General features: G+C 54.6%; 53 protein-coding genes and 1 riboswitch (1 of these 54 running past the window's edge). Of the genes, 23 read left to right on the forward strand and 30 right to left on the reverse strand.

The features are described from left to right. The 10 genes from C0623_01810 to C0623_01855 all read left to right on the forward strand — a co-directional run. Nucleotides 1-195: NADH-quinone oxidoreductase subunit H (locus C0623_01810; GenBank protein ID PLY03216.1), on the forward strand; the 195-nt coding region annotated here is incomplete at its 5' end. Continuing rightward, nucleotides 195-734, forward strand: coding sequence for an NADH-quinone oxidoreductase subunit NuoI (locus C0623_01815; GenBank protein PLY03217.1), 540 nt, complete (start codon nt 195-197; stop codon nt 732-734). The genes C0623_01810 and C0623_01815, both read left to right, overlap by 1 nt. Nucleotides 735-850: 116 nt before the next feature. Then, nucleotides 851-1,369 (forward strand): NADH-quinone oxidoreductase subunit J, encoded by a 519-nt coding sequence (locus C0623_01820; protein ID PLY03218.1) that lies wholly within the window; start codon nt 851-853, stop codon nt 1,367-1,369. Beyond that, nucleotides 1,366-1,671 carry an NADH-quinone oxidoreductase subunit NuoK gene (locus C0623_01825; GenBank protein ID PLY03219.1) on the forward strand — a complete coding sequence of 102 codons (306 nt, stop codon included), beginning with the start codon at nt 1,366-1,368 and terminating at the stop codon, nt 1,669-1,671. The genes C0623_01820 and C0623_01825 overlap by 4 nt, the downstream gene beginning before the upstream one ends. Then, nucleotides 1,668-3,533, forward strand: a complete 1,866-nt coding sequence (locus tag C0623_01830) for an NADH-quinone oxidoreductase subunit L (GenBank protein ID PLY03220.1) — start codon at nt 1,668-1,670, stop codon at nt 3,531-3,533. The genes C0623_01825 and C0623_01830 overlap by 4 nt, the downstream gene beginning before the upstream one ends. A 15-nt stretch (nt 3,534-3,548) precedes the next feature. Continuing rightward, nucleotides 3,549-5,066 (forward strand): NADH-quinone oxidoreductase subunit M, encoded by a 1,518-nt coding sequence (locus tag C0623_01835; GenBank protein ID PLY03221.1) that lies wholly within the window; start codon nt 3,549-3,551, stop codon nt 5,064-5,066. After that, nucleotides 5,063-6,481, forward strand: a complete 1,419-nt coding sequence (locus tag C0623_01840; protein ID PLY03222.1) for an NADH-quinone oxidoreductase subunit N — start codon at nt 5,063-5,065, stop codon at nt 6,479-6,481. Before C0623_01835 ends, C0623_01840 begins: the two co-directional genes overlap by 4 nt. Before the next feature lie 66 nt (nt 6,482-6,547). Continuing rightward, a riboswitch (cyclic di-GMP riboswitch) is annotated at nt 6,548-6,624 on the forward strand. 71 nt (nt 6,625-6,695) lie between these two features. Next, on the forward strand, nt 6,696-7,439 hold the full coding sequence (locus C0623_01845; GenBank protein ID PLY03223.1) for a hypothetical protein: 744 nt from the start codon (nt 6,696-6,698) through the stop codon (nt 7,437-7,439). A gap of 78 nt (nt 7,440-7,517) precedes the next feature. After that, the gene (locus tag C0623_01850; protein PLY03224.1) at nt 7,518-7,697 is read left to right on the forward strand and encodes a hypothetical protein; all 180 of its coding nucleotides are present in this window, start codon (nt 7,518-7,520) and stop codon (nt 7,695-7,697) included. Between the two features lie 60 nt (nt 7,698-7,757). Further along, nucleotides 7,758-8,261 carry a hypothetical protein gene (locus C0623_01855; GenBank protein ID PLY03266.1) on the forward strand — a complete coding sequence of 168 codons (504 nt, stop codon included), beginning with the start codon at nt 7,758-7,760 and terminating at the stop codon, nt 8,259-8,261. A gap of 72 nt (nt 8,262-8,333) precedes the next feature. Here C0623_01855 and sucB read toward each other — a convergent pair whose 3' ends face one another. From sucB to C0623_01880, 5 genes are all read right to left on the reverse strand, one after another. Further along, nucleotides 8,334-9,482, reverse strand: a complete 1,149-nt coding sequence (gene sucB, locus C0623_01860) for a dihydrolipoyllysine-residue succinyltransferase (GenBank protein ID PLY03225.1) — start codon at nt 9,480-9,482, stop codon at nt 8,334-8,336. 24 nt (nt 9,483-9,506) lie between these two features. Further along, nucleotides 9,507-12,200 carry a 2-oxoglutarate dehydrogenase E1 component gene (gene sucA, locus C0623_01865; protein PLY03226.1) on the reverse strand — a complete coding sequence of 898 codons (2,694 nt, stop codon included), beginning with the start codon at nt 12,198-12,200 and terminating at the stop codon, nt 9,507-9,509. Between the two features lie 138 nt (nt 12,201-12,338). Beyond that, complete coding sequence (locus C0623_01870) at nt 12,339-12,917, reverse strand: LemA family protein (protein ID PLY03227.1); 579 nt, start codon at nt 12,915-12,917, stop codon at nt 12,339-12,341. 171 nt (nt 12,918-13,088) lie between these two features. Next, nucleotides 13,089-14,948: a hypothetical protein gene (locus C0623_01875; GenBank protein ID PLY03228.1), complete on the reverse strand. Its 1,860-nt coding sequence runs from the start codon at nt 14,946-14,948 to the stop codon at nt 13,089-13,091. Between the two features lie 63 nt (nt 14,949-15,011). Further along, the gene (locus tag C0623_01880) at nt 15,012-15,638 is read right to left on the reverse strand and encodes a methyltransferase type 11 (protein ID PLY03229.1); all 627 of its coding nucleotides are present in this window, start codon (nt 15,636-15,638) and stop codon (nt 15,012-15,014) included. Between the two features lie 66 nt (nt 15,639-15,704). Between C0623_01880 and C0623_01885 the strand changes: the two genes are divergently transcribed. After that, nucleotides 15,705-16,166 (forward strand): TrmH family RNA methyltransferase, encoded by a 462-nt coding sequence (locus tag C0623_01885; GenBank protein PLY03230.1) that lies wholly within the window; start codon nt 15,705-15,707, stop codon nt 16,164-16,166. 68 nt (nt 16,167-16,234) lie between these two features. On the opposite strand, the gene C0623_01890 is transcribed toward C0623_01885, so the two are convergent. The 6 genes from C0623_01890 to C0623_01915 form a co-directional block, all read right to left on the reverse strand. Next, nucleotides 16,235-16,693, reverse strand: a complete 459-nt coding sequence (locus C0623_01890) for a pyridoxamine 5'-phosphate oxidase family protein (GenBank protein PLY03231.1) — start codon at nt 16,691-16,693, stop codon at nt 16,235-16,237. Nucleotides 16,694-16,707: 14 nt separating this feature from the next. Then, nucleotides 16,708-17,694 (reverse strand): thioredoxin-disulfide reductase, encoded by a 987-nt coding sequence (trxB, locus tag C0623_01895; protein ID PLY03232.1) that lies wholly within the window; start codon nt 17,692-17,694, stop codon nt 16,708-16,710. Beyond that, a complete protein-coding gene (gene lipA / locus C0623_01900) occupies nt 17,678-18,559 on the reverse strand; it encodes a lipoyl synthase (GenBank protein ID PLY03267.1) in 882 nt (293 codons plus the stop codon). The genes trxB and lipA overlap by 17 nt, the downstream gene beginning before the upstream one ends. Before the next feature lie 94 nt (nt 18,560-18,653). Further along, nucleotides 18,654-18,812, reverse strand: coding sequence for a rubredoxin (locus C0623_01905; GenBank protein ID PLY03233.1), 159 nt, complete (start codon nt 18,810-18,812; stop codon nt 18,654-18,656). A gap of 41 nt (nt 18,813-18,853) precedes the next feature. Continuing rightward, the gene (locus C0623_01910; GenBank protein PLY03234.1) at nt 18,854-19,513 is read right to left on the reverse strand and encodes an isoprenoid biosynthesis protein ElbB; all 660 of its coding nucleotides are present in this window, start codon (nt 19,511-19,513) and stop codon (nt 18,854-18,856) included. A gap of 116 nt (nt 19,514-19,629) precedes the next feature. Continuing rightward, nucleotides 19,630-20,223, reverse strand: coding sequence for a Cro/Cl family transcriptional regulator (locus C0623_01915; protein PLY03235.1), 594 nt, complete (start codon nt 20,221-20,223; stop codon nt 19,630-19,632). Between the two features lie 257 nt (nt 20,224-20,480). Between C0623_01915 and C0623_01920 the strand changes: the two genes are divergently transcribed. The 6 genes from C0623_01920 to C0623_01945 are packed head-to-tail and all read left to right on the forward strand — an operon-like array spanning nt 20,481 to nt 27,279. After that, nucleotides 20,481-21,908, forward strand: a complete 1,428-nt coding sequence (locus C0623_01920; protein ID PLY03236.1) for a peptidase — start codon at nt 20,481-20,483, stop codon at nt 21,906-21,908. A 32-nt stretch (nt 21,909-21,940) separates the two neighbouring features. After that, nucleotides 21,941-22,210 (forward strand): hypothetical protein, encoded by a 270-nt coding sequence (locus C0623_01925; GenBank protein PLY03237.1) that lies wholly within the window; start codon nt 21,941-21,943, stop codon nt 22,208-22,210. A gap of 3 nt (nt 22,211-22,213) precedes the next feature. Continuing rightward, nucleotides 22,214-23,206, forward strand: a complete 993-nt coding sequence (locus tag C0623_01930) for an RluA family pseudouridine synthase (GenBank protein PLY03238.1) — start codon at nt 22,214-22,216, stop codon at nt 23,204-23,206. A gap of 2 nt (nt 23,207-23,208) precedes the next feature. After that, nucleotides 23,209-24,000 (forward strand): peptidoglycan editing factor PgeF, encoded by a 792-nt coding sequence (locus C0623_01935; GenBank protein PLY03239.1) that lies wholly within the window; start codon nt 23,209-23,211, stop codon nt 23,998-24,000. Nucleotides 24,001-24,031: 31 nt separating this feature from the next. Next, nucleotides 24,032-26,683 carry a hypothetical protein gene (locus C0623_01940; GenBank protein PLY03240.1) on the forward strand — a complete coding sequence of 884 codons (2,652 nt, stop codon included), beginning with the start codon at nt 24,032-24,034 and terminating at the stop codon, nt 26,681-26,683. Between the two features lie 14 nt (nt 26,684-26,697). Further along, on the forward strand, nt 26,698-27,279 hold the full coding sequence (locus tag C0623_01945) for a hydrolase (GenBank protein PLY03241.1): 582 nt from the start codon (nt 26,698-26,700) through the stop codon (nt 27,277-27,279). 68 nt (nt 27,280-27,347) lie between these two features. Here C0623_01945 and C0623_01950 read toward each other — a convergent pair whose 3' ends face one another. The 7 genes from C0623_01950 to C0623_01980 form a co-directional block, all read right to left on the reverse strand. After that, the gene (locus tag C0623_01950; protein PLY03242.1) at nt 27,348-28,133 is read right to left on the reverse strand and encodes a hypothetical protein; all 786 of its coding nucleotides are present in this window, start codon (nt 28,131-28,133) and stop codon (nt 27,348-27,350) included. An 81-nt stretch (nt 28,134-28,214) separates the two neighbouring features. Continuing rightward, on the reverse strand, nt 28,215-28,565 hold the full coding sequence (locus tag C0623_01955) for a stress response translation initiation inhibitor YciH (GenBank protein PLY03243.1): 351 nt from the start codon (nt 28,563-28,565) through the stop codon (nt 28,215-28,217). A gap of 10 nt (nt 28,566-28,575) precedes the next feature. After that, nucleotides 28,576-29,025, reverse strand: a complete 450-nt coding sequence (locus C0623_01960; GenBank protein ID PLY03244.1) for a hypothetical protein — start codon at nt 29,023-29,025, stop codon at nt 28,576-28,578. Nucleotides 29,026-29,058: 33 nt separating this feature from the next. Then, nucleotides 29,059-31,023 carry a hypothetical protein gene (locus C0623_01965; protein ID PLY03245.1) on the reverse strand — a complete coding sequence of 655 codons (1,965 nt, stop codon included), beginning with the start codon at nt 31,021-31,023 and terminating at the stop codon, nt 29,059-29,061. Nucleotides 31,024-31,180: 157 nt separating this feature from the next. Next, complete coding sequence (locus tag C0623_01970) at nt 31,181-32,188, reverse strand: endolytic transglycosylase MltG (protein PLY03246.1); 1,008 nt, start codon at nt 32,186-32,188, stop codon at nt 31,181-31,183. Nucleotides 32,189-32,192: 4 nt separating this feature from the next. Further along, a complete protein-coding gene (locus C0623_01975; GenBank protein PLY03247.1) occupies nt 32,193-32,786 on the reverse strand; it encodes an acyl-phosphate glycerol 3-phosphate acyltransferase in 594 nt (197 codons plus the stop codon). 97 nt (nt 32,787-32,883) lie between these two features. Then, nucleotides 32,884-34,899, reverse strand: a complete 2,016-nt coding sequence (locus tag C0623_01980; protein ID PLY03248.1) for a sulfatase — start codon at nt 34,897-34,899, stop codon at nt 32,884-32,886. A gap of 165 nt (nt 34,900-35,064) precedes the next feature. Between C0623_01980 and C0623_01985 the strand changes: the two genes are divergently transcribed. Next, nucleotides 35,065-35,430, forward strand: a complete 366-nt coding sequence (locus C0623_01985; protein PLY03249.1) for a diacylglycerol kinase — start codon at nt 35,065-35,067, stop codon at nt 35,428-35,430. Nucleotides 35,431-35,444: 14 nt separating this feature from the next. On the opposite strand, the gene C0623_01990 is transcribed toward C0623_01985, so the two are convergent. The 10 genes from C0623_01990 to C0623_02035 all read right to left on the reverse strand — a co-directional run bounded on the left by C0623_01990 (nt 35,445) and on the right by C0623_02035 (nt 50,132). Continuing rightward, nucleotides 35,445-36,833: a glutamate synthase small subunit gene (locus tag C0623_01990; GenBank protein ID PLY03250.1), complete on the reverse strand. Its 1,389-nt coding sequence runs from the start codon at nt 36,831-36,833 to the stop codon at nt 35,445-35,447. A gap of 226 nt (nt 36,834-37,059) precedes the next feature. After that, nucleotides 37,060-41,493 carry a glutamate synthase large subunit gene (locus C0623_01995; GenBank protein ID PLY03251.1) on the reverse strand — a complete coding sequence of 1,478 codons (4,434 nt, stop codon included), beginning with the start codon at nt 41,491-41,493 and terminating at the stop codon, nt 37,060-37,062. Between the two features lie 551 nt (nt 41,494-42,044). Then, entirely contained in the window at nt 42,045-42,281 is a 237-nt protein-coding gene (locus tag C0623_02000; GenBank protein ID PLY03268.1) for a hypothetical protein, read from the reverse strand. A 420-nt stretch (nt 42,282-42,701) separates the two neighbouring features. After that, the gene (locus tag C0623_02005; protein PLY03252.1) at nt 42,702-43,511 is read right to left on the reverse strand and encodes a hypothetical protein; all 810 of its coding nucleotides are present in this window, start codon (nt 43,509-43,511) and stop codon (nt 42,702-42,704) included. Continuing rightward, nucleotides 43,511-45,187, reverse strand: coding sequence for a Fis family transcriptional regulator (locus tag C0623_02010; protein ID PLY03253.1), 1,677 nt, complete (start codon nt 45,185-45,187; stop codon nt 43,511-43,513). The genes C0623_02005 and C0623_02010 overlap by 1 nt, the downstream gene beginning before the upstream one ends. Before the next feature lie 253 nt (nt 45,188-45,440). Then, entirely contained in the window at nt 45,441-47,282 is a 1,842-nt protein-coding gene (locus C0623_02015; protein PLY03254.1) for a cytochrome C, read from the reverse strand. Further along, the gene (locus C0623_02020; protein PLY03255.1) at nt 47,275-47,880 is read right to left on the reverse strand and encodes a hypothetical protein; all 606 of its coding nucleotides are present in this window, start codon (nt 47,878-47,880) and stop codon (nt 47,275-47,277) included. Before C0623_02020 ends, C0623_02015 begins: the two co-directional genes overlap by 8 nt. Before the next feature lie 603 nt (nt 47,881-48,483). Next, on the reverse strand, nt 48,484-48,789 hold the full coding sequence (locus C0623_02025; GenBank protein PLY03256.1) for a hypothetical protein: 306 nt from the start codon (nt 48,787-48,789) through the stop codon (nt 48,484-48,486). A 345-nt stretch (nt 48,790-49,134) separates the two neighbouring features. Then, on the reverse strand, nt 49,135-49,653 hold the full coding sequence (locus C0623_02030) for a hypothetical protein (protein PLY03257.1): 519 nt from the start codon (nt 49,651-49,653) through the stop codon (nt 49,135-49,137). Beyond that, the gene (locus C0623_02035; protein ID PLY03258.1) at nt 49,650-50,132 is read right to left on the reverse strand and encodes a permease; all 483 of its coding nucleotides are present in this window, start codon (nt 50,130-50,132) and stop codon (nt 49,650-49,652) included. The genes C0623_02030 and C0623_02035 overlap by 4 nt, the downstream gene beginning before the upstream one ends. A gap of 182 nt (nt 50,133-50,314) precedes the next feature. Between C0623_02035 and C0623_02040 the strand changes: the two genes are divergently transcribed. Both C0623_02040 and C0623_02045 read left to right on the forward strand, forming a co-directional pair. Further along, nucleotides 50,315-51,838 carry a phytoene desaturase gene (locus C0623_02040; protein ID PLY03259.1) on the forward strand — a complete coding sequence of 508 codons (1,524 nt, stop codon included), beginning with the start codon at nt 50,315-50,317 and terminating at the stop codon, nt 51,836-51,838. Nucleotides 51,839-52,186: 348 nt separating this feature from the next. Beyond that, nucleotides 52,187-52,453 carry a cytochrome C gene (locus C0623_02045; protein PLY03260.1) on the forward strand — a complete coding sequence of 89 codons (267 nt, stop codon included), beginning with the start codon at nt 52,187-52,189 and terminating at the stop codon, nt 52,451-52,453. Between the two features lie 111 nt (nt 52,454-52,564). Here the strand turns inward: C0623_02045 and C0623_02050 are convergent, their stop codons facing one another. Further along, nucleotides 52,565-53,497 carry a hypothetical protein gene (locus C0623_02050; protein ID PLY03261.1) on the reverse strand — a complete coding sequence of 311 codons (933 nt, stop codon included), beginning with the start codon at nt 53,495-53,497 and terminating at the stop codon, nt 52,565-52,567. Between the two features lie 100 nt (nt 53,498-53,597). On the opposite strand from C0623_02050, the gene C0623_02055 reads away from it, so the two are divergent. Next, nucleotides 53,598-54,755 carry a sodium:proton antiporter gene (locus tag C0623_02055; GenBank protein ID PLY03262.1) on the forward strand — a complete coding sequence of 386 codons (1,158 nt, stop codon included), beginning with the start codon at nt 53,598-53,600 and terminating at the stop codon, nt 54,753-54,755. A 140-nt stretch (nt 54,756-54,895) separates the two neighbouring features. On the opposite strand, the gene C0623_02060 is transcribed toward C0623_02055, so the two are convergent. After that, nucleotides 54,896-55,522: an arylesterase gene (locus C0623_02060; GenBank protein ID PLY03269.1), complete on the reverse strand. Its 627-nt coding sequence runs from the start codon at nt 55,520-55,522 to the stop codon at nt 54,896-54,898. A 9-nt stretch (nt 55,523-55,531) separates the two neighbouring features. Between C0623_02060 and C0623_02065 the strand changes: the two genes are divergently transcribed. Both C0623_02065 and C0623_02070 read left to right on the forward strand, forming a co-directional pair. Further along, nucleotides 55,532-56,209: an ABC transporter gene (locus C0623_02065; protein ID PLY03263.1), complete on the forward strand. Its 678-nt coding sequence runs from the start codon at nt 55,532-55,534 to the stop codon at nt 56,207-56,209. After that, a protein-coding gene (locus tag C0623_02070) for a glycosyl transferase family 1 (GenBank protein ID PLY03264.1) crosses the window boundary here: on the forward strand, nt 56,202-57,671 show its 5' portion. 1,050 nt of this gene lie beyond the right edge of the window; the window shows 1,470 of its 2,520 coding nt (coding positions 1-1,470); its start codon is at nt 56,202-56,204; its stop codon lies off the right edge, out of view. Before C0623_02065 ends, C0623_02070 begins: the two co-directional genes overlap by 8 nt.

A 57,671-nucleotide genomic window follows, 5' to 3' on the forward strand; every position in this document is an offset into this window, starting at 1 on the left:
CCGTTGTTGCCGCCGGTCATCTGGTTTTTGATCAAGGTTCTTGCTGTCTCATTTGTCTTTATCTGGATCCGGGGGACAATGCCCCGTTTCCGTTATGATCAGCTGATGCATTTCGGCTGGAAGATCCTGATGCCGCTGGCTCTGCTCAATGTTATTATTACCGGCGGTATCATGGTCTGGCTCAATGGAGGTTGATGGTGGCGAGAAATCTCTGGCGTGACATAAGGGGGACCCTGGAGCCGTTTTGGGTAACCTTGCGCTATCTCTTCAAAAAGCCGGCTACGATCCAGTATCCGGAAGAGAAGCGGACACCATTTCCGCGCTACCGGGCCCGCATCGTTCTGACCCGGGATCCGGACGGGGCCGAGCGTTGCGTCGCCTGCTACCTCTGTTCGGCGGCCTGCCCGGTTGATTGTATTTCGATGCAGGCAACCGGGGATGAAAACGGTCGTCGCTATGCCGCCTGGTTCCGGATCAACTTCTCCCGCTGTATTTTCTGCGGACTCTGTGCCGAAGCCTGCCCGACCCTGGCGATCCAGATGAGTGCCGATTACGAAATCTGCAACCGTGATCCGCTCAAGCTGGTTTACGAGAAAGAAGATTTGCTGATCGCCGACGGCGGCAAGGACAGCGAATACAATTTTTATCGGCATAGTGGTATCGGCGTCGTCAACCGACGTGGCGGAAATGACGATGAAAACGAACCGGAGGATGTGAAAAGTTTATTGCCTTGAAATCTTTACCACGGAGACGTTGAGACACGGAGTAAAGACAATTTGTTTTGTATTTAAAAATCTAACAAATGATGGTTCTCCGGGACTCTGTGCCCCGGTGCAAGAGAATTGAAGTTATGGCTACTGTTCTGTTCTACATACTGAGCGCTGTTGCCCTGCTCGCAACCCTCGGCTGCGTGACCCGGCGCAACCCGGTGCACGCCGTGATTTTCCTGGTTAATGCCTTCTTTGCGCTGGCAATGATTTTTTACCTGCTCGGTGCCCCGCTGGTTGCCGCCTGGGAGGTCATCATCTATGCCGGGGCGATCATGGTGCTGTTCATGTTTATTATCATGATGCTTGAGCTGGCGCCTTCGGAGGAGACACCGGGCATCGACTGGGCCGTTCTGATCCCGGTTGTTCTGCTTTCGCTTGTTCTGCTCGGGACGACCTTCGCGATTATATCGTTTGATCCGGGGAGTAGCGACGGCATACCGAGTTATTATGCCTCGCCGAGAACCTTCGGTTATACCCTGTTCAAGGAGTATGCCCTGGCCGTTGAAGTGGTCTCCTTCCAGTTGCTTTTTGCCGCGGTCGGAGCTTTCTATGTCGGTCGGGCCGGCAAGCGGAGTTGGAGGTGGACGTGGAAACGATGATCGTTCCAATCTCCCATGTTCTGATGGTCGCTTCAGCGCTGTTCCTGATGGGGCTCGGCTGTACGCTGGCCCGCCGCAACCTGATCATGATCCTGATCGGCATTGAGATCATGCTGAATGCGGTCGGGCTGGTTCTGGTTGGCGCCTCGGCTCTCTGGCAGCAGGTTGACGGCCAGATATTTGTTATTTTCCTGATGGCGATGACCGCCGCTGAAGTCGGGATTTCCCTGGCGATGGTTGTTTACCTGCGACGGCGCAAGGGGACGATCAATGCCAATGCTTTTGACGGGATGAAGGGATGAACGAAAAACTTCTTTTTCTCATAATCCTTTTGCCGCTCATCTGTGGTGTGTTCAACGCTATCTTTGGCATGCGGGCACCGCGACTTTTTGCCGAAACTCTCGCCGTGTTCGGGGTTGCGACATCGACCCTGGTGACGGTGCTGTTGTGGTCTTATGCCGAGGGTGATGGCAGTCGGGCGACTCTTTATACCTGGTTTTCGAGTGGCGACCTCGAGGTGCCGGTTGCCATCCTGTTCGATAAACTGTCGGCACCGATGACCCTGATGGTGACCGGTGTTTCAACCCTGATCCACCTTTATGCCGTCGGCTACATGGCAGAGGAAGAGGATTACGCCCGGTTCTTTACCCTGCTTAATCTCTTTGTTTTTGCCATGTTGCTGATCGTTCTCTCGGATAACCTGCTTCTGACCTTCCTCGGTTGGGAGGGGGTCGGTTTCTGTTCCTACGGACTGATCGGCTTCTGGTACGGCAAGGGTGAAAACGCCGATGCCGGCCGCAAGGCCTTTCTCGTGACCCGCGTCGGCGATGTCTTTTTCGGTATCGCCATGCTCTGGCTCTTTGCCCTGACCGGAACCCTGTCGATTACCGAGATCAACAGCCAGGCGGCTGCTCTGGCGCCGCCTGTCGTCACCGGGCTGACTCTGCTGTTGCTGCTCGGCGCCAGCGGCAAGTCGGCCCAGTTGCCACTGATGACCTGGCTGGCCGATGCCATGGCCGGCCCGACTCCGGTCTCGGCGCTGATTCATGCAGCAACCATGGTCACGGCCGGGGTTTATCTTCTCTGCCGACTTTTCCCGCTGGTTTCCCTGTCGCCGGTCGGCATGATGGCGATTGCGACGGTCGGCGCCCTGACCGCTTTTTACGCGGCGACCTGCGCCCTGGCCCAGCGCGAAATAAAGCGAGTTCTCGCCTATTCGACGATGAGCCAGGTCGGATACATGTTCCTCGCCGTCGGTGCCGGATCGGTGGCCGGGGCGATGTTCCATCTGCTGACCCATGCGTTTTTCAAGGCGTTGCTCTTCATGGCTGCCGGCTGCGTTATTCATCTTTGTCGTGAGGAGAATTACATTTTCAGAATGGGAGGCGTCGCCCGGCGGGCCCCTTTTGTTTTCTCAATGTTTGTCGCCGGTGCTCTTTGTCTGGCCGGCGTGCCGATGACCGGCGGCTTCTATTCCAAGGATGCGATCCTGCTGGCGGTCTTCGCCCAGCCCGGTATCTATTTCCAGGGACTGTGGCTGCTGGCAAGCCTGACGGCGCTGCTGACAGCGGTCTATACCTTCCGGCTGCTCTACCTTGTTTTTGCCGGTGAGCCGCGCGGCGAGGAGGGACATGCTCCCGGCATCATGATGCTCTGGCCGTTGTTGCCTCTGGCCCTGCTCGGTCTCGGCGGCGGGATTCTTAATCTGCCTGAACTGATCGGTGGCAATAACTGGTTAATTGACTATCTCGGGGTTCGGGCCGGCGTGGTTCCGCTTGTCAGTCATGCCGCCGAATGGAGTCTCTGGGGGCTGGCGACGGGGCTGGTGATTATCGGCTGGTTGATCGCCTGGAAAAAATATCGACCGGCACCGGTGGCCGGAGATGGTCTCATTGGCGGATTCCTGTTATCCGGCTGGCAGGCTGATCGACTGGTCAACCTGATCATTCTGAAACCGTTTGCGTCGATCTGCCGGTTCTGTTTCTATGGCCTCGACCTGACCGTAATCGATGGCTTTCTCGAGGGGCTGGCGGATCGGAGCAAGGCAATTGCCGAACGGGTACGGCCGACGACAACCGGTCGCCTGTCGACCTATCTCGGGGCTTTCGCCTGGGGGCTTCTTGCCCTTCTCGGGTGGTGCCTGTGGCGGCTTGTTTCGCTGTAAATTTTTGAGAGGATTATGGATACTGCCGTAGTGACATATCCCGGGTTCCCCTGGCTGACTCTGCTTCTGGTCCTGCCACTGCTCGGTTCATTAATCTGCTGGTTGCATCGCAAGCAGCCGGAGGAGTGCCGCTGGTATGCCCTGGCGGCGACCCTGGCGGTTTTTGTGCTGAGCGTCTGGATGTTCGTGACCGCACCGGAGAGCGGGCAGCGCTGGTTCCTCTACGAGGACTTTGCCTGGATTGATCGCTTTGGCGTGCGCTTTACTCTCGGACTCGATGGCTTATCTTTGCTGATGATTGTCCTGACCGCTTTCCTGCAGGTGATTGGCGTTATTATCTCGTGGCCGGTCAAAAAACATGCGCCACTCTTTTTTATTCTCCTGATGGTTATGGAGTCAGGGATTTTCGGTGTTTTTCTGGCGCTTGATCTGGTTCTCTTCTATATCTTCTGGGAAGTGATGCTGATCCCGATGTTTCTGCTGATCGGCATCTGGGGCGGCAAGCGCCGCGTCTATGCTTCGGTCAAGTTTTTCCTCTATACGCTTGCCGGCTCATTGCTGATGTTGCTCGGTATCCTGGCGCTCTACTGGATCCATGGGCAACAGACCGGCGAGTATACCTTCGCCCTCTCAGCTCTGCGTCAGACCGATTTGACTGAGACCGCATCGTTCTGGCTGTATGGATCGTTTTTGATCGCTTTTATCATCAAGGTGCCGCTCTTCCCGTTCCATACCTGGCTGCCGGATGCCCATACCGAAGCACCGACCGCCGGTTCGCTCGATCTGGCCGGCCTGCTGCTGAAGACAGGGGCCTATGCCCTGATCCGCTTCGGGTTCACGCTCTTTCCGGAGATGGCGAAAAAATCGTTGCCGCTGCTGGCGGCCCTGGCTTTGATCGGTCTTTTTCACGCCGCCTGGGTCGCATATCTGCAGAAGGACGCCAAGCGGCTCATTGCCTACTCGTCAATCTCGCATCTCGGGCTCGTCATTATCGGTTTTGCTGCCTGGAATGTTACGGCCCTTGAAGGGAGCATCCTGTTGATGGTGGCGCACGGCATAGCAACCGGCGGACTGTTCGTGCTGATCGCGATGCTTGAGGCGCGGACATCGACCCGGAATCTTGATGAACTCGGCGGTCTCTGGCATTGCGCGCCGGTGCTGTCGGCGTTTCTCCTTGTTTTTGCGCTTGCCTCGCTCGGCCTGCCTGGCCTCGGCAACTTTTCCGGCGAGATTCTGGTACTGATCGGCACCTTCAAGGTCCAGCCGCTCTGGGCGGTGCTGGCGATTATCGGGGTGGTTTTTTCGGCGGCCTACATGCTCCGGCTGCTGCGCCACACGATCTGGGGACCGCAGGGCAAGCTGGCGGTCTGTCATGACCTGACTGCTCGCGAGTACCTGGTGCTGGTGCCGATGGCTGTCGTGCTGATCTGGATCGGTCTTTATCCGGCCACCTTCCTTGATCCGCTCCAGCAGTCGGTCGCCTATCTGCTGAACGAACCGGTGGTTGCGCAGTTGGCCGGAGGTGCTCAATGACCTATCCGGAACTTGTCGCCTTGCTGCCGGTCCTGATCCTTGTTTTCGGCGCCCTTGTTGTCCTGCTCGCCGGGGCCTGGTATGCGCACTGGCAAAACCTGATATTAGGCGGGATCGGGTGCGCTCTGCTGGCGGCGTTGACTGCCATGTTCTGTCCGGCACCGGTTGTCGAAGTGGCAAATCTTTATGGCGCCGGCGCCTATGCCCGATTTTTTACCGCCCTCTGGTCACTGCTGGCGGCCCTGGTCCTGTTGCTCTCTGTCCGTTATGGTGAAGAGCGGCAGTTTGATGGCGGCGTTTACGCGGCTCTGACCCTGTTCGCAGCGGCCGGCATGTCACTCCTTTCGGCCGCAACGTCACTGATCGGACTTTTCCTCGGGCTCGAGGCTTATACGCTGGTTCTCTATATCCTGATCGCTTTCGACCGTGAGTCTTCCTTTGCCGCCGAAGCCGGTCTCAAATATCTGGTGCTTGGCGCTGTTGCCACCGGTTTCATGGCATTCGGCATCGCTCTGATTTACCTCGGAGCAGGAACCTTTCATCTGCCGGAAGCGTTTACCGCGGCCGTGGTCGATGGTCATCTACGACCCTATACCCTGTTCGGCTGGGTCATGCTGCTGGCTGCGGTCGGCTTCAAGATCTCGTTGGTGCCGTTCCATCTCTGGACACCCGACGTTTACCAGGGGGCGCCGGCTCCGGTCGGCGGATTGCTTGCCACCGGTTCAAAAGGGGCCGTGGTGGCGGCATTGGCGGCTCTCTATTTTGCCAATGGAGCGGCTGTTGCCGATATTACAAGCCTGCTCTGGTTGCTCGCCGCAGTGACGATGCTGGTTGGAACATTTCAGGCGCTGGCCCAGCGTAATCTGAAGCGGATGCTCGCATTTTCTTCGGTTGTACATATGGGCTACCTGTTGATCGGTTTGCTGGCCGGTGGCGATGCAGGCTTCAGTGCCATCGTTTTCTATATCGTCGTCTATACCTTTGCCACTCTCGGCAGCTTTGCCGTTATAGCTTCCTTGTCACATGCCGGCGGCGAACCGCAGGAGGACCAGGACATTCAGGGCCTCGGTTATCGCTATGCCTTCCGTGGAGCCCTGCTCGCCATTTTTCTTGTTTCGCTCGCCGGGCTGCCACCGACAGCAGGTTTTATCGGGAAATTCGGCCTTTTTGCTGCAGCGATTAAAGGTGGCCAGTTGAGCATTGCCCTGATCGGTATCTTTGCATCATTGGTTTCAGTCTACTATTACCTGCGGATTGTGATCGTGATGTATATGGCCAAGGTCGAGCCACAGCATGCCCTGCATCCGGGTCACCGGGCAGAATATGCAGTTCTGCTGGCCTGCATGGTTGTCGTCATGCTGCTCGGCGTATTTCCCGGGCCACTGCTTGATCTGGCTGCATTTATAGCGCATTAGAGCAAACAGATTTCTTGACTAAAGGTTAGGGACAGGGTAACTATATTATATTCATAACTGATTGCATCTCCGAAAGGGCAATGTCGGGTACCGACAGCGCAAAGCCACGGATTCTTGGGGGGAAGAAGAGCCGGGTTGTCGAAGGGATGGTTGTTGCGCTGCTATCCTCTCCGGATGTGCAGCGTTTTTTGTTGTTAGGGGGGTGAAGATAGAAATGGAAACGCATCCAAAAGCGCTTGTCATAGATGATAGTGAACATGTTTTGACTTACCTTTCGGTCTGCCTCGATCGGATGAATTTCGATGTTTATCCGATTCAGCACGGGGTCAACGCCCTGAATCTTATCGAAGTCTTTAATCCCGAAATATTCTTTCTCGATGTTGAGCTGCCGGTGATCAATGGTTTTGAGCTGTTGCGGCATATCCGTGACCGCGACGAGTTTCAGGATACTCCGGTTATCATGATGTCATCAGACCGGAATTGCGCCCGCGAATGCCTGAGTCGCGGCGCCGACTTTTTTCTGGAGAAACCGATAGCGGTTGACCAGTTACACAAGGCCGCGGCTCTCTGCTACCAGAAGCGCAAGATTCCAAGGAAAAATTTACGGGCGCCGATCAATCGTCCGGTAACCCTCTATTTTGAGGACAAATATTACACCTGCCAGGCGATTACCCTGTCGGAAGGGGGGATCTATATCCGGCGGGTGACGCCGTTACCGGTTGGAACATCCGTTGAAATAGAGTTGAATGATGTGTCAGGCGAGCAGCTCCGCTTGCGCGGAGAAGTGCTGTATGTCCGGAGCATAGGCGGACGGCGGTTCTCGATACCGCCCGGCATGGCGATCCAGTTTGCCAATATCTCATCCGAGGAATCGGGAAAGGTCAGGGGAATGGTTGTTAACCTTTTGGCCGGAGACATCTTAAGTGAACAGGTTGAACCGGTATTGACCGTCCAGTAGCAGATTATATTTCATTTTTTTTGATTTCATATTATTGTATTGTTGTTGTGCTGAAATGTTTTGTTAAAGGAGGCAAGCTTGAGTGATCGTCCCACGGCTGTAATTGTCGATGACAGCGAAATGTTCCTGATGTATTTTGCCGTGTTCCTGAACCGGCTCAATATTGATGTCCTGCCGGTTCGAAGCGCCGAAGAAGCCTACAATCTCTCCCGTGTTGTCAAGCCGGACCTGATTACACTTGATCTTCATTTTCCGTAAGAAGACGGTTGCGATACGCTCAAGCAGATTCGTCAGGATCGCGATATTTCCGAAACTCCGGTGATTATCGTTTCCGGTAAATCCGAGCGCTTTGCCGAGTGCGAGGCGGCCGGAGCCACAGCCTGCGTTAACAAACCGATCAATATCAACTCGATTAACGAAGACCTCGAAAAGTGCCGACTTCACTCCGGCGGCCGGCGCCGTTTCCTGCGCGCGCCGATTAACAAAACGGTCCGTTTCTCGATCTTTGGCAAGACAGCCGAATTCCAGGCGATCAATCTCTCCGAAGGCGGGATTTATCTGCGAACTCTCGAGCCGCTTCATCCCGGGATGTTCGTCAATGTCGAGCTGCCATGTGCGGACGGCGAGATGCTCGAGCTGCCGGGTGAAATCATCTATACCAAGGGGATCGATAAGGGACGCTTCATGATCCCTCCCGGCATGGCGATCCGGTTTGATGATTATGATGAGGAGATCGGCGCCAAGTTGAAGGAAGAAGTGACCGGCCTGCTCGTCGGAGATATTGTCACCGAACAGCAGGAAGAAGTGATCAAGCCGCAATAGTACTTCCAGGCACCGTTAACATAAAAAGGGGCTGATTTATCAGCCCCTTTTCGTTTTCAAAGCCACTCGATTTTACATTTCAAGAAGCATCTCTTCCGGATCCTCAATGTACTCCTTGATCAGTTTGAGAAAACTGACCGCTTCTTTGCCGTCGATAATCCGGTGGTCATAGCTCAAAGCGAGATTCATCATCGGCCGGATGGCAATTTCGTCATCAACGACAACTGCCTGCTTCCGGATTGCATGCATGCCGAGGACGCCGCTCTGTGGCGGATTGAGAATCGGCGTGCTGAGAACCGAGCCGTAAACGCCGCCGTTACTGATAGTGAAAGTACCGCCTTCGAGATCGGAGAGATCGAGCTTGCCGTTATTGGCCCGGTCTGAAAAGTTGGCAATCGTCTGCTCGATCTCGGCAAAGTGCAGTTGATCGGCATCCCGGATGACCGGAACGACGAGCCCGCGTTCGGTCCCGATCGCTACTCCGACATGATAATAGTTGTGATAGACGATATCATCACCGTCGATGCTGGCATTGACCAGCGGATACTCCTTGAGGGCTTCGACCGCCGCCTTGATAAAGAACGACATGAAGCCGAGCTTGACGTTATGTTTCTTATTGAAATGATCCTGATGCTTCTTGCGCAAGGCAATCACCCGCGACATGTCGGCCTCATTGAAGGTTGTCAGCATCGCCGTCTGTTGTCGGGCGGCAAGCAGCCGCTCGGCGATTTTCTTCCGGATCGGTGCCATCGGCTTGCGTTCGACCGGGCCGTAATCTCGAACCGGTATTGACTTGGCCGGTGACGGGGTTGAAGCCGGTGCGGTCGATTGCGGCGAGGGCTTCGGTGCCTCTTTTGCCGCAGACTCTTCGGCCGGCGCCGGTGCCTCATGCTTCTCCTTTTTCACCGGGGCTTCTTCCGCCTGTCCGTCGGAATCGGCCGCGGTTTCTTCTGCTTGTTCATCGGAATCAGAGGAGTCGGCCGGGGCGGTATCGCTCTCTTCAAGGGTTGCGATCACCTCACCGATCGGAACCGTCGCACCTTCCTCGGCCTTGATGTGCAGAACCCCGTCCGCTTCGGCGTTGAGCTCCAGTGAAATTTTATCGGTCTCGAGTTCGCAGATCACTTCATCACGGCTCACCGTGTCACCATCACTCTTATGCCATTTGGCGATGACCGCTTCAAAAACCGATTCACCAATTTCCGGTATTTTAATATCCATCAGTCTCTCCGTTCCAGGTTCCGATTAAAGCTTCAGCGCCTCTTCAACCAGGCGTTTCTGTTCGAGGTTGTGCAGCCGATGCGAGCCGACAGCTGTTGCAGCTGCCGCCGCCCGGCCGATGTAGCGGATGTTGCGGTCGGCCAGCTTGCGCAACTGCGGCTCAATATGTGACCAGGCCCCACTGTTGGCCGGTTCCTCCTGGGCCCAGCAGATCTCGACATCCTCCGGGTACTCTTTGAGGATCGCTGTGATTTTGTCAGTGCGCAGAGGATACAGTTGTTCGATCCGGACAAGGGCAATTTTTGCGGCTTTTCTTCCGGTCCGTTGCCGCAACAGGTCATAATAGATCTTGCCGCTGCAGAAGATGATCCGCTTGCACTTGGCGGGGGGGAGGTCGTCACTAATGACCTCCTGAAAGGATCCCTTTTCGAGTTCGTCGAGCAAGGATCGGCAATCGGGGTGCCGCAACAGGCTTTTGGGGGTGAAGACGATCAGCGGCCGGCGGAATGGCAGTTTAGCCTGGCGCCGCAGGAGGTGGAAGTGCTGGGCCGGGGTCGTCGGGTTGACGACGAACATGTTGTTGCCGGCGCAGAGCTGCAGGTAGCGTTCTATGCGGGCGCTCGAATGTTCTGCGCCTTGTCCCTCGTAGCCGTGCGGCAGAAACATCGTAATGCCGCTGGTGCGGTCCCATTTCGAACCGCTGCTGGCGATAAACTGGTCGATGATGACCTGGGCGCCGTTGGCAAAATCACCAAACTGGGCTTCCCAGATGGTCAGCCCGCCCGGATGTTCAAGCGAGTAGCCATATTCGAATCCAAGGACAGCCGCCTCCGACAGAGAGCTGTCGAAAACATTGAAACGGGCCGGCTCGCTTGTGACTGATGCAAGCGGTGTGTACGGCTTGCCGGTCGTTGAGTCGTATATTGTGGCGTGGCGGTGGTTGAAGGTGCCGCGCCGCGAATCCTGTCCCGATATGCGGATCGGATGGCCCTCGTTGAGTAGTGTCGCGTAGGCGAGGTTTTCGGTGGTTCCCCAGTCGAGGAGGTCCCGGTCGCGGACCGAGTCAAGACGTTTTTCGAGCAGCTTGGCGATCTTCGGGTGCGGATTGAAATCATCCGGCAAGCTGGCCATTTGTCCGGCCAGGTCGGTGATTGTGTCAGCGGCAACTCCGGTTTCAAGGTCCGGTTCCGAATACTCCCGATCGAGTCCGGTCCATTTTCCGTGGAACCCGATGTCCGACTCGGGCTCGACGACCTTCTCCAGTGCCCGTTCCAGTCCGACCACGATGCGATCGGCGATTTTTTCGAGCTCGTCGGCGGTGGCAACACCTTCGGCGATCAACTTCTCGCCGTAGACCTTGAAAACTCCCGGCCGCTGTCGAATTTTTTCATACATCAGTGGTTGGGTGAAGCTCGGTTCGTCCCCTTCGTTGTGCCCGTGCTTGCGGTAACAGATCAATTCAAGGATGGCATCCTTGCCGAATTTCTGTCGATACTCAAGGGCAAGTGAAGCCGCCCAGATCGCCGCCTCCGGGTCTTCGCCGTGAATATGAAAGATCGGTACCATCAGCATCTTGGTAATGTCGGTGGCATAGAGGGTCGAACGGGAGTCAGCCGGAACGGTGGTAAAGCCGATCTGGTTGTTGAGTATGATATGCAGCGTCCCCCGGGTACCGTAGCCTTCAAGTTGAGCCAGGTTAAGGGTTTCGGGGACAATACCCTGTCCGGCAAAGGCGGCGTCACCATGAATAAGAACCGGCAGGACCTTGTTGGCCTCTTGGGGGCTGTAATTTTCCTGACGGCCGCGAGCCTTGCCCTCGACGACCGGGTCGACCGCTTCAAGGTGGCTCGGGTTGTGGGCCATGGTCAAGTGGATCTGGTTGCCATCCGGCCCCTTGAGGTCGGCAGAAAATCCCTTGTGATACTTGACGTCGCCGTCGCCGACAAAATCGAACTCGGCGTTATCCTTGAACTCCGAGAAGATGTTTTCAGGCGGTTTCTGGAAAACATTAGCGAGAATGTTGAGACGACCACGATGGGCCATGCCGAGAACGATATCCCTGATTCCCTCGTGTCGTGCCTTGCCAACCAGGTTCTCCAAAACCGCTATGATTGTTTCCCCGCCTTCAAGGGAGAATCGCTTCTGGCCGAGAAATTTCTTGTGCAGAAAGGCTTCAAACAGAGTCGCTTCAAGAATCTTGCGATAGATCTGGAGTTTGGTCTCGTCTGAGAAGCGGGGCCGGTTCAGGCACGATTCCATCCTGTTTTTAAGCCATTGCCGTTCCTCGTTATCCTGGATGTGCATGAATTCGACACCAATGCTCCGGCAGTAGGTGTCGCGCATAACGTCAATGATCTCGCGCAGGGTGGCACTCGGCCTGATGAAGCGCCGGGTATGAAACACCGTATCAAGGTCGTCTTCGGTCAGATCGAATGCATCAAGACTCAATTGCGTATGTTCGAGCAGGCATGGGGATAGGGGGTCGGTACAGGCAAGGAGGTGGCCGATGTCGCGATACCGATAGATTAATGACTGTACGGCTGAAGATTTGACGGACATCTCCGGCGAGAGGCCGGTCGAGCCGGTTTCATCGGCTTGCCCGAGAGCAAACCCTTCGAAATAGGCCCGCCAGGTCGCCGGAACCTGGTCAGGGGATTCTTCCCAGAGCCGATACAGGTTTTCTATCCAGGCCGGGCTGTAATGTGCGTTGTCGCTCATGTTGTCCTGAAAAAGTTTATAACAGTACGATTTAATTGATAATTTAAGGCTAAATTATAACAGGGTGCCGGCCTGATGCAATCGTCAAACAGCAAACAAAGCGGTCTCTTGTCCGGGACAATAATATCTCCCGGTCTTTCAGCTCCTGTTGAACTCAACCTTGACATCTTGCCGGTGCGCCGGATCGATCTGCCACAGTGTGCGGCCACCGAAATTGAAGAGCCGGGCGACGAGGACATCGGGGAACTGTTCAATCCGGATGTTGTAGATGTTGACCGAATCATTGAACAGTTCGCGGCGGTCGGCAATCTGGTTTTCGATTTCGGTGATGCGCGCACCGAGCTGGCGAAATGACTTGTCAGCTTTGAGGTCGGGGTAGCGTTCAACGACCATAAACAGGGAGCGCAGGGTGTCGGTCAGCATGTTTTCGGCCTGCATCTGCTGTTTCTCAGTGCGCGCCGAAGTGACCTGCGACCGGGCCTTGATCACCGCCTCAAGGGTTTTCTGCTCATGCTGCATGTAGCCTTCACAGACCTTGATCAGCTTTGGTAATTCATCGAAGCGTTGTTTGAGCAGAACGTCGATATTGCTCCAGGATTTATCGATGTTGTTTTTCAGGCGGACCAGACCATTATAAACAACAATGACATAAAGAATCAGAGCGGTCAGGATGAAAAACAGAACTCCGAGAACAATCCAGGCGGGGCTGATATCCATAATTATCTCCTTGTTTTAGTGAAAACCGAAATAACTCAAAAGACTATACAGGGCCCAGCCGCCGAGGGCCAGCGAGCCGGACATTTACAGGATACTGAACAGTCCGTAATTGCGGGTCAGGTGCGCTTCCGATCTGGTTGCGGCAATAACAAAAGGGTGGGTGCGTTGGGATTAGTGTCCAATGACGATCGCATCCTCCTGCTTGGCGGCCTCTTGTCTGGTTGCGAGTTGTTCGCGGAGCACCTGATCCTCGACATCATCCCTGGCCTGTTGCCATTCATCGGCGTCGATCTGACCATCGCCATCGACATCGTACTTCTGCATGGCGGCCCGGTCAAGCTTGAGATTACGGAGTTTTTCAATCTTGAGCTCATTGAGTGACTTCCGTTTCTGCTTTTGCAACCTGGCGTCACCGAGAATGTAGAGGAACGCTCCTTCGTGGATAACCTCTTCGACCCATTTTTCATTGCTGTCGTAACTGCTGCCGCCACCGAGCAGGATGTTGCCCTGGCCGGGTGAGCCTTCCTGCCGGGTGCCGGCTCGCACCGAAGCACGATCCGGGTCGACGGTCACACGTCCGGTTTGGTCTTCGACATAGAACGGGACATGGCCGCTGCTGGTATCACTTTTGAGCCGCCAGGTGCCCTGGTTTTTGCCGTGTTGTTCGCGACGATAGGTGCGCAGACGGTAGTAGACGCAAGGTGTCGAGGTCATTGGTGCGACCAGGGCATATTTGCGTCGGGCGTAGCCATGAATTTCGACCATCCCCATGGCCAGCGAACGGATCTTGCTGGTCGGAGTGTTTTCGATATGGCGTTTCAACAGGAAAAAGCTGAAACCGACCCAGAACAGAAGTACCGCTCCGGCCGCTTGAAAAAGGCCGAGGCGAAACCCGTATTGCAAAATCTGTCCCGGCAGGCGGTGCCCTGACGAAAAGGCGATAAATGATCCGATCAGAGCAAAAGCAGCGACATTCAGTAAAATTGCACGTAGCGGAAGTCGGCGCCCGGTCGGCTCCGGCGGCATCGGCAGGCTTCTGTCGATTTTCTCTTCCTGTTCCTTTTCGCCTGATTTCTCGGCAATCGACTGGTCGATTTCATCAATAACCTCGCCAATTCCGGGCATCTCATTGAGCGCGCCGGTGGTCGCCAGTTCGGGTCGGCCGAGCAGGGTCGCTGCGGCAACGGTGCCGGGGCTTGCTCCCTCTGGCGCGGCCGGAGTCTTTTTGTGAGGTTGTGGCTGCAGGGCGAGATCGGTCATCAGCCAGCCGAAACGGATAACCTGCTTCAGGTTCTCGATCTGCCAGTCACTGCCGTCGGCTTCTTTTTTCAGATGACAGCCGGGGAGTTGGGAGAGGCCGTAACCGGTGTGCAGAGTGAAATCCGGGAAATACTCTTCACAGACCTTCAGCAGGACCCCGATATTGCCGCGGGCGCTGAGGGTCGCCTGTTCGCCGAGGCCTGCGGGATCGAATTTTCCGGGCAGAACGCGGACAATGGTACTGACCTCTTTATCTGAAACCCGGTAAAGATCGAGGACCGGCTGTCCCATGAGAATCGCCCGTCGGGTCTCTTGTTCGTTGAGTCGGGCGTTGTCGGCCGTTCCCTGGTAGACATTCTGGACCATCATCCTTTTCAGCTGTTTGTCAACAACCGAACCGGAGATGTCGGCCAGGACTGCGATGACCTGAGCATTTCTGGTCATCGAAACGGCATCCTTTGGCGTTGTAAAGATAATTTCATCGTCCGTGATTTCAAGACTGCGCAGGCGCTGTGGACCGAAAAGGGGGCGTGAGGGTTGAATGATCCAGGTTTTGAGATTCTGTTGTTCAAGCAGGGCGGCTATCGGTTTCACTTTTCCCAGCGGGCCGCTGCCGAAGTGGGCCAGTCCGCCGCCGAGAATCTTCTGGCGGCAAGTATAAATGTCGATGCCGTGTTCGGCGGCCAGAATGCGCAAGGCTTTCTCGATGCCGTCATTGAGAGACGGTACCTGCTCGACAATCAGCGCCTGTTTTTTGTTTTCACTGTTCATGGTTGAATGTCAGGAATTGAGGTCCATTCAATCTAGCGCGAATCGGAAAATACATCAAGAAATTCAAGGCTTTTTGGCAATCCCGCGGATGACCGGAGCAACCAGGGAGACAGCGCCGTGCATGCTGTCGCGCTGCAGTTGGCGACAGTCGAACCCGGCATCATTCAACGTCGAGAACGTATCCCGGGTCAAATGGCAGTTGCCGGCACAGCATCGCCAGAACGGTTCAATCCGTCTCTGCCAGCGGTAAACACCGCTCCGGTTCGGGTCGACGACATGTTCGATCAGGATAAGAGAACCTCCCGGCCGGAGAACCCGGTACAGTTCTTCGAGGCTCCGCCCGGGTGAGCTGACTGAGCAGAGGACCAGCGTAGCGACGGCGTTGTCGAAGGCGTTGTCGGCAAAAGGGAGGTTTTCGGCAACGTTGTCATAAAGGCGCGAGGTAAGTCCCCGGCTGGCCAGTTTCTTTGCCAGGCGCTGGCGCATGTGATGGTCCGGCTCGGCCAGGACGTACTCAGTTATCGTTTCCGGGTAGTAGTCGAGGTTCGCACCAGTACCGGCGCCGATCTCAAGAACTGACCCGGACAGGTCCGCCAAAAGCTCCCGACGCCACGGGCCGAGACAGACCTTTTCCGTATGTTGCATGACGGTATCGTATAGTCTTGCGGTGCTCCAGGATAGAATTCCCATGACATGAGTTTATCTCTGTTTCACAATGAGGTAAACTGCCGAATTGTCAACTTCTGGAGAAATGCTATGGCTCGCAAGCCGAAATTTAAAGAGATCGAGACCCGCTACCGCAAGGATCGGCAGAAAAATGTCATGGCCGTACCGGGTGTACATGATTTTGTTATCGTCCTTGATCACCTCAAGGCTGGGTTTAATGTCGCCAAAATCCTGCGTAGCGCCCAGGCCTTCGGTGCCGCTGAAATTCACCTGGTGAATATCGGGGTGTTCGATCCGGCCCCGGCCAAGGGGGCTTTACGGAAAGTGCCGGCAAAATTCATCGATACCTTTTGCGGGAGTTATGCTGACCTGAACGGACGGGGGTATACCTGTTATCTGCTGAGCGGAGACGGCGAGACGAGCCTGACCGAAATTGAATTACCACAAAAAAGCGCTTTCATTTTCGGCCATGAAGAATTCGGGTCGAGTTTTGAATGTAATGATTTTCCGGAGGTTAAAACCCTTAAAATTCCTCAGTATGGTGAAATGTAGAGCCTCAACGTCAGTAATGCGGCCTCGATTGTTATGTTCGAGTACGTGCGGCAGTGGGGCAGGGACAATTAGATCGATTGTTTGCCGGTCATCGACTCGATGTCAACTTTGAATACCAGCGTATTCTCGAGCGAACGGTATGGGTAATCGAAGCGGGTGTCTGAATAGTTTTTCATCAGGATATCAAGGGCATCCCGCTTCTGTTCCACCCCCTCGACAATTGCAATTTTGCCAAATCCGATCACGCTCTGATAGCGATTGCTCCAGTTGCAGCCCGAATCCTCGTTGCGCACGGTTCCGAGGTCAATGTCAAATTCGAAGCAGATGTTCGGATTCTTTTTCAGAATATCAACTTTTGTCCCTTCACGGGCCGAGTGAAAGTAGAGAGTCTTGTCCCGATAGCCGAAGTTGATCGGAATGATATAGGGCCGATCGTTGTGACTCAGACCGAGCCGGCAGACGCGACACTTGCGGATAACCTCTTCGATTTTTTCAAAATCGGTGATTTGTTTATCGTTTCTGCGCAAAGGGCTGTTTTCCTTTATTTCGGGTGACAAATGCCTCTGGAGCAAATCAGACCTTCATCCTCGATCGGCAGGTTGTCGAGAAAACGCTCAGCCTGGATCGCCGCCTTGCAGCCGGCACCGGCGGCGGTGATTGCCTGGCGGAAAAATGGGTCCATGACATCACCTGCCGCGAAGACGCCGGGGATGTTGGTTTCGGTGCCGCTGCGGGTTTTGAGATAACCGTCGTCGGTCATTTCCAGCTGGCCTTTGAATAACGAGGTGTTGGGAATATGGCCGATGGCGATGAACACCCCGTCACAGGGCAATTCTTCCTCGCGGCCATCCTCGACATGTTTCAGGCGGATGCCGGTGACGCCCTGCTCATCTTCCAGGATCTCCGCAACTTCACTGTTCCATTTGAACTCGATTGCCTTGTTTGACAGGGCCCGGTCGGCCAGCACCGGAGTTGCGCGAAGGGTGTCACGACGGTGAACCATCGTCACCTTGCGGGCAAAGCGGGTCAAAAATACCGCCTCTTCAACCGCACTGTCGCCGCCACCGACCATGACGATATCCTTGTCGCGATAAAAAAAGCCATCGCAGGTTGCACAGACCGATACGCCGCGACCGTAGAGTTTTTCTTCGTTCGGCAAACCGAGCAGTCGGGGGGAGGCCCCGGTAGAAATAATCAGGGTCAGGCAGCGATACAGGTCATCGCCGATCCAGATGCGGAACGGCCGCTCCTGAAGCTCGACCCGGGTCACTTCGCCGGTTATAAATTGGGTGCCGAAGCGGCTCGCCTGTTTCTCCATTTCACTCATCAGGGTCGGCCCGTCGATCCCTTCACTGAAGCCGGGGAAGTTTTCGACGTCGGTCGTCGTGGTTAATTGTCCCCCTGCCTGCATCCCTTGGATGACCAGCGGGCAGCACCGGCTCCGCGCAGCGTAGATCGCTGCGGTTAAACCGGCCGGGCCGGAGCCGAGAATGATCGTTTCGTAAATGGCATCAGTTGTTGTCGCCATGAGCAGCCTCCTGTAGCTGTTTCTCCGCATGATAACTTGAGCGGACCAGCGGTCCGGCTTCAACGTGGGCAAATCCGAGCTTGTCGGCCAGACGCTTCAGTTCCAGGAACTCCTGTGGAGTTACATAGCGCGCCACCGGCAGATGGTTTCGGGTCGGTGCGAGATACTGGCCCAGAGTCAGCATTGAGCAACCGGTCGTGTGCAGGTCATGCAGAGTCTGTTCGACCTCGGGCAACGTTTCACCCATCCCCAGCATCAGGCCCGATTTTGTCGGAATATGCGGAGCGATTTCACCGGCATTGCGTAGCAGGTAGAGGGATCGGTTGTAGTCTGCCCCCTGGCGGGCCTTTTCGTAAAGCCGGGGCACTGTTTCGAGGTTATGGCCAAGGATATCGGGGCCGGCCGCAAGGATTTCTGCCAGAGCCGCCCGGTTGCCCTGAAGATCGGGGATCAGTAACTCGATTTTGCAGTCCGGAGCCATGTCGTGGATAGCGCTGACCAGGTCACAAAACTGTCGGGCACCACCATCGTCGAGGTCATCCCGGGTGACCGATGTGACAACGGCATGCTGCAGCTTCAGCTCGGCAATGGCACTGGCGACTTTTTTTGCCTCGTCCGGATCCGGCGGCAGCAGGTCGTTGTGCGCAACATTGCAGAAACCGCAATTGCGGCTGCAGCGATCACCGAGAATCATGAAGGTCGCGGTTCCGTTGCCCCAGCATTCACCCTGATTCGGGCAGGCGGCACTGCGGCAGACGGTATTCAGCCCCTGTTCACGATGGTAGCGGTCGATGCGTTTATATCCGGCGCCGCCCGGAACCTTGACCTTAAGCCAATCCGGCTTTCTTTTCTGACCTTTTTTCATGGCTCTGCTGATGTTGAAAAGGCGGGTCAACCGGCAATGAGCCGACCCGCCGGATGGATGAAACAGATTGCATCCCGTCTGGCGTGAAGCGTTCTTACACCGGTTCGAAATTGCTCTTGTCGGCACCGCAGAGGGGACAGACCCAGTCATCAGGAATATCTTCGAATGCGGTTCCAGGATCGATGCCGTTGCCCGGATCACCCTCTTCTGGGTCGTAAATATAGTCACAGATAATGCAGCGATACTTTTCCATTCTTCTTCTCCTTGAATTAATGGTGGTGGCCGTTTGGCCGGTCAGATCATATTGATCAGGGTTTGTACCGTTTTGTCAATTCCTTCAGCCGCTTCACCTATGGTGGCGGCGAGCATATAGGCGGGTGTCGATACGATCTTGTTCTCTTCGTCAACGACAAACTCCCTGACCGGGCAGTTGACATGCCTGGCACCCATCGAATTGAGGGCCTCGGCCGTGCCTTCATCGGTTCCGATCGTCAGGGCCGGAGAGTTGCTTTTCCCAAGCACCTTGGCGACAAGAGCCGGAGCAATGCAGACGGCCGCCAGGGGCTTTTTTGCGGCGCCGGTTTCCCGGAAAATTCTGGCAACGTCCGGGATGACAGTGCAGTCCGGACCTTTGACGGCAAAGTCGCAGAGGTTTTTGGCTACGCCAAAACCTCCCGGCAGGATCAGTGCATCAAAATCAGAGACCGACATATCCTTGATGTCCTTGATGTCGCCTCTGACAATGCGGGCCGATTCGACCAGAACATTGCGCGTCTCACCTTCGGCGACCTCGCCGGCGAGGTGGTTAACAACGTGCATCTGGTCGATATCGGGGGCCATGCAGACCGCTTCGGCTCCTGCCTGGTCGATAGCCGTCAAGCTGAGGACGGTTTCGTAAATTTCACTGCCGTCGTAAAAGCCGCACCCGGAAAGGATAACACCGATTTTCGCCATGATTTCCCTCCTGTGAAACACAACAAGAAACAATAAGATGATTGCTGAGAGATATCATCTTGCTGGAATGCTAAAGCTTAGAAAGTCAGGGCAAAAAGTCAAGCTCTGCAAGTGACTTAATGTGTGTCGGCGTAAATGACAGCGACTCCACGCGGACGCTGCTGGCTGACGGCGACAAATGCATGTTTTTCACCCGACTCGTAATAGACCGAATCGCCCGGTCGCATCCGGATAATCTGCTCACCGTAGTGGAAAACAACTTCTCCTTCCAGCAGAAAAAGAAACTCCTCACCCTGGTGGCTGACCAGAAGGTCATCGGTCAGTTCGCGGTTTTCGAACTCAATAATATACGGCTCCATGTTCCGGTTCTTTTTACCGAATGCCAGAGAGTGATAGAGGTAGGGGTGCGTCATGCCGGACGGAAGGCTGCTGCGTGATAACTGGCGGCTTTCGCCGGCCGGCACGTAGATGCATTTGCTGGTCCCCGCTTCTTCGAAAAAGGTATGCAGACCAACTTTGAAAGCCTTGGCAATCCTGAGCAGGGTCGCCAGGGGTGGAATGACCTGGTCATTTTCGATTTGTGACAACAGCGGTTTGGAAAGTCCGGTTGCGTCGGTCAGCGACTGCAGTGTCATCCGCTTCTGTTGTCTCAGCTTGCGGATTTTGTTGCCAATTTGCAGTTCCTTGACTTCTTCGCGGGCATTATCCATGATCAATCTTCCTCTCTCTGGTTAATGTTATTACTCATGCTTAATGGCAAGTCAAGCGCGATCTGTGATGCCCGGCCCAGTTTGCTGCAGCAACCCGGGAACCGGCATGGTGCTCGCACTCTCGTCGATGCTTGCGCCGATTGTTTCCTCCAGAAATATCCCGCGCCGACATGACCTTTGGAAAACCCTGGAATGATTGACAAATCGACAGTTTTCAGGCTAACCTTACAGAGCTATAAAGAATCAGGAAATTCACCATGTTTCGATACCTTAAAACAGGGGCAGCGGTTGCGCTGCTGGTCTTTTTACTCCTTTACATTCCGGCGTGCCAGAGCGACCGCAACGAGACGGCAGTTTCAACTTCAGGGCGCCACTCCGGGGTCAAGCCCCCGGTTGAAACGCCTTCTGCTGAATTGGTCGCAACTCAGGATGCCTTTATCGACGTTTACGCTGCGGTTATGCCGACGGTTGTCAATATCAGCGCGACCCGAATGCGCTCACCGGACAGCATCGGACCTCTGTTTGAACATTTTTTCGGTGATATGTTCAAAAGTCGCCCACAGCCGAAGCAGGAGGCCAAGAGTCTCGGTTCCGGATTCGTGATCAGTGCCGAGGGGTTTATCCTGACCAATGAGCATGTGGTCAAGGAAGCCGAAAAAATCAAGGTGCGGCTGGCTGACGGTCGGTCGCTGCCGGCCGAAATTATCGGTGTTGATCCGCGGACCGATGTTGCGGTAATCAAAGTGAAAACGGGAAAACCGCTGCCGGTGGCGGTTCTCGGCGACTCTGCCAACCTCCGGGTTGGTCAGTGGGCACTTGCGATCGGCAACCCCTTCGGTCTTGAGGGGACGCTGACGGTCGGGATTATCTCGGCGACCGAACGGGCCAACCTCGGGATTGAGGATTATGAAGACTTTATTCAGACCGACGCCTCGATCAACCCGGGCAATTCCGGCGGTCCGCTGCTCAATATCCATGGTGAAGTCATCGGTATCAATACGGCGATCGTCGCATCGGGGCAGGGGATCGGGTTTGCCATTCCAATCAATCTTGCCCGACTTATTTCCGAACAGTTGATCGAAGATGGTGAAGTGACCCGGGGCTGGCTCGGCGTCAGTATTCAGCCGCTGACGGATGAACTGGCTGCCTCGTTCGGACTTGAACGGGCGACCGGTGCCCTGGTCAACCGGGTTCTGCCCGATTCACCGGCTGCAGCGGCCGGAATCAGGCGCGGTGACGTTTTACTCCGGGTCAATGGTAAAGAGGTCCGGGGCGTGCGTGAGCTGCAGCTGATGGTCGCCAGCACCAGGGTTGGTCAGCAGGTTGAGGTGGTCGTTCGGCGCGATGATGAGAACATTGTGCTCAAGGTGAAAGTTTCCGAGCGGAGTGAAGCTTCGGTCGCTGCCATGCATCATCCTGAAGACCGTCAGGCGGGTGCCATCGGTCTTGATGTCGGTCCGGCCGAAAGCGGCGAGGGTGTAGCCGTCCTCGCGGTTGACTCCGAAAGCCCGGCGGCTACGGCCGGGGTCCGGGCCGGCGATGTTATTCTGACGATCAACCGGGTCGTCGTCAATGATGCCGACGCTTTTGTCAGGGAAGCGAAAAAAGTGAAAAGCGGCGACAATATTGTCTTGCTGTTGAGGCGTGATGATAAGACAATGTATCTTGCCTTCAATTCTTTGTGATATGATGTTTCGAAACGGATCAGGGAGGACAAATGAGTAAACTTGTAGATAATCCGGCTTTGGCCTTTCGCCTGGCCAGGGCAATTGTTTCTGATATTGCCCTGTACAATCCCGAAAAGGTCAAGGAAGGGATTACCAATGACAACATTTTTGAACTGCTGGCCGAGGAGCTGACCGAGGGGCGTGAACATTTCTATTCCCGGGTTATTCCGGAACTTCCCGACAAGGACAACATGTATGATCGTGCCGTTGTCGATGTTATGATCAAGCAGGCGGGAAATATTGAAAGCTCCATCTGGTAGAGAATGGACCAGATCCGGTGTTTTACTTTTGAACGGGGCAATTCGCCTCAGCGTCTGGATCAGTTTCTCGCCGATTGTCTGCCGGATCTGAGCCGCTCCCATATAAAAAAACTGATTGAAGAAGGGCAGATCCTTTGCGACGGGGCGTCTGTCAAGGCGGGCAGCAAGCTCAGGGGCGGCGAAGAAATTCAGATTGAGATTCCGCCGCCTGAACCGATTGAAGCACTTCCGGAAGACATCCCTCTCGATATCCTTTTTGAAGACCCGTATCTGATTGTTATTAATAAACCGGCCGGTATGGTCGTTCATCCGGCACCCGGACACGGTAGCGGTACTCTGGTCAATGCCCTGCTGCATCATTGCCGCGACCTCTCCGGAATCGGTGGTAGCCTGCGGCCGGGGATCGTGCATCGGCTTGACAAGGACACTTCGGGTGTCATGGTTGTGACCAAGGATGATGCGACGCATCAGGGTTTGGCCAGGCAATTCAAGGAACATACGATCTCGCGCCGCTATGTGGCGTTAGTTTTCGGCCATGTCCAGAATGCAACCGGGACAGTCGATAAACCGATCGGTCGACATCCGCAGGAGCGTAAAAAAATGAGCGGAGCGAGTCGCGCCGGCCGTCGGGCCGTAACCCACTGGGAGGTTCTGCAACGATTCGACCGGGATCGCCTCACATATATCGAGCTGACCCTCGAAACGGGCCGAACCCACCAGATCCGGGTTCATCTTTCCGAGATGAATCTGCCGGTCGTCGGCGATCCGGTTTACGGTGGCCAGAAGAAAAGCAACGCAATCGGCGACAGTGGATTGCGCAGTCTCATTCAGGGATTGAAACGACAGGCGCTGCACGCGCGGCTGCTTGGCTTTGTCCATCCGGTCACCGGCGAACGGGTTGAGTTCAGTTCGCCACTGCCGAACGATATGGCCGCCATACTCACTTATCTCAACAATAAATACGATGCTGATCCCGGGCATCAGGCAATGGATTAACAATGAAAAACGGAAAAAAAGGAAAAATATCCTATCTTCAACCCGATTGGAGCGGTCGGAACATAGAGGCCGGCTTCTCGACCCGCAATGGCGGCGTCAGCCGGCCGCCTTACAATTCACTCAATCTCGGCTTCGGGACCGATGATCCGAAACATAATGTCGAAGCAAACCGAACCGCCCTGACCCGGGCCTTTGGCCTCGATCCGAATCTGTTACTGACGGTGCGGCAGGTTCATGGAACCGATATCCTCATCGTTGATGATGAAAACCCTGATCTGAGCCATTTCCAGAAGGTCGAAAGTGATGCGATCATTACCGATCAGCCGGGGATCATGATCGGGATCCTGGTTGCCGATTGTTATCCGGTCTTGATCCATGATCCGGTCAGGCAGGTCGCGGCTGCCATCCATGCCGGCTGGCGGGGAGCGGCCGCCGGTTTGATCGGCCTGACCATCAAGGCGATGCAGTCACACTTTTCGTGTATTCCGGCCGATATGATGGTCGCCATCGGACCCGGGATCGGTGCACACAAGTACCTGGTTGATCGGCCGGTGCGCGACGCTTTCAGAGACGGCAGCGGTTTCTGGGAGGCGATCAGCTCGGAGTCTTCGCTTGGCCAGTGGCAACTCGATATCGGCCAGAGCTGCCGGATTCAGCTCGAAGCGGCCGGCATCATTGGCGCCAACATAGATGTCGTTCGCGAATGTACCTGCTGTCACCGCGAACTGTTCTTTTCACACCGGCGCGACCAGGGTGTCACCGGCCGCCAACTCGGTTTTGTCATGCTAACGTAAGCGGAGATTTCTGTCTGGCGCCAGGGGGAATATGGAGAAAGACCGGATACTCGCCATAGAGGATGACGAAGGTGTCTGTCGGCTGTTGCGACACAGCCTCGCCCGTGAGGATTACGTGGTCCGTATCACCCATTCGGGTGAAGAGGGTCTTATCGCGGCCAACGAAGAACCTCCCGATCTGTTCCTGCTCGATCTTGAGCTGCCGGGCATGGATGGCCTTGAGGTCTGCCAGAAATTGAAGGAGAACCCGCAGGCCAGCTCTATACCGATCATCATCCTGACCGGCAAGGGTGAGGAGTCCGATGTCGTCGAGGGGCTGGGGATGGGAGCTGACGATTATATCGTCAAACCATTCAGTCCGAAAATACTTAACGCCAGAGTTCAGGCAGTTTTGCGGCGTCACACCAAATCGATTTCGACACCGGCTCAACAGGAACAAATTCAGTGCGGTCCGCTGCAGATCGATACCGGTAGCAATCGGATAATTCTCTCCGGAAAAGAAATCGAATTAGGCCTTCCCGAGTACCGTTTTGCCCTGTTGCTGATCTCTTATTTGTCGAATCGGGAAATGAGCGAGATCTGCCAGGAAATATTGGCCGATGAAAATCCGGACAATGTCATCAGCCGTGACGGGATGGCACTTTATTCCGAAAACAGGCTTGGTCGTCTGACTCCGGTGCTCGAGGCACTTGTTTCGAGCGGTTTCGATTCGCCGCTTCTCCACGCATTTTACGCCCTGGTCCTTTTTGAAAAAGATCCGGAGCGGGGTGGCGGTTATATGCGACAAACGGCGCAGCAATATGCTGCTGCCGAGGACCCGCTCGGCGAATTGGTCGCCCTGTCCCATCTTGTTTTTTATCATGTTGTCTTTGATGGTGATGCCAGAAACGCTGAACGCTACCTTGAGCGTGCTGAAGTTCTGAACAAAGCCTACTTCGATCGGCTATCAGTCTTTTCCCGGGTGGCCGTTGCCCAGAACCTGGCGATCGGTCGCGCCTTTCTCCTCAATGATTTTGCCGCATCGAACGAATATCTCCAGATCGCGGAAGCTCTGGCAGAAGACCGTGGCCTGGTCAATCTGGTTGTGCTGAATCGCCTGGTACGGGTTTCCGAAGCCTATGTCAGGGGCGACCAGGAGACGATGATGGGGGTGCTGGAGGACTGTGTCCGTTTTGCCAACCACCCCCAGGTCAGCCATCTGCACAAGGCTTTGCTGAAACTTATGCAGCTCAAGTGTTCGGCGTTGATCGGTGATTTCAGATATCTGCAGATACAGAAGGAACATGTTTCCGATGGGGTCGGTGCAGTTCTTGGTCGCGACAATCTCGCCTCGGCACAGCTGATAACCTGCCGTCTGGAAGCCCTGAATTATGCCGGGCATTACGAGGAAGCGTTACAATTATGTGACGAAAGCCTGCAGCGGCCCCGAATTGCCGAGAACGACCTGGTGCGACCCTTTCTGAACGGGTGCAAGGCGCTGAGTGCGGCCATATGTGGCGAGGAAAGCGTTGCATTCGGGGCGATTTCCGATTGCCGTTCCGAACCGGGGGGAATGACATTCCGCCGGGCGCTGGCCAAGCTCTTCTGTGCGCGGGCACTGGCCCACCTCGGTGAGTTGTCCGAAGCGAAAGAACTCCTTTACCGAATTGCACCTTTCATCATTAAAGGGGGCTGGCATTCTCTCGGGCTGCAGCTCCGGGCGCAGCAGCTTCTTCTGCCTGGGAATGAACCCGGAGATACGATCGGCGCGCTGATGGCCGATATGCGGGAGCGGAATAGCTGGTATCTTCAGACCCTGATCGGTGACGATTATTGTCGATTCTATCAGCTGGCTCGCGATGCCGGAGAAGGTGAATCCTTTGCCCGGGAGATTCTTCGTAAACGGTTGATGCTTGAAGTTGATGCGGACGGAGTTTTCTATCCGGTTCTCCGGATTTCGACTCTCGGTCGGCTAGAATTGAGTTTCAATGGTCGGGTTGTTGCCGGCACCGAAGAATTCAGTCGAACCCAGAGGGAATGTCTGGCCCTGTTGGCGGCCGCAGCCGGCCATCGGGTGCCGCAGGAAGAGGTGCAACTGACCTTCTGGCCCGATAAATCTCCGGAAAAGGCACGCTCGACACTTGATACCATGCTCTCCCGCCTGCGCCGGTTACTAAAAGACAAGTTGCAGCCGCAACCGGTCAAACGTTACCTGAAACTGCAAAAAGGGGTGCTCGGTCTTGAGGGGGTTGCGGTCGATGCGGTTGAGGTCGCGAGCGATATCGCCCGGGCCCGCGAATTCGTCCGGCGCCGCGAGTTCTGGCAGGCTGATGCAACTTACGCCGTCGCCCTGGAGCGTTGGCGCGGTCAGTTTGTGCCCGGGTCGTGCAGTGCCGACCGGGCCGCCGTTTACGCCAGGCACCTGCAACAGTTGTGTCTTGATGCTTCATTGGAGTGGAGTGAACTGCTCAATGAATCGGGGCAGATGCGGCGGTCGATCGGAGTGCTGACCCATGCATTGAGCATGGATCGCTGCAATGAGCTGATTATGAAGGCCCTTTATCGCAGCCAGATGCGGGACGGTAATATCGCCGCGGCAAACCAGTTGCTGGTACAATATGAAAAGGTGATGAAGAGTGAAGGGTGCGGTTCTTCGGAAATTGCCAGGGTCCTGACATCTTTCAAGACTTCCGATGAAAGTTGAAAAGGAGTAATGTCATGAGTAGTGATCTGCAAAGATTTTTCGTTGACCGGGAACAGGCGGTTCTGGTTGTGGTCGATGTCCAGGAGCGACTGGTCCCGGCAATGCCGAAAAAAGTATACAGCCGCCTTAGAAAAAGCATTGATATGCTGGTCAGGGCGGCGGGCGAACTTGGCGTTCCGGTCGTGACGACCGAGCAGTACCCACGCGGTCTTGGCCACACCGTCAGCGAACTCGATTCGGCATGCACCGAAACCGTGATCGAAAAAGTCAGTTTTGGTTGCTGTGGTGAGCCAACCTTCCTCGATGCCTTGAAAAGACTGGGGAGAACGCAGATTGTCCTGACCGGCATGGAAGCACATGTATGTGTTTACCAGACCGTGCTCGGCCTGCTTGAAGCCGGTTATCATGTGCATTTGGTCGGTGACGCTATCTGCTCACGCAACAAGACCGATTACCGCGCCGGCGTCGAAAATGCCCGGGCAGCCGGAGCCGTTGTTACGACGGTCGAGACGGTGCTGTTCCAGATGTTAAAAGAGGCCGGTACACCGGAGTTCAAGGTAGTGTCGGGATTGATCAAGGAGAGGGGCTCGGATTAGGGCCAGAGAGTAGCAAGGGGAGTTTTTTAATGTCAAAGGGTGGGCCTGAATCAAAGGGGCCACCCTTTTTATTTCGGCTTTTTCGGTTCAGACCCGGAAGGTTGTAAAGAGCGGACCAGAACTTCAAAGGCCAGATCAAGATGCGTATCCGGATCAAATGATGTTCCCAGTAAACGGACCAGGCCAGACCGATTGCGTAATCGGTCATCCGCCAGGGCTTGAGGGGCAAGCCTGGCCAGTTCTGCTTTCAGAAAATTGAAGTTTAGCTCGCCGGTTATTTTCATGGCATCACCAAGGCCGGAATAATTCAACCTGTTGCGCATAAAATAGAACGGCGACGAGACACCAGCGTAGAGACAAAGGATTTCATCGCGTTGCTCCTGTTTGCCAACCGTCTGTTGCGCGACTTTTTTTGACATCGGGACACCACCGGCGAGCATCGTTTTGCCGAGGCTGAACTTTCTTCTGGTTTCCGTCGTGCCTTGTTCTTCCGGGGTGATCACTGTTGTTGCCGACAACAGGTGGGTCATTGAACTGTAGGGAATATTTATCTCCTGGCCGGAAGCTGTCTCAATCTCAAGCATCGTATCGGCCAGTCTGAAATGACGGACCATGACAGGCTCTGATTTTTCCTGCAGTTCGGTGGTGTCGATCAGTAAACAGGGAGTGCCGATTTCCTCAAGCCTGTTTTTTGCTGCCTCGGCTACGGCCGCGTCGGCAAAACTGGCGATAATGACCGGCCCGCCTCCGGCCATACGTTGCTGCGCTTCGAACACGAGCAGGTCAAGATTTTCGGCAATTTTCTGAATGAAATCCTGGCCTTCCGGCCAATGATGTATCGCAATAATTTGCATGGTTTCTTGTTCGAGGTATTATCCGGAGTCCGCTAAGTTATTCTGTCAATAAAAAGGGCCTGCCGCTGTACGTTGATAAAATCACCCGCCTGCTTTTTTAACCGTCCAGCCATGTTTTTTTAACTCCCCGACCAGTTTGTCGCGATGTTCTCCCTGTATTTCGATGACACCATCCTTGATCGTGCCGCCGCTACCGCATTTCTGTTTCAGTTTTTTTGCCAGTTCTTTCAACTCTTTGCCCTGCAACGGTACGCCGGTAATGACGGTGACGCCGCTCCCCTTGCGGCCGGCGGAGGAGCGGCCGATGCGAACGATCCCATCACTCTGCACGGCGGTTTTATTGGCGGTACATGTGCATTTTTTGAGTGTTTTTTTACACTTTGGGCAGTTGCTGCCAACTTCATCGGAATAGACCAGACGGTTTTGCGACATAATGTATTACCTAGTAGTTTTTAACCAGCATGACCCCGCCGGCGATCATCAATACCCCGATAATCCGGCCAAGGCTGACCGGGTGAATCGGATAGCCGAGGAGTCCGAAGTGATCGTAGGTGAGCGAGGCGATCATCTGCCCGGCCAGCAGAACACCGACCATGGTGGTGGCACCAAGTTTCGGCGCGAGAAAGATTGTCGCGGCGACAAAGTATGCGCCGAGGGCGCCGCCGGTCCAGACCCACCAGGGGATGGCCCCGGCCGTTGCCAGAACCGGCACGGGAAGGCGCATGGCCAGCGAGTAGACAATCAGGACTACGGTGCCGACGGCAAAAGAGATGGTCGAGGCGAGAACCGGTGATCTGGTCCAGAGGCTGAGCTGGGAATTTATGCCGGCCTGGGTCGGAATGAAAATTCCGGCGAGCAGGGCGAGGCCCAAATAAAAGAGAACCTGATTCATTTCAAAACCTGTCAAACAGAAGGTTGCACAGCCCTAGCGGAACATCTTTCGGAACATCCCCTTCTTCTCCTGTTCCTTCTTCTCCCGCAATTCACGCAGACCACTTCGGGCCAGGCTGTTCCGGGCATCAAGCTTGAGCGCCTTGTTGAATTCGGCTTCGGCCAGGTTGACCTGACCCGATTCGAAGATGATCGAGGCCTTGAAGGCATGCCCTTCGGCGGTTCGCTGCAGGGTCAGCGCCTTGTTGATCATCTTTTTTCCTTTTTCGCGCATCGCCATACTTGTGGCGTTGGCCGGGTTTTTGTAGATCGCCCAGCCGAGATGGGCCAGGTAGTCGCCGTTTTCCGGATCAAAGTTAACCGCATCCTGCATCGCCTTGATCGCATTGTTCCATTCGCCCATTTCGATAAAGACCTTGCCGGATTGCGACTGGACCTGAGCCTGGAATTTGTCATCACCCTGCTGGCCGAGTCCGACGCTGTCTGATCCGAGAAGTTCGTCGTAACGCTCTTTCTTGACGACATCAGAGAGGGTGTTGTAAGCGGTTGAAACCAGAGAAAGAATCTCCTCGACCAGACCTGCTTCTTCCCCCGAAAGCTGCATCATCAGCTCCGGCCCGAATTCATGGGTAATCGCAAAGTATTTCTTCTTCAACTTGTCGAAGGAAAAATCTCCCTGGCTGATGTTAAACAACTCGTAGTGATTTTTGCCCTTCATTTCGGAAAGGGTCTGGCGTACCTTCTTGCCGACTGCAAGGTCATACCCGGCTTCCGAATCGGTGGCCGCCGCCTCCGGTGCAACCAGATCGACTTCTTCAAGGTCCGATTCATCGACGATATCGTTAAAGCTTTCGAGGGTCTCCTGTGTGCCGATATCCTCATCTTCTTCGTCGAGGGCATTGAACAGGCGGCGGATCGGCGCCTCTGTTTCGGCGTTGGCCGTCGGTTCCGAATTGAAAGCGAGCATCTTGAGAGTCGTCAGTGTCAGCAGCAGCGGCGCCAGCGCATCCGGATTTTCGATGCAGCCGGCGAGATTCGAATTGCCGTCGATTTTTTGCAGGAACTCCTGCTCTTCCGATTTCAGGTTGAAGAAATTGATGTAGCGGAAGTAGGAGGGGAGGAACGACGGGAAATGGTTCGCATAGTTGGCGCAGATTGCCTGTCCGCTATGTCCCGGATGCATGTGGTAGCCACCATAGAAGATGCGGGGGAGGTTAATTGAAATGATTTGCATGTCGTCCGGCAGCGACATCGGATCGAGCTCGACTGCAAAAGCGGGAAAACCGAAGGCCGAGACCAGCTCACTGCCGAGATAGGAGAGTTTTTCCTGCATCAGGTCGGGATAATCGAGACAGCCGATCTGGACCAGAAGGTCATGGCGAAAACCGCTCTGCGATTTGTAAAAGTCATACTCCTGCCGGTTGATCAACCCCTTGTTCAGTAGAAAGGCACCGAAATCGTCATAATTGATCCCCTGGCGTAATGATATCGGGGTGCCGTTGACGAAGCTCAAGACCTGTTGACGCTTATTGATGTTAAAGCGCATGATGCCGGAAAAGCGGTTGAGAAAGGCATATTGCAGGTGCTTGTCGAAAGTCGTTCCGTCGGTCGACTGGGTCGGTGCGGCGGCGAGATTGGACTGAACAGCCTCAATCAGGTCGGTCGCCCGGAACGGTTTTTCCAGATAGGTCTTGACCCCCAGCTGGCGGGCTGCTTCGGCATTCTTTTCGCCGCGATAAATACCGGTCATAACGATCACCGGCAGAAACTTTGTTTTTTCGCTGAGTCGTATCTTTTTAAGAAGTTCGACACCGTGCAGACGCGGCATCTTGAGATCAAGCAGAAGCAGGTCGGGTGGTTCCTTGACGATAGCGCCGAGCGCTTCGGCGCCATCCCGGGCCCGGACCACCTCGTAGCCGTTCTTCTGCAGCAGCTGTTCGAGTGGTGCCGCGACACTGTCGTTATCTTCGGCTATGAGAATTGTTTGTCCCATATTCATCGGGCTGGCGGAAAAGTTGTTGTCCCTTATGGCTCTGCTTTAAAGTCGCGTTGGCAAAGGGCAAAAACCGATTGATGGTTACCTGCGTCGGCCTTCGTTAATTTGTGCGCCTCGGTTTTCGTTTGCGATACGGTGTCAGCCAGCTGTTCTTCCCCCGCTAAGGTTTTCGTAATTGATACTTCCTGACTGCCTTGTTGTGCTCTTTTAGCGTATGCGAGAAGGTGTGGGTTCCATCACCCTTGGCAACAAAATAAAGGTACTTGACGTCGGCCGGAAAAGCCACCGCTTTTAAAGCGGCTTCTCCGGGGCTGGCAATCGGCCCCGGCGGCAGACCGGTCATGGTGTAGGTATTGTACGGAGTCGGCATGCGCAGGTGTGCCCGGGTAATATTGCCGTCAAAATCATCGCCCAGGCCATAGATCACAGTCGGGTCGGCCTGCAACGGTATCCGGCCTTTCAGCCGGTTGTGAAAGACGGCGGCAATCAGCGGCATCTCATCATTGTTTCCTGCCTCCTTCTGGACGATTGATGCCAGGGTGACCAGCTGGTGGATGTCCAGACCGCGGGCTGCGGCAGCGGAGAGGATTTCTTCGGAAAGGCGGCTTCGGAACTGATCAACCATCGATTTGATCAACGGCTTAAGTTTTGTCCCCGAGATATAGGTATAAGTCTCCGGGAAAAGATAGCCTTCGAGGCTGGGCTCCTCGATCTCGAGATCGCGGAGAAATACCGGATCGGCCGCCAGATCAAGCAGATTGTCTTCCGTTACGATTTTGCTCGTCTCGATCCGGGCGTTGATCTCTCGAAGATTAAATCCCTCCGGTATTGTCAGCCGGTATCGCCGGACATCGCCAGCCACAAGACGGTCGATAACATCTCCCGGACGGGCCGCGGTGCGAAAGTCGTATTCACCAGCTCTGATACTGGCGGCATCTCCGCGCAGCCGACCGAGCAGGCGGAAATAGGAGGGGTTGGCAATAACCCCTTCGCGGTAGAGCTGATACGATACGGATGAAAACGAGGCGCCGGGCTTGACCATGATTGTGATCGGTTTTTGCGGGGCGATGGACTGATTCAGAAAGGCGAGAAAAACGCCGCCGTAAGATGCCGCAACTGAAAAGAAGAGGAGCAGGGCAACGAGAATGATTTTTTTCTTGATTGTCATCGCTTCAGGCCTTGAATTTGTTTTCCGTTCCGCTGAAAAGGCGGCCGATGTTTTCGTGATGGCGCCAGATGACCATGACGCTGATAAACAGGGAGGCTGCCAGCAGGGGCATCGATCCTTCGAAGGTGTAAATCAGAATCGGCACCAGGGCCGCGGCTCCGACCGAGCCGAGGGAGACATAGCGCCAGGTCCAGACCAGGCCGATGAATACGACGGCGGCGACGGCGACCGAAAGCGGTGACAAAACCAGATATATGCCGAGAGCCGTGGCCACTCCCTTTCCCCCCTTGAACCCGAGATAGACCGGATAGAGGTGTCCGAGGAAGGTCGCGCAGGCAACCAATGCCGTCTGTTCCGGTGGCATCGTCGCAACATGAATGGCGTAAGCGACCGGCAGGACGCCCTTGATGATATCGCCGATCAGGGTCAGCACGCCGAGTTTGCGTCCTGCTGTCCGGTAAACATTGGTGGCGCCGATATTGCCGCTACCGGAGTTGCGGACATCGCCGGCTCCGGTCAGCCGGGTCAGGACAACGCCGCACGGAATCGCACCGATCAGGTAGCTGGCGAAAAGGGTGACGAATAGAGTGATTTCCATAGGTTAATATCCGCCTGTTACGAAAATTCCATCAGGCGGATATTAACATACCGAATCGACAGATGACATGAAGAATTTTTCGCGGGGGTTGAACCGCTCAGTTGGTACATAGCGATTTGTTGCCGTCTCCCCTGGCGGACGGGACCAGGTGTGGAAGAACTCCCTTGTCGGGGTGATAGGCCATCGTTCTGTAAGCCAGAGAAGGCCAGAATGCGGTGGCGACTGCATCACGCAGAAGTTCTTCATTGCCTTCGACATTTGGCCTGAGATGCCCGTTGCTGTAATTAAAAACAGTGCCAGGCTTGTCCGGCTGCAGAACCGCGACCTGATTATTGCGCATCAAAGCATGGATTGTACCGTACTGCAGGATGGCGCGGCCGCTGTAGTTAGCGGGCGGATCCAGAAGGCTGATCCCCGGCATCGGGTCATTTACTTCAACCCCCATCAGCGACAGAACTGTCGGGCCGAGGTCGACCTGGCTGGCAAGTATTGATATCTTTTGTGCTGCAATGGACCCGCCAAGAATCAAACCGGGGATATGGAAATGTTCGACCGGCACCAGGTCGGGCCCGGGGAGAACGTCATCGTGGTCAGCGACCACGAGAAAGATCGTGTTCTCCCAGTAAGGTGAACTGCGGGCCTTGTCGAAGAATTGGCCAAGGGCGTAATCGGCATAGCGGACAGCATTGGCGATTTTGGCTTTCTCGCCGTCGATCGGCTTGATGCGGCCGGCCGGGTATTCATGGGGCGGGTGGTTGGAAGAAGTGAAGACCAGGGCAAAAAGCGGCTTGTCAGCCGCTGTGAGTTCGGCATCGGCCCGATTGAACAAATCTTCGTCGGAAACGCCCCAGGTGCCGCGGAAGACCGGGTTTTTGTAATCTTTTTGATCGATAACCCGATTGAATCCGTTGTTCAGGAAAAAACCGCGCATGTTATCAAATTGACTTTCGCCGCCGTAGATGAATTCTGTGTCGTAGCCCTGCTTCCGAAACAGTTCGGGCAGAGTGAAAAAATTGTTCTGTGACAACCCCAGCTTGACGACACTCCGGCCGGGGGTTGGCAAAAAACCGGTGACAACGGCCTCGATGCCCCGGACCGACCGGGTTCCGGTCGCATAAAGGTTGTCGAACCAGATCCCTTGACGGGAGAGCTTCTCCAGCTCCGGGGTGTAAGGCTCGCCGCCCAGAGAAGCGACGTACTGCGCGCCGAGGCTCTCTTCGAGAATGATGACCAGGTTCATCGGGCGGGTGCAGGTCCGCTCAGGTTGACTGCGATGCATGGTCGGCGCTGTCGGGTCGGTGAATGCCGCATCCGGAAGCCGCATCATCTGGTGCATCCGGCTGTTGATTTCATCGGTCGACATCCTGGCAATATAGGTCTCGCCGGCATCCCCTTCATGGCGCAGGCTGTACAAGGCATAGAGGACGGAATAGGCCGAGCTGACCGCCAGATCATTGACCAGATGATCGCTTGAAAAGGCGGCGGTCCCGGGATTGGCCGGTCGGTGGTCGAGACTGCCGCGGGCACCGATGGCGACGACAACAATGACAATTGGCAGGAGAATAATCCGTTTTTTCCAGCCCCAGGGGCGTACGGCGGCAGTTGTGGTCCGAAGCAACCTGTAGAAGAGGAAGCTTCCCAGTGTGACCGCAAGGAGGCTGAGCATGATCTGGAACTTGTAATCGGCCCACAGCGTCAAGCCGACTTCCCTCGGGTTGTCGAGGTATTCAATAAACAGGCGGTTGGGGCGAACGTCGTAGTAGTTGATGAATGAAGGCGTCGCGCATTCCATGTAAATAAACAGACCGAACCAAACCACCATCCAGACGGTCTGGAATCGTGACCACAGCCGGCCATAGCGGGATGCCGGAACCAGGAGAGTTCCGAGAAGAAGCGGTAAAGTGACGTATCCGACAATCTGCAGGTCCATGCGGACACCGTTCAGCATGACCCGGGAAAATCCATCGACAGCAGCTACCCGCTGCCATTGCCAGAGAGCCATGACCAGACGCGACACGCTCAGAAGGGCGAGACTGCTGCAAAAAAAGAGAAGAACCGGTAACAACGCCCCCGGATTTTTCCCGGTTTCCTTGACGAGATTCATGGTTATCATCACCTTATATGGATACTATGATGTGCGCTTTTAAGTATAGGCACTGTTTGCAATAAATCAATCGCGACCAAGTTGATTGTAATTATCGGAATGGCAGGTTGTTTGCCTTCCCTGAGATTATCAATTAAAGTGCTGTTAAATCAGATAAAGTGAGGATGAGTTGAAATGACAGGGAAATGGAAAAACAAAGGGTTGCGCCGATTGCTTCTGGCCACGACCTATTCCTATGCCGGTCTGCGTGCCGCCTGGAAACATGAAGCGGCGTTTCGGCAGGAGGTTCTGGCATTTTGCGTGGCGGCGCCCTTAGGCTTCTGGCTGGGTCAATCGGGAGTCGAAAAAGCGCTGCTGATTGGCAGCCTTCTTCTGGTTCTGATCGTTGAAATGCTGAACTCAGCCATGGAGTCGGTGGTTGATCGGCATGGACCGGAGTTTCACGAACTGGCCGGGCGTGCCAAGGATATGGGCTCAGCCGCGGTGTTGATTGCTTTGGTCAATGCAGCTGTCATCTGGGCTCTGGTCTTGCTTGCCTGATTTATGCGACCCGTTCAGCCGAGCAGCTCCTGCATGATCTCCAGAGCTGCCAGCCGGCCGTCGGCCGCAGCGGTCACCACCAGGTCGGCGCCGCGCTGACAGTCACCACCGGCGAAGACCTTCGGGTGCGAGGTGCGACAGCTCTTCGGGTCGATGACAATCTCACCCCAGTCGCCAAGTTTGACGCCGCTGTCCGCGACAAACGGCAGGCCCTCCATGTCAAAGCCGAGAGCCATGATCACAACATCGGCCGGAACGCAATGCTCGCTGCCGGCGATTTCGGAGACTTTTCGGCGGCCGTCATCGTCCGGTGCGCCGAGTTCGGTGCGCAACGCATCGACGCCGACAACATGATTGTTCGCGTCAATATCGATTTTTACCGGTGTCTCCTGGAACATGAAGACAACTCCCTCTTCGACCGCATTGAGGTATTCCTTACGGCTGCCCGGCATGTTCCCCTCGTCGCGTCGGTAGAGGCAGGTGACGCTTTCGGCCCCCTCGCGGACGGCCGTACGGACACAGTCCATTGCGGTGTCGCCGCCGCCGACAACGATAACCCGTTTGCCGAGTACGCTGAACCGCTCCATCCATGACTGGCCATACAGCCGGCGTTGGACGTTGGTCAGAAAATCCATTGCCAGGTAGACCTGTTCATGATCTTCGCCGGGGATATTTGATCGTTTGCCATTGGTCGCACCGACCCCGAGGAAAATCGCGTCATAATCTTTGAGCAATTTGTCCATTTCGACGTCATGCCCGATTTCGACCCCGAGATTGAGGGACATGCCGGCATCCCTGAGAATGGCGAAACGCCGCCTGATCGTCTCCTTCTCCAGCTTGAACCCTGGGATGCCGTAGGTCAGAAGCCCTCCCGGCAGCTCGGCCCGTTCATACATGTCAACCTTGATGCCGGCCCGCAGCAGGAAGTGGGCGCAGCTCATTCCGGCCGGTCCGGAACCGACGACGGCGACCTTCTTTTTGCCGGTAACGCCGGGGAAGGGGAGGCGCAGGCCGGCCTTGAAAGCGAGGTCGGAAATCGAGGCCTCGATCGGGCCGATGGTGATGGCGCCGTAGCCGTCATCGAGGGTGCAGGCGCCTTCACAGAGCCGGTTATGCGGACAGACCCTGCCGAGAATTTCCGGGAAAGGCGAGGTCTCGTTGGAGAGGAGAAAGGCCTTTTCCAGGTCCCGTTCGGCGATCGCTTCGAGCCACTGCGGAATGGCATTGTTGAGCGGACAGCCGATGGTCGTGCAGAACGGGTCGCCGCACTGGACGCAGCGCTCCGACTGCCGGGCAACTATCCGGCTGGTGTAGAAGCGATAGATTTCCTCAAAGTGACGGAGGCGTTTACTGACGTCTTCCTTGTCCGGGTCCAACCTATGGGTGTCTATAAATCCCTGCATATTATCCTCTTTATGCGGAGCCCATCTTTCACGAATCTGCGGCGTTATCGTGCGAACTGAGTCCTCGACGTAACCTCCGGCTACGCCTGCGGGTCAGCTCCTCACGAGTGCCTTGCATCTTCATAAAATCTGAACTCCTTGAAAATCTTGTTCATTCTTCTGAAATCTGAAGCCCTCTGTTGTCGATTTTTCCTGACTCCTGATACCAGAAACCAGAAACCTGGGTTTAATCTCCCTCTTTCGGATTAAGCGGCGCTTTCATGTTTTTCGGTGTGACCATCCAGAAGTAGGCGAGCTCTTCACGGTAGTGATCGAGGATAAACTTCGCCTTCGGGCTGTCGGTCCGGGCGAGGTAGCTGTTGAGAATGCTCTTGAGGTAGAGCTTCGCTTCGCTGTCCTCATCGACATCAATGCGGCGCGCTTCAACCAGTTCGCGGTTCAGATTGTCCATGAACGTTTTATGACGGTCATAGATAAAGGCTGCCCCGCCGGTCATGCCGGCGCCGAAATTGATACCGGTCTCCCCGAGGATAACGACCGTGCCGCCGGTCATGTATTCGCAGGCATGATCGCCGGTTCCCTCGACCACGGCAAGTGCTCCTGAATTACGCACGGCAAAGCGTTCGCCGGTCATGCCGGCAGCAAACAGTTTGCCGCCGGTTGCGCCGTAGAGGCAGGTATTGCCGACGGCGGCGCTGCCATCCTGGTAGTTGCGCGGCGTGACGATAATCCGGCCGTTGTTCATCCCCTTGCCGACGTAATCGTTGGCGACGCCCTTGACCCAGATGCTGACGCCTTTAATCAAAAAGGCGCCGAGTGATTGGCCGGCGACGCCGGAGAGCATGAGCTCAATCGTCTCTTTCGGCAGGCCTTTATCTCCATAGTGTTTGGCGATTTCACCGCTGATCATTGCCCCGAAGGAGCGGTTCAGGTTGCTGATTTCGCGCTCGATAACGATCTGCTTGCGTGGGTTTTTGATGGTCGGCATCAACTCCTTGAGGACCTCTTTTTCGAAGGCATTGTCATCAAACGGGTCGTTGCGCTTTTGCCAGGTGTTTTTACCATCAAAGGTCTGCAGCAGAGGCGAAAAATTAAATTTTTTCGCGATCGGTTCGCTGCTCGGTTCGAGCAGGTCGATCCGGCCAACCAGCTCATCGAGGCTGCTGTAACCGAGCTCGGCAAGGATTTCGCGGACATCTTCGGCAACGTTGGTCAGGTAGCTGACGACCTTGTCGACCGTGCCGACATAGTGAGCGCGCAGGCTTTCATCCTGGGTAGCGACGCCGACGGTGCAGCGATTGAGGTGACAAACCCGCAGAAGTTTACAGCCGAGCATCACCAGAAGCGGTGTTCCGAAGCCGTAGTATTCGGCTCCGAACAGCGCCGCCTTAACGATATCGCGACCGATCTTGAGGCCGCCATCGGTCTGCAACTGTACCAGCTCGCGCAGATGATTTGCCTTGAGGCTCTGGTGTGCTTCGGCCAGGCCGAGTTCCCACGGGTTTCCGGCAAACTTTATTGAACTTTGCGGCGCCGCCCCTGTGCCGCCGTCAGCACCGGAAATAACGATCCGGTCGGCGTAGGCCTTGGCGACCCCGGCGGCGATGGTGCCGACCCCTTCGGTTGATACCAGTTTGACGCAGATCCGGGCCTCCGGATTGACCTGCTTGAGATCGAAGATCAACTGGGCCAGGTCCTCGATCGAGTAAATATCGTGATGCGGCGGTGGTGAAATCAGGGTAACCCCGGGGATCGTGAAGCGTAGCGAAGCAATCAGGGGGGTGACCTTTTCGCCCGGGAGTTGCCCTCCTTCGCCCGGCTTGGCACCCTGGGCAACCTTGATCTGGATCTCCTCGGCGCTGCGCAGGTAGCCAGGCGTCACCCCGAATCGTCCGGAGGCAATCTGCTTGATCTTGCTGTTCTTTGCCGATTTGATCCGTTCCGGTGACTCGCCGCCTTCGCCACTGTTGGAACAGCCGCCGAGTTTGGCCATTGCTTCGGCCAAAGCTTCGTGCGCCTCCGGCGAAATCGAGCCGAGCGACATCGCAGCTGAATCGAAGCGCCGGGTGATCGCCTCAACCGGTTCAACCTGATCGAGCGGGATCGGATCACGATCGCTCTTGAACTCGAGGAAGTCACGGACGAAACGGAGGCCGCGGCCGGTAATCAGGTCGCGAAACTTCAGGTAGTTCTTGCGGCTTCTGTTTTCGGCGAAATGATGAATCGTCGTAATGACCTTTGAGTTGAAATCGTGGTATTCACCACCCGGGTTGTCGTTCAGACTGCTGCCGATCGACAGGGGATAGAACGGTGCCATCTGCGGTTTGCGGAAGACCGCATGGTGGACCTTTTTGGTCCGTTCTTCGATGTCAGGGTAGTCGAGACCGGGCAGGAGTGATGCCGAGGCCGGAAAACAGTCGTCGACGATATTATCGGAAAGGCCGATGATATCGAAGAGTGCAGAGTTCCGATAGCTCGAAACCGTGCTGATTCCCATTTTTGACATGACCTTGAGAATTCCCTTGGTCAGGGCATCGAAAACGTTCTTCAGGCCGATCCGCGCCGCCCGGTGCGTCGACTGGCTCCGCTCGAGAGAGTTGAGAGCGGTCGCATAGAGCAGCCAGGGATAAATGGCGAGGGCACCGTTGGCAATCAGAACCGATGCATCGTGGGCGTCAACGACTTCGCCGGTGACTGCAACCAGGGAGACAAGGTGGCGCAGTTCTTCCTTGAGAAGGCGTTGATTGATATAGCCTACGGCCATCGCCATCGGGATTAAATTGTTCTTGTCATCGAGGCAGCGATCATCAAGGATAACGACCCTGATTCCCTGGTCACGAACGGCGGTGATAACCGTATCGCTCAATGTCTCAAGCGATTTCCTGAGATCATCCGTAAAGCATGTATAGAAACGCTCGTAGCGGTAAATCGGCTCATAGCGATCACTGTCAGGCTTGCCGAAGGAAAGCAATGCGACAAAAATTTCGCGAGAGAGAATCGGCGATACACTTTTCAGGCGGCGCCCCCGGTCCGGAGTTTCGATCAGCGGGTTCCCGGTTTCACCGATACCGATAGTTGTCGACATCACGACTTTTTCGCGGTAGGGATCGATCGGCGGGTTGGTGACCTGGGCGAACTTCTGGCGGAAGAATTCGCTGTGCTTGCGTTGCGCATCGGAAAAGGCGGCCTGCGGAGTATCGTCCCCCATCGAGCCGGTCGGCTCCTTGCCTTCGCGCAGCATCGGCTTGATGATTTTCTCGACTGTTTCGTTGGTGATGTTGTGGTAGCGCTGTGATCGTTCGAGGTCGTCGACGTGCAGACGGTCCTGATCCTCGAACTGATGCTCGATAAATTCCTGCAGGTAAAAAGTGCTGTCGGTGAGCCATTCACTGTAGGGGTTCGAATCCATGAGATATCGATCGATCTCGGTGGTCTTGAAAATCTCACCCTGAACAAGGTCGGCGGCAATCATTTCGCCGCTTTGCAGGCGGCCGCGCTCACGAATGTTTTCCGGTGGAGTTCCGAGTACACCATATTCGCTGGTCAGAAGCAGGCGATCATCAGTCGTGACGACATACTTGGCCGGCCGCAGACCATTCCGGTCGAGCAGGCAGGCGATGTATCGGCCGTCGGTCAGGCTGACTGCCGCCGGGCCGTCCCATGGCTCCCAGGTCGCCGAAGTGTATTCGTAGAAAGAGCGGAGACTGGCCGGCATGTGGGCAACATTGTGGCGGGCCGGCGGAATCAGCATCCGGGCCGCCTTGAAGAAATCGACACCGTTAATCAGTAGGAATTCGTACATATTATCGAGGCTGGCGCTGTCGCTCGCTCCTGTCTGCAGGATCGGGAACAGGCGCTGCAGCTCTTCATTAGAAAAGACGGGACTTTTCATCGACGCCGTTTTGGCCAGAGCGTTGAACCGATTGGCGCGGATCGAATTGATTTCACCGTTGTGTGCGAGGTTGCGGAAAGGTTGGGCAAGGCGCCATTGGGGCAGCGTGTTGGTCGAAAAACGCTGATGAAACAGAACCAGGGCTGTCGAAAAGTCGGGATTGGTCAGGTCCGGATAAAGCTGTTGCAGAAAGTTCGGCATCACCAGGCCCTTGTAAGAGATCAGGGTGCGGGACAGGTTGGCGATATAAAAACCCTTTTCATCAGAAAACCGATTTTCAACCTCGCGCCGGGTCAGGTATAGGAGGGCATCAAAACGCCGGGTTGCAATCAATTCCCGCGGGATTACAAAAGCCTGTACAATCTCCGGCAGCAGCTCACGGGCGTAGTCGCCAAGCGCTTCCTGGTCGATTGGAACATCACGGAACAGGACAACCTTGAGGTCATTTTTCTCGCAGGTTTCGACAAATACCTTCTTTTGTTTTTCCCCTTCGGTCAGAAACAGGGTTCCGACGGCAAACGTTTCCGGCAGTGAGACTTCATGCTCATGCGCGATATTGCGCATGAATGCGGTCGGCATCGCGCAGAGGAGTCCACAGCCGTCACCGGTTTTGCCGTCGGCGGCAATGGCGCCCCGGTGCATCATGCGGGAGAGCGCACGGATCGCGTCTTCAAGCAGTTGGTGGGTTGGCTCATTGCGCAAACTGGCCAGCAGGCCAAAGCCACAGTTGTCTTTGAACTGTTCGGCAGGATTGATGAATGTTTTCATTGGGCACATCTTTCAGGAGTTAGTCAGTAATCTTCCATAATACAGGCAGATTGAATGGAAATAAAGGTTCAGCTTGATTTATTTCTGAAGAATCGTTCACTGCTGGTATGGATAAGCAAAAAGAGGCTTGATTCAAAAGAATCGTGCCTCTTTTTTGCCCGGAGTATAGGGATGAGAAGGTGCAGGTTTTTTTTAACCGAGCCAGAACTAAACAGTTATTTTACTGGGTCGGTCCGGTGATGACAGAAGACACAAAATTACTCAACGTACAGTGGAAGTTCAAACCTGGGTTCTGGATGAGTGCCAGGACCCTTCTTTTCACAGGATAGAATGCTATTGCTGTTTCACGTATGCTTTTTAGTCGTTTTAGCCGTTGATTCTCCAAAGAGGAGATAACGACGATTACTTTTCTCTTCGTTGGCGGTAAACCTGTTTAAAAAACGGTGGTATTCGGCGTAGTCGGCGATTTCTTCCATATCGACTCCTGAATCCTGTATGCGCCATAAGTCTTCCATTTCAGCCTCCCTGTGTCGCAGCGTTTCCCGGGACAGTTAAATCAGTGCGTAATCGTCCGATTCGACGAGATCGGAGGTGCAGCTCAGAAACGAGTTGACCTGTGAATCCTTAACAACCTCGATCTGGTTGTGAGCTGATGAGCAGACGGTTCCGCAATTGGCGCATTCCTGAATCTCTTCATGGAACTGAAATGCATCAAGGTCAGTTTCGATGCAGAGGACCGATTTGCAGGTCGGACAGATGAAATCTGAATAGGTCTTGATTTTGTTCATGCTTTTCTCCTTTAGAACTTTGATGGAATTTCCGGAATAGGTCGAGATGCAGCCGCAATCGCCACATTCAAGAACGTTTGCCGAGTAGCCATCGGCGTGAATGTCGATCTCAAGATGCTTGCTGTTGCATGATGGGCACTTCATACTGATTTCCTTTCGCTAAGAAGTATTAAATAACATAGATGGGAATAGTATCTCTCCCGAGGTGTCTCCTGTCAAGAGAAAAAGTGAAAATTTCTCTTATATTCCGGATACTTACGCCATTTTGTGTTTTACTGGATATACAACAGGTCTATTTTGCGCGCGATTATGCATGCCGCTGAAAATTGGAAGTCGTTTAATATGTTGAAAATAAAAGGGAAAATGAATAAAAACAGGATTTTATAAATAACAGGGGAGGTCGGAGGTGACAGCCGGTCTTTATGGCTGGTCTTTCTTGAGTTGATCAATGCGATCAATGAAACGACGCCAGGTGAGGGTCATGCGCCGCGCCAATCGGATCATTAACCTGTCGATAAACGTCGTTCCCTTGCCGCTTTTTTTCTTCTCGACCAACCTGAGATTCCGTTTGCTGTCGAGATCTTCAGTATTGACCTGCAACGCTTTATTTAGCCAGGCCAGAGCGGTATCGTAGTTTTTGAGCATGGCCCACGAGACCCCGAGCTGACGCATGGCATCATAATCCTCGGCACAGCTGGCAATTGCCTGCTCATACCAGTTGATCGCTTCGCGATCATTGCCGAGCTTGGAATAACAGACCCCGATCTGACGGAGGGAGTCATTGTCGTCTGATTTGACGGCAACAGCTTTTTTGAACCAGCTGATGGCCCGGCTCTCCCGTCCCTTTGCCGAAAAGAAGAGACCGAGACTGCGTAGCGTATCGGCATTGCGGGGATCGAGTTCAAGGGCTTTATTGAAGAGACGGTGGGCTTTGGCGAACCGTTCATCCATCAGGTATCCGCCACCAAGGTTGCGCAGGAGAAAAGGGTCCTCCGGTGCTTCCTTGACCCCTTCTGACAACAGCAACTGCCGCGCTCGATGATCGCCGCGCAGATAGAGCGCCGCTTCGGCCTGGAAGAAGAGATTGTAAGCCTGATCGTCGGCCGAGGCCTCAAGAGCCTGGTTGAGAAGTTTTTCCGCTTCTTCTCTTCTGCCCAGATCCATCAGGTTGTCAATGGACGAGCTCAGGCTGCGCAACTCCTCCCGTGTCACACTCATGCCGCTCCCCATTATTTCATATTCTCAAGTCCGGCTTGTTTGACCCATCGCCAGAGTGTCGTCCGTGAAACGCCAAGCTCTTCCGCAGCTCCGATGCGGTTGCCCCGATGTCGGTCCAGAACCTCGGCCAGCAGGCCCGGGTTAAAGGCCTTGTTTGCACGCGGTAAGTTGTCGCACTCCCCAAGGTTGTTGCGAAACAGGTTTTCCGGTACATGCTCAAGACCAACCTCGTCTCCCTTGCAGAGGATTACCGCCTGCTCCATCAGGTTGAGCAGCTCCCGGACGTTGCCGGGAAAGTCGTACGACAAAATCAGTCGCATCAGGTCGGGAGAGACCGCCTTGATCCGTTTGTTGTAAAGGGCATTGAAGCGCTGCATCGCCATGTCGATGAGCAGGGGGATATCTTCCCGGCGCTCCCTCAATGGCGGGATGTTGAGCGTCACCGTATTGATCCGGAACAGGAGGTCCTGGCGGAATGTTCCTTGCGCTACCATCTGCTCGAGGTTGCGATGCGTTGCGGTAATGAACCGGACATCGGCCTGCAGGGTCTCTTTGCCGCCCACCGGCTGGAATTCCCGGTTTTCAAGGACCCGCAGTAACTTGACTTGCAGTGAAAGCGGCAAATCGCCGACTTCATCAAGGAAAAATGTACCGCCCTGGCAGAGCTCGAGCCGGCCGGGCCTGTCCTCGTCGGCACCGGTATATGCTCCCTTGCGGACACCGAAGATTTCCGCTTCGAGAAGGTTCTCCGGCAGGGCGCCGCAGTTGATGATGATCAAAGGACCGACCCGGCGTGGGCTTAATTCATGAATCGCCCGGGCAAACAGCTCTTTGCCGGTGCCGCTGTCGCCATGGATAAAGACAGTCGCTTCGCTGGACGAAATGTCGTTGACGATTTCAAAAAGGCGCCGCATCGTCGGATTGCGGCTGACCATATTTTCAAAAGCGTATTTCTTCTGGATCTCTTCTTTCAGGGTATAGACCATGGAGAGGTCGCGCATTGATTCGACGGCCCCGACAATATTGCCATCTTCATCTTCGAGCGTCGAAGCGCTGATCGAGACCGGCTTGCAGTGTCCCTCGTTGTCAATGATCTGGACTTCTCGATTAATGACAGGTTGACCCGTCTCCATCGCTTCGCGAACCGGACAGCCGTTTTTGCAGACAGAGGAGTGGAATATCTCCTGGCAGGGGCGACCGACCGCTTCGCTGTAGGGGATTCCGGTCATCTCTTCGGCCGCCTTGTTGTAGGTCCAGATGCGCATGTCCCTGTCGACGGTGAATATGCCGTCAGCCACGCTGTTGACGATGGTGTTGATGTGTCGGCGGCTTCTGATTGTTTCAACGCCGCCGACAAAATTCCCCGCGGAATCATATAGGATCGAGGCACTGATGGTGATCGGTATGCGCTTGCCGTCCTTGCGCTTGATTGACATGATCCGGTTATGGATGGTTGTGTGTTTTTCTTTCGCCTCGAGGAGAGGACATTCCTCCTTGCAGAGATCGGAACAGAACACTTCATGGCAATACCGCCCTAAAACCTCTTCACACTTAAAGCCGGTGAGCGATGCCGCCGCTGTATTGAATGCGGAAATACGCATCTCCTGGTCTACGACAAAAATGCCGTCAGGAAGGGAATCCATCATGCTGATGCAATCGAAGTTGCCGATTCCTCTGAAATGTGCCATCGAGAGAGTTCCTCCGTCATGTGTTGACGCTTCAGAATACATCGTAGGCAGCATTGCTGTAAAGCTTCAATTAGTTGATTTTAATTTTACGCGTTCCGGGCAGATTACTGAAAAGGGTATCTTTTTTGTGAGATGATTAAACTGCGGAAGTGATGATCTTTTATTTTGTTTTTTTGAACACGGAGGAGAATCCACTGGTCCACGAATACCCGGAGGTCACCCCCGGAGCGCTAAGCTCCGGGGGTAATCCCTGTCAGGCGAAGAAAGCAATAAACATACAGAAAATCAGGACCAGGCCGGTAAAGACCGCCAGGAAGCCGAATCCTTTAAAAATGAAATCGTAAAGGACACTGCTCTGCTTCTCCATAAGGAAGTTTTCGGTGATGCCCAGCTCTTCGTATCGTTTCCACTGGTCACCCCGCTCCTCCATCAGTTCCTCTTTGCTGACTTCGCCGTTAAAGATGACAAAATCCATCGGGAACTTCTCGGGGCGTCCGTGGGTATTGAAGAAATGGACGGTAAAGATAAAACCGGTCGCCAGCAGTGCTTCATCCGAATGGATGATCGTTGCCACATTGAGCATCCATCCCGGCAGGAAGTGCCCGAAGAACTCCGGAAACCAGAGCATGAGGCCGGAGCCGCCGATGGCGAACATACCCCAGAAGACAGCGAGGAAGTCGAACTTTTCCCAGTAGGTCCAGCGCTCGAAGCTCGGTTTCGGGCCCTTGAAGAAGAACCATTTCACCATTCCGATAATGTCGCTGATGTCGCGCAGGTTCGGCATCAGGGAGTCGGGACCGAACAGCTTCTGCAGAAAGTGTCCCTTGACATCTTTGCGGATGAACAGGAAGTCGATGCTCATCCAGAGCGCACCGAGGAAATAGTAAAAGGTCAGAATCGCGCAACCGCGATGGATCAAGCCGGCATAATGAACGCCGCCGTAGAACGACATCAGGGTTTTGGCCCAGACCTGGTCGCTGAACTTGAGGGGGAGCCCGGTCAGTGAAAGGCCGAGGAAGCTGATAATGACCGTCACGTGCAGCAGGATGTGGCGCATTTTGAAACGGGAGTAGACCTTGTGGGCGTCGGGGTCGATGTGCGCGCGACCCTCAATCAAGGCTTTCTTCTTCTCCCGGTTTTCTACAAAACCACGGAACATCCAGAGTAGAGAATGAATCCAGAAAAATGTGAATGTGCCGATCAGTAGCCCCGACATGCCCATGAAGGTCCAGTAGAGGATGGGATATTTTTCACTATCGCTGTGATCGCCGTGAGCGTAGTACATGCTGAAAAATTCCGAGGCATCCGGGTGGCATTGTTGGCAGACTCCCTGAATGTTTGCCTCGTTAATCGTTGACTTCGGGTTAGCCTCGGGCAAGACATTGTGTGCCGTGTGGCAGTCGGCACATCCGGCGTTCTGATCGGGAAAGCCGAGCATGTAGCCCTTGCCGTGATAGCTCTCGAGGTAGGTCTCAACGGCATTCGGATTGACCCCGTTGCGTTCCATCATGTCATGGTTGTCGTGGCAAGGGATGCAGGTCGAGGAGTAGAATAATTTTCCCTCATTGCTGGTCCCGGGTTTGATCTCCTGGATCTCATGCAGGCCATGACAGCTGCTGCAGTCGGGCGCGTCGGCGTTGCCGGCCAGCAGGCTTTCGCCGTGGATCGAGTTCATGAAGCCATCCATGTCGTCGTGGCATTCGACACAGATGGTTACGCTGGCCCTTTTGTCGACATCCGGGGTGCGGTGGATATCGGTGTGGCAGGAAGTGCAGCTGACTTCGTTGGTGAAGTGGACACTGTCAATATATTCGGCCATCACCTTGGTGTGGCAGCGATCGCATTTGACATCGTCAATATCGGCTTCGCCTTCCATGTGCTTGTCGAGCTGCATCCCGGAGAGATGGCAGCTGGTGCAGCCATTCCCGCCGTGTGCAGAGGCGACAAAATCTTCCGCGCTGACAAGGTCATCATGGCAGTCGAGGCATGCCGAAGAGTCGACCATTGATTTCGGTCCCGCTGCCAGGGCCTCACTGGACACGCCCGTAAGCACGAAGGCCAGCAAAAATAGTGTGAACAATAATGAGTTACGCATCTTCTTCTCCTGTTGTTTTAGATGGACTCTGGACCAGTAACTCTGTGATCTGTTGCCGGGCCGCCTCCATGTTTTTAATGTTGTTTTTGAACTCCATCTCCCTGAGATAGAGACGAAAATGATTTTTGAACCCGCCGCAATATGAGGAGAGGCGGTTTTTTGTGTTTTTCCAGAAAACCCGGGCTTTTTCTCTGGCGCTGTTGCCGGGCAGGCAATTGATGCGATCAAGCTGCAGCTCGTCAAGCGCCTTGCGATCTGCTGCGATAATCCACCCGGCAACCGAGGATGGGTCGAGCCGCGCATGTTCTCCATCTGCTGTTTCATTCGTAAGCAGCAGTTCCATTTCAGACTCCTGATGAATCAGGCAACCGATCAAAACAGCATTACGTCTCTTTTCGCTTATTCCGGTAGCGACAAATAAATTTGGTGAGATTTCAGAGCTGCCGTAACTGCGCCGCAGATATCTTTCGCGGTCTGCGGCTATCAATTCGCGAATGCGGCCATAATAGAGATGAACTGTCTTCAGATTCAGGCCTGTCTCCTCGGCAATCTGTGAGGCCGGGTTTCCTGAGACAAAACCGGAAACAATCGCTTCCATTGCCTCAGGAGTCAGTCGTGACCGGCGCCGCGTCGGAGAGAACTTCAGCCCACAGGCGCTGCACTTATTACGACCATCGGCCAGGTTGTAAAGATGGTCATTTCCGCATTGAGGACATGTCGTTAACGATTTTTCAGTCATAGTCCGGTCCAGTTAACTGGTGAAGTTGTGAGCAAAGCATAAAAAGACAGGGGCTTTTGACCCCTGCCCGGGTGGCCCTGATGGCCTAACTGATTAACTTGCCGGCGATGTGGCTCAGTGCGGGCCAGGCCTGAACCAGGCTTGCGCCGACAGCGAACATTCCCGTTACAAAGAGCATCGGTCCGATGTATTCCCGGTCATCGAGATCCGAATGTGCTTGCTTGTTCTTCATGACATTCTCCTTCACGTAATGTGTACGTCGATGCGGGTTCATGTGAAAAGGTTGACAATGGCTCCGCCCATGCAGAGAACTGACCATACGGCAAAGGTGCAGATGAAGACGGCGATCGAGCCGTATACGCCGATGATCCCTTTAGCAGTTGCCTCTTCCATCAAGCTTGAATAATTCTGTTTTGTTTTCATTTTTTCTCTCCTTTCATTCGGGTGTATGTTGTGAACTGTTCACATGCAGAGGTTTTTCATAATGGTCTGGGCGCGTTTACTTCCCTGCTCCAGTACCGTGATTCCCTCGTTGGCGACTTTTTCAATTAATGGCATTGATTCCGGGTCGCGGCAGACAACACCGTAAACACCATTTTCTTCGAGCCACTTATGCAGCTCCGGGTTCTTGTTCTGGTCCCAGACCTGGAGCTGAATATCCTGAAGGCACTCCATGACCGTATCGTAATTCACAATAAAAAAGATTCGCTCAAGGCCTGTCGTGCTGTGGTAAAGATTTCCGTAGTAAGGAACAGCCAGCGTCGTCATTGTTTTATTGCTCCTTGATCTGAAACATTAACAATCTTTAACTATAACTAATACAACAGGCATGCCATTATCTGGAAATAAATGAATTTTCTTTAATTAATCAGTAAAAACAGTGGCTTATAAAATTAAAAAAAATTAAAAAAAGATTAAGGAGAAATGCCATGTTTCAGGTGAAACATGGCCAATATGGTAATTAAAGATCAGATGACCGCGTAAGATATTGAAATTACGATTGAATGCGGGATGGAACAGGCGTGAAACGAAAAGTGGAACATTTGAAACATTTAATTAAAAAAACCCGCTGCGCGAACGGCCAGATCGGGTTGTCGACAGGATCGTTTCTGCTCAGTGAGGAAAGCGGGATCGGGAACTGTTCATAATCCGTTCAACGAGAAGACCGGTTGGAACGGCAAACAGGAGAGTCAGGAGAGAGCGTCCCAGGGAAAATGGCCAACCGAGAAAACCGACTTCCAGCGGGATCATTGGCAGCTTGACGGCATAAGCGGCAAGGACAATCGTGACCACGGCCCAGCGGGCTCCCTGGTTACGTATCGTCATGAGGAGCGGGAATATAATATAGGGTGGCCCGATCAACAAGGTGCCGCAGAGCATTGCAACCAGCAGCGCCTTTGGTCCGCTCTTCTCGCCGAGGAGTCGGGATACCATGTCGCGACTGATCCAGGTCTGGACCAGCCCGACCAGCCCCATGACGGCGAGCACGAGCAGGGAAACCGATATGAGCAACTGGCCTCCGGATTGCAGCGCGGTCCAGGCTCTCTCCGGACTGAGCCAGGTGGCAATCAGGTATAACAGGAGGGTCAGGCTGACCAGCCACTGCGAAACGAACCAGCGCAGGATCATCATATCAGCCCTCCGATCAACAGCCCGATCAGCAGGGCGGCGATAAAGGTGATGCTATTGCGCCAGAGCGCAAACTTCCATCCGAAAACGTGTGCCTCCACCGGCAGGGAGACGATGCCGACCGATACCCATGAAACAATGAAGGCGGCCGCGGCCGGTGGCCAGGCGCCGGTTTCGATGAACGAACCGGCAATCGGGAAAGCTGCGACCGGCGGCCCGATTGCGACCGCCCCGACAAGTGCTCCATTCAAAAGCGAGAGCAGGTGGTTATTATCACCGAGCCAGCCGCGAATTGACTCGGGGGGAACGAATTCATTAAAAAGGCCGATCAAGGCAAATATCGAAAGCAAAAGCGGCAGCATCCGCACCAGGGTCTGGCGCGCGGCCAGCAGACTGCTTCGGGTTTTTTCACGCTCCCGGCGGAAACCGAGTAGATAGAGGGCTGAAACAAGAACGAGATAGAAGAGTCCGGTTGCGAGCATGAATGCCTGGGGCCTGTCATTGAAAAAGGTTGTTTACGTCGCAGGATAATTTGAATCGTGGAGCTTGTAAAGATCATCATGTTATTGCCCGGCTTTACTTTGTCCGGTATATTGACGTTTGCTGCTTTGGCTTTAGTTTTGGCGTTCCGGCTTGTCGTTTGGATATCATCAGGGGGTTGCTTATGGCAGAAACAGGAAAACGCATCATCATTGTCGGGGCCGGTCCGGGTGGACTGACCGCCGGGATGATTCTTGCCCGGCGTGGCTTCGATGTAACGATCTATGAAAAAGAGACTGAAGTCGGTGGTCGTAATGGAGAACTGCGGCTTGCTGACTACCGGTTCGATATCGGCCCGACCTTCCTGATGATGAAATTCCTGCTCGATGAAATGTTTGCCGAAACCGGTCGCGACTCTGCCGATTATCTCGATTTTGTCCGTCTCGATCCAATGTATGAACTCAAGTTTGTCGACCGGGCAATTTTTCCGACTGATGATTTTGACAAAATGCGGGATGAGATAGCCCGTGCCTTTCCCGGGGAAGAAGCCGGTCTCGAACTATTTTTTAAGCGGGAAAAAGAACGTTTTGCAAAAATGTATGGTTGTTTGCAGGCAGCGTATTCGTCACCCCTCGATTATCTCAAGCCGGTGTTTCTCAAGGCAATACCGCATTTGAGTGTCGGTCGGAGCCTCTATGGAGTGCTCGGTGACTACTTTGATCACGAATACTTGCGCCTCGCCTTTACCTTCCAGTCAAAGTATCTCGGGATGTCGCCCTGGAGCTGTCCGGGCGCTTTCGCCATGATCCCCTATATTGAATATGCGTACGGAATCTATCATGTCACCGGTGGCCTGAGTGAAATCTCCCGGGCGATGGCAAAGGTTCTCGAAGAGGAGGGCGGGACAATCTGTCTCGGGGCGCCGGTGGAAAAGCTTTTGACCCGCGGCCGCCTGGTCGATGGGGTTGTTCTTGCAAACGGAGCAATTGATCGAGCCGATTCGGTCATCGTCAATGCTGACTTCGCCCACGCGATGACCCGCATCATCGAACCGGGCCTGCTCGAGAAATACACGCAGGAGAATCTTGCTGCCCGTGATTATTCCTGTTCAACCTTTATGCTCTATCTTGGTCTCGACAAGACCTATGATATGACGCACCATACCATCATCTTCGCCGAGGACTACGAGCGAAATATCGCCGATATCTCGATCAATAAATGCCTGTCCGATCAACTTTCATTCTATGTCCGAAATGCTTCGGTGACTGATTCGACCCAGGCCCCGGAGGGGCACTCGGCAATCTATGTCCTCGTGCCGGTTGCCAATAACCAGAGCGGAATTGACTGGAGTCAGGAGGCTGGGCCGTTTCGCGAAAGGGTTCTTGATGCGATAGCCCAGCGCACCGCCCTGACTGATATCCGTGATCATATCGTCGTTGAAAAGATGATTACACCGGAAGATTGGGAAGAAGAACGAAGTGTTTATTTCGGTGCGACCTTCAACCTTTCGCACAAACTGACACAGATGCTCTATCTTCGTCCGCATAATCAATTCGAAGAGCTTGCCAATTGCTATCTGGTCGGTGGCGGCACCCACCCGGGCAGCGGTCTGCCGACAATTTACGAGTCGGGACGGATCACCGCGAATTTGCTGGCGGAGCGATTCGGGGCCGATTTTAAAAAACCTTCTGGTGTGCCGTTGTCCTGAAATGACCGACTGATAAAAAAACGATCCCTTTTGTATGTTGCTGCTCAAACGGAATGATTACGGTAATGGCATCGACACTCTTGTTGCAAACGAGATTTGACAAGAGGAACATCAGGGACAGGATTGGCACCGGGGCCCTTTACGTCCAAACGTATTAATGCAACTCATTGCAGATTGAAAACCTGTAGGAAACCGGGTTTAAACAGCAACCGGATCGAGGTTTCTAAGCAGGCACAGGGAGTGCTTTTAAATTAAATTTCCCTTAGATTAAAATTGACTTAAGTTCTTGAAGTATATAGGTAAATATAATATCTTCCTAAGCTGAATTCTAATCCTGAGGAGGAAGAAATGAAAAAGATTATTGTACTCGCAATGCTTCTTGCTTTCGTAAGTGTCAGCGCATTTGCTGCCGACGTTGTCACTTATGAAAACAAAAAAGGGAATGTCACTTTTGACCACAAGGCTCACCAGGAAAAGCTGGGTGATTGCGCCAAGTGTCATGAAGGGACTCCGGCCAAGATCGCCGTTGACAAAGACTTCGGTCACAAGACCTGCAAGGCTTGTCACAAAGATATGGGCGGTCCGACTAAATGTAACGACTGCCACAAAAAGTAAGACCCGATACATTTAGACATGGAAAAGGGCGCCGGTTTCGGTGCCCTTTTTTATTGTTTAATGGTTGTGACGAAAAGTCCTGGGTTGGGCAATAACAAACAGCACTGTTTGTTATACTTTGACAGGACAGATAAAGTCGTCCGGTTTGATCGTCAGAGTGGAGCAACTGACATTGTCGAGAACCCGCTCCGCCGTGTTGCCGATCAGTAAACCCTGCAGGCCGCCGCGCCCCAGACTGCCCATGACCAGGAGATCGGTTCGGCGTTTTGTGGCAAAGTCGGTGAGTACGTCGGCGGGATCACCCGGGAAAAGGTGTGTGCGGATTTTGATATCCAAATCGATGTAAGGTGAAATGGCCTCCTCCAGCCACGATTCGCGGAGCTTTTTCTCTTTGGTTTTTATCTCTTCGACATCGGAATTTGATAACTTGAAGCGTGGCCCTTGCAGGGTCGTTGTTGCAAACGTTTGCCAGGCATGCACTATGTCGAGTTCCGCACCTTCACGGACACTTAAGGATGTTGCCAACCCGAGAATGTTCTTGAGCAGCTCATTGGAGGCTGGCTTTTCAGGTGCAAGGTCAACTGCTGCCATGATTCTATTGAAATGTTTTTTGCGGCCCGGTTTAATGAGCATGACCGGAACCGGACATTTGCGAAGGAGCTTCATGTCGGTTACGGAAATGGCTTGTCGTTTTGATGGTGTGTCCCGGGTTTTCATCAACAGGTCGCATTTGTTCTCGAGGATGAAGCGGATGGTTTCAACCCCCTGATCACCACTGGCGATTTTCAATGGAATTTTCCCGTGATCAATCTCCTCCATGTGTTTTGCGAAATGATGCTCGACATTGTACTGGCGGTCGGAAAGAAATTGTTTTATCCTTTCCTGCCCGAGAAGAAGTTGGGTTGCTGAAGAGATTGGTTCATCGATATGCACGGCCAGAATTTTTGCCTTGTTGTTCCCGGCAAGTACAGCCGCGCGTTTCAAGGCGATTTTATCGGAGTTGGCGGCATTATACAGCACGGCTATTCTCTTGAAACGATCCATATCGGTCCCTTCAAATCAGGTTTTTGTTGCATCTGTTAAAAAATATGCCAGAATTTGCAGGTAATTCAATCACGCACGACTTATTTTATGGGTTTTTATGATGAATAAGCTTTGGCTCTACTCGATCCTCCTTTTACTCGGCCTTTTCGGTTCACAGTTTTCCCATCAACTTCCCGAAGATGTTTACCGGGTTGTTGACCCGGTGCTCACGCTTTTGACGATGACCGGACTCGCCTATATCATGATCAACGTTGGTCGGGAGTTTCAGATCGACAAGTCGAAAACGCGCGAGTACGGTTGGGATTATATCGTTGCGGCAACGGCGGCAACATTCCCCTGGATCTTCTGTGCTATTTATTTTGTCGTTGTTTTCTCTCCTTCAGTCGATTGGGGGAGCTGGCCAGCCTGGCGAGATTCCCTTCTGGTAGCACGCTTTGCCGCACCGACTTCGGCCGGGGTCCTTTTCTCGATGCTGGCCGCAGCCGGGTTGGCCTCGACCTGGGTCTTCAAGAAAGCCCGCATTCTGGCAATATTTGATGACCTCGACACCGTCTTGCTGATGATTCCGCTCAAAATTGCCGTTGTTGGTTTCAGCTGGATGCTGATGGGGGTGATCGGAATTATCATCGCCCAGCTCTGGATTGCCTGGGTTTATCTCAACCGGTTGAAAATTCCACATTCAAGCGGGGCAATACTCTTCTACGGCTTTATCATTGCGGCTGTTTCAGAAGTTATTTATCTATTGACTGACATGTGGGGAAAGGTGCCGATTAATATCGAGGTACTACTTCCGGCTTTTGTATTGGGCTGTCTGATCAAGGAGGATGTTGAGCCTGGCCACGACGAAGGTCACCAGGAAACCCGCCTCGACTTTACGATTTCGGCGCTCTTCATGGTACTGGTTGGCCTTTCGATGCCGTTGATTGCCTGGAACGAGATTGCCGGCGAAGGCTCGATGATAATGGTGCTTTTTCACGTTCTGGTGGTCACCGTGATTGCCAACCTTGGTAAAATGTTCCCGGCCTTTTGTTACCGGAAAGAAGCTTCATGGCGGCAAAGGCTGGCTGTTTCCATTGGCATGTGGCCGCGTGGCGAGGTCGGCGCCGGGGTGCTGATCCTCTCCCTCTCGTATGGCATCAGCGGAGCCGCTGTTGGTGTCGCCTCGCTCTGCCTTGCCCTCAACCTGGCAATGACCGGAGTCTTTATCGGAATCATCCGGCGTTTGCTGGCGGCTGATGGGCAACTGGTTGAAAACTGATACCTGCAAATAGCAGATGGACACAAGAGCGGCCCTTTCCGGGCCGCTCTTTTTATAAACCGCTCGGAAAATTTATTGTTGGCCGACATAAATTGTTAAGCGCCCGGGAATCGCAGGGGAGGGATCATCCGGTCGACTCATCAATTTGCCGGAAGTAATGCCTGCAAAACCGGGAGTAGATTCTTAACCATTATCTCGACGCCGCGGGCGTTGGGATGGATGCCGTCAGCCTGATTGAACTCTGCTCTGGTGGCGACCCCTTCGAGGAAGAATGGATAGAATGGGATCGCATGTTTTTCGGCCAGTTCGGGATATAGGTTGTCGAATCTGGTATAGTAGGTAGGGCCTAAATTACGCGGTGCTTTCATCCCTGCAAGCAGAACCTGGCTCCCTTTTTGCCGGATTTTTTCAATGATGGCATCAAGATTGGCACGGGTTTTTTCCGGGTCGAGCCCGCGCAGGGCGTCGTTGCTGCCGAGGGCGAGGAGGACCAGGTCGGGATTATCTGCCAGGGTCCAGTCGAGCCGCCGCAAGCCGCCGGCGCTGGTATCACCGGAGACCCCGGCGTTGATCACGCGGACGTTATGACCGCGCTTTTGTAACGCGGCTTCGAGTTGCGCCGGAAGCGCCTCGGCGTTGGCAAGACCATAACCGGCCGTGAGGCTGTCGCCGAGGGCAACAATCTTGAACAGATTGCGATCAGCCGCCGCTCCGGTATGGACGGTCAGCATAAACAGGATTAATACTAACAAACTGCGAAAAGGCATAAAGACCTCATGATTCATATCGATAACGTTCATTTAAGTTTAATCGGTGGTGCCGGTCCGGTCAATATCCTGCGCGGCGTCAATCTCGATGTCGCGCCGGGAGAAACCTTGAGTATCGTCGGCTCCTCCGGCGCCGGCAAGACAACACTGCTGATGGTTCTGGCCGGTCTGGAACGTCCAACCTCCGGTACGCTGCAAGTCGCCGGAACCGATATTACACATCTGGATGAAGACCAGTTGGCGCGGTTCCGGCGCGAATATGTCGGTATTGTTTTTCAATCGTTCCACCTGATCCCGACCATGTCGGCGCTCGAAAATGTCGCTTTGCCGCTGGAGTTTTCCGGCGGTGACCACCCGGTGGAACGGGCTGAAGAAGCGTTGCGGGCGACCGGCCTCGGCGACCGTATGGCGCATTATCCCGGGGAGTTGTCCGGCGGAGAGCAGCAGCGCGTTGCCCTGGCGCGTGCGTTTGTCGCCCGCCCGGCCCTGATCCTTGCCGATGAACCGACCGGGAATCTCGATAAGAACACCGGTCTGCAGGTCATGGATATGCTTTTCACCATGCAGCGCGATTTTGATACGACGCTGGTGCTGGTCACCCACGATGAAAAGCTGGCGCAGCGTTGCGACCGGACTCTGGCGATGAACGACGGCACAATGAGCCCGGTCGGAGAGGCTTATGCCTGAATTCTCTCCTTTTGCCAACGCTTTGCGGATCGCCCGGCGCGAACTTCGGAGTGGGTTGCGGCGCTTTGGTGTATTTCTGGCCTGTCTTTTTCTCGGCGTCTTCGCCATCGCAGTGGTCGGTTCCTTTACGGCCTCGGCCCGCCGGGGTCTTCTCAATGATGCCGCCGCCCTGCTGGGCGGCGATGTAGAAATTCGCCTGACGCACCGCCCGCTCAAGGCGGAGCAACTCGAATATGTCGAAAATCTGGGTGCTGTTTCCCGGACCGCTTCGTTGCGGACGATGGCTTTTGCTGTGAGCGGCGACGGCCGCGGACTCGTTGAACTGAAAGCTGTTGATTCCGCTTATCCTCACTACGGCGAACCCGGCATCGAACCGGAGCAGTCATTGCAGGGTGCCCTGGCCAAAGGTGTTCTGGTTGAAGAATCCCTGCTGCTGCGTCTGCGGATGGCGGTAGGTGACGAGCTCCGTCTCGGCTCGGCCCGGTTCCCGATTGCCGGTGTCCTGCACAACGAACCGGATCGGGTGATTCGTGCTTTCAGCCTCGGGCCGCGGGTGATGATATCTTTTCCCGGATTGGCCAAAACCGGGCTCATCCAGCCCGGGAGTCTGGTTAATTACCGGTACCGCATCAAATTGCCGGATGAGGCAGACGCCAAAGCAGTCAAGGCATCCATCGAGAAGGATTTCGTCGACAGCGGCTGGCGGGTCCGGACCTGGCATGATGCGGCGCCACGTATCCGCCGGTTCCTCGACCGGATGAGCACCAACCTGACCCTCCTCGGGTTATGCGCGTTGCTGGTCGGTGGCCTGGGCGTCTCCGGTGCCGTCAGGGGGTACCTCGACAGTAAAATGGTTCATATCGCCGCAATGAAATGCCTCGGGGCCGACAACCGGACAATTTTCATCAGTTACCTGTTCCAGGTTCTTCTGCTCGGCGGACTCGCCTCCGGTCTCGGATTGGCGCTCGCCGCCGTGGTGCCGTTTTTTGTTGAGTCTTTTGTCGGAAAATCTCTGCCGATCCCGTTTGTCGCAGCCATCTTTCCCGGAGTTCTCGGCTCGGCGGCGCTTTTCGGACTCCTGATTTCGCTCCTTTTTTCGCTCAAGGCTCTCGGAAATGCGAGCCGGGTGTCACCGGCGATTTTGTTTCGCGGCTACACCGGCGCCGGCGGCGGCTCAACCAGCCCCCGCATCCGTCTGGCGATTGCCGTTACTGCAATCCTGTTGGTCGGCCTGACGTTGTTATCGAGCGCCGATACCCGCATGGCCGCCTGGTTCTCTGTCGGCGCGGTCGCCTGTTTCCTGGTATTTCGCTTCGCTACAGCGCTGGTTATCCGGCTTGCCGCGGCGATTCCGTTGCCGCGTGAACCACGGCTGGCGCTCGGACTGCGCAACATCTATCGGCGCGGTGCTCCGGCACGGAGCGTCATGTTTTCCCTCGGACTCGGGCTGACGGCGCTGGTA

Source organism: Desulfuromonas sp. (assembly GCA_002869615.1).
Taxonomy (GTDB): Bacteria; Desulfobacterota; Desulfuromonadia; order Desulfuromonadales; family UBA2294; genus BM707.

Excerpts from the sequence above, each read along its gene's own strand:
- C0623_01925 (PLY03237.1), top strand. The coding sequence starts at position 21,941 with ATGAGTAAACTTGTAGATAATCCGGCTTTGGCCTTTCGCCTGGCCAGG.
- C0623_02025 (PLY03256.1), bottom strand. The coding sequence starts at position 48,789 with ATGACGACGCTGGCTGTTCCTTACTACGGAAATCTTTACCACAGCACG.
- C0623_02030 (PLY03257.1), bottom strand. The coding sequence starts at position 49,653 with ATGATGATCCTGCGCTGGTTCGTTTCGCAGTGGCTGGTCAGCCTGACC.
- C0623_01955 (PLY03243.1), bottom strand. The coding sequence starts at position 28,565 with ATGTCGCAAAACCGTCTGGTCTATTCCGATGAAGTTGGCAGCAACTGC.
- C0623_01880 (PLY03229.1), bottom strand. The coding sequence starts at position 15,638 with ATGGGAATTCTATCCTGGAGCACCGCAAGACTATACGATACCGTCATG.
- C0623_01995 (PLY03251.1), bottom strand. The coding sequence starts at position 41,493 with ATGAAAACATTCATCAATCCTGCCGAACAGTTCAAAGACAACTGTGGC.
- C0623_01930 (PLY03238.1), top strand. The coding sequence starts at position 22,214 with ATGGACCAGATCCGGTGTTTTACTTTTGAACGGGGCAATTCGCCTCAG.
- C0623_02000 (PLY03268.1), bottom strand. The coding sequence starts at position 42,281 with ATGAACAAAATCAAGACCTATTCAGATTTCATCTGTCCGACCTGCAAA.
- C0623_01885 (PLY03230.1), top strand. The coding sequence starts at position 15,705 with ATGGCTCGCAAGCCGAAATTTAAAGAGATCGAGACCCGCTACCGCAAG.
- C0623_01915 (PLY03235.1), bottom strand. The coding sequence starts at position 20,223 with ATGGATAATGCCCGCGAAGAAGTCAAGGAACTGCAAATTGGCAACAAA.
- C0623_02005 (PLY03252.1), bottom strand. The coding sequence starts at position 43,511 with ATGGGGAGCGGCATGAGTGTGACACGGGAGGAGTTGCGCAGCCTGAGC.
- C0623_01910 (PLY03234.1), bottom strand. The coding sequence starts at position 19,513 with ATGGCGAAAATCGGTGTTATCCTTTCCGGGTGCGGCTTTTACGACGGC.
- C0623_01905 (PLY03233.1), bottom strand. The coding sequence starts at position 18,812 with ATGGAAAAGTATCGCTGCATTATCTGTGACTATATTTACGACCCAGAA.
- C0623_02065 (PLY03263.1), top strand. The coding sequence starts at position 55,532 with ATGATTCATATCGATAACGTTCATTTAAGTTTAATCGGTGGTGCCGGT.
- C0623_01975 (PLY03247.1), bottom strand. The coding sequence starts at position 32,786 with ATGGAAATCACTCTATTCGTCACCCTTTTCGCCAGCTACCTGATCGGT.
- C0623_01935 (PLY03239.1), top strand. The coding sequence starts at position 23,209 with ATGAAAAACGGAAAAAAAGGAAAAATATCCTATCTTCAACCCGATTGG.
- C0623_02040 (PLY03259.1), top strand. The coding sequence starts at position 50,315 with ATGGCAGAAACAGGAAAACGCATCATCATTGTCGGGGCCGGTCCGGGT.
- C0623_02050 (PLY03261.1), bottom strand. The coding sequence starts at position 53,497 with ATGGATCGTTTCAAGAGAATAGCCGTGCTGTATAATGCCGCCAACTCC.
- C0623_01940 (PLY03240.1), top strand. The coding sequence starts at position 24,032 with ATGGAGAAAGACCGGATACTCGCCATAGAGGATGACGAAGGTGTCTGT.
- C0623_01870 (PLY03227.1), bottom strand. The coding sequence starts at position 12,917 with ATGGATATCAGCCCCGCCTGGATTGTTCTCGGAGTTCTGTTTTTCATC.
- C0623_01920 (PLY03236.1), top strand. The coding sequence starts at position 20,481 with ATGTTTCGATACCTTAAAACAGGGGCAGCGGTTGCGCTGCTGGTCTTT.
- C0623_01830 (PLY03220.1), top strand. The coding sequence starts at position 1,668 with ATGAACGAAAAACTTCTTTTTCTCATAATCCTTTTGCCGCTCATCTGT.
- C0623_02060 (PLY03269.1), bottom strand. The coding sequence starts at position 55,522 with ATGCCTTTTCGCAGTTTGTTAGTATTAATCCTGTTTATGCTGACCGTC.
- C0623_01985 (PLY03249.1), top strand. The coding sequence starts at position 35,065 with ATGACAGGGAAATGGAAAAACAAAGGGTTGCGCCGATTGCTTCTGGCC.
- C0623_02035 (PLY03258.1), bottom strand. The coding sequence starts at position 50,132 with ATGCTCGCAACCGGACTCTTCTATCTCGTTCTTGTTTCAGCCCTCTAT.
- C0623_01845 (PLY03223.1), top strand. The coding sequence starts at position 6,696 with ATGGAAACGCATCCAAAAGCGCTTGTCATAGATGATAGTGAACATGTT.
- C0623_01825 (PLY03219.1), top strand. The coding sequence starts at position 1,366 with ATGATCGTTCCAATCTCCCATGTTCTGATGGTCGCTTCAGCGCTGTTC.
- trxB (PLY03232.1), bottom strand. The coding sequence starts at position 17,694 with ATGGCGACAACAACTGATGCCATTTACGAAACGATCATTCTCGGCTCC.
- C0623_02015 (PLY03254.1), bottom strand. The coding sequence starts at position 47,282 with ATGCGTAACTCATTATTGTTCACACTATTTTTGCTGGCCTTCGTGCTT.
- C0623_01835 (PLY03221.1), top strand. The coding sequence starts at position 3,549 with ATGGATACTGCCGTAGTGACATATCCCGGGTTCCCCTGGCTGACTCTG.
- C0623_01815 (PLY03217.1), top strand. The coding sequence starts at position 195 with ATGGTGGCGAGAAATCTCTGGCGTGACATAAGGGGGACCCTGGAGCCG.
- sucB (PLY03225.1), bottom strand. The coding sequence starts at position 9,482 with ATGGATATTAAAATACCGGAAATTGGTGAATCGGTTTTTGAAGCGGTC.
- C0623_01980 (PLY03248.1), bottom strand. The coding sequence starts at position 34,899 with ATGATAACCATGAATCTCGTCAAGGAAACCGGGAAAAATCCGGGGGCG.
- C0623_01875 (PLY03228.1), bottom strand. The coding sequence starts at position 14,948 with ATGAACAGTGAAAACAAAAAACAGGCGCTGATTGTCGAGCAGGTACCG.
- C0623_01840 (PLY03222.1), top strand. The coding sequence starts at position 5,063 with ATGACCTATCCGGAACTTGTCGCCTTGCTGCCGGTCCTGATCCTTGTT.
- C0623_02055 (PLY03262.1), top strand. The coding sequence starts at position 53,598 with ATGAATAAGCTTTGGCTCTACTCGATCCTCCTTTTACTCGGCCTTTTC.
- C0623_02045 (PLY03260.1), top strand. The coding sequence starts at position 52,187 with ATGAAAAAGATTATTGTACTCGCAATGCTTCTTGCTTTCGTAAGTGTC.
- sucA (PLY03226.1), bottom strand. The coding sequence starts at position 12,200 with ATGAGCGACAACGCACATTACAGCCCGGCCTGGATAGAAAACCTGTAT.
- C0623_01960 (PLY03244.1), bottom strand. The coding sequence starts at position 29,025 with ATGAATCAGGTTCTCTTTTATTTGGGCCTCGCCCTGCTCGCCGGAATT.
- C0623_01820 (PLY03218.1), top strand. The coding sequence starts at position 851 with ATGGCTACTGTTCTGTTCTACATACTGAGCGCTGTTGCCCTGCTCGCA.
- C0623_01970 (PLY03246.1), bottom strand. The coding sequence starts at position 32,188 with ATGACAATCAAGAAAAAAATCATTCTCGTTGCCCTGCTCCTCTTCTTT.
- C0623_02020 (PLY03255.1), bottom strand. The coding sequence starts at position 47,880 with ATGGAAGCGATTGTTTCCGGTTTTGTCTCAGGAAACCCGGCCTCACAG.
- C0623_01990 (PLY03250.1), bottom strand. The coding sequence starts at position 36,833 with ATGCAGGGATTTATAGACACCCATAGGTTGGACCCGGACAAGGAAGAC.
- C0623_01965 (PLY03245.1), bottom strand. The coding sequence starts at position 31,023 with ATGAATATGGGACAAACAATTCTCATAGCCGAAGATAACGACAGTGTC.
- C0623_01945 (PLY03241.1), top strand. The coding sequence starts at position 26,698 with ATGAGTAGTGATCTGCAAAGATTTTTCGTTGACCGGGAACAGGCGGTT.
- C0623_01950 (PLY03242.1), bottom strand. The coding sequence starts at position 28,133 with ATGCAAATTATTGCGATACATCATTGGCCGGAAGGCCAGGATTTCATT.
- lipA (PLY03267.1), bottom strand. The coding sequence starts at position 18,559 with ATGAAAAAAGGTCAGAAAAGAAAGCCGGATTGGCTTAAGGTCAAGGTT.
- C0623_02010 (PLY03253.1), bottom strand. The coding sequence starts at position 45,187 with ATGGCACATTTCAGAGGAATCGGCAACTTCGATTGCATCAGCATGATG.